The organism is Marinobacter sp. bablab_jr003, from assembly GCF_016464245.1.
GTDB classification, from domain to species: Bacteria; Pseudomonadota; Gammaproteobacteria; order Pseudomonadales; family Oleiphilaceae; genus Marinobacter; species Marinobacter vinifirmus.
The window spans coordinates 57,411-114,484 of the sequence record NZ_JADARC010000099.1 but is presented as its reverse complement, the minus strand read 5'-3'; the positions used below and the strand labels follow the sequence as shown (position 1 = coordinate 114,484).

The following is a 57,074-nucleotide window of genomic DNA, read 5'->3' as shown; positions in this document are numbered from 1 at the left end:
GCCCGGTCATGGCTGACAAACAGCATGGCACCCCGAAACTGGCCCAGAGCCTCTTCCAGCCAGGCAATCGCGGGCACATCAAGATGGTTGGTTGGCTCATCCAGTAACAGGATGTCCGGCTCTGCCACCAACGCCCTTGCCAGCAAAACCCGGCGCTGCCAGCCGCCAGACAAGGTATTGAGCGTACGGTCCGGATCTACGCCGTACTGGGCCAGGATCGTGGTGACCTTCTGGTCCAGGCGCCAGCCATCCAGGCTCTCGAGGCGCTCCTGAACCTTCATCATCCGGTCCAGGCTGGCTTCATCTGCCTGCTGGGACAAGCAGTGAAACTCCGCCAGCAACTCGCCGGTTTCCGGAAACGCCGAAGCCACCACATCGTAGGCGGTGCGGGTGTCGCCAGACGGCAGGTTCTGGGGCAATACCGCCAGCACCGAGCCCTCTTCCAGGCGAACAATGCCTCCATCAGGAGTCACATCACCGCTGACGATTTTCAGGAGCGTCGATTTACCTTCGCCATTTCTCCCTAACAGACACACCCGCTCACCCGGTTCGATGGTCAGCGAGGCCTCATCCAGCAAGGGATGCATGCCGAAAGAAAGGGAAATTTTATCCAGGTTCAGTAAGGGCACCTTGTTCACGACTCCTGTTGGGAAATGGCAACACGGTCTCCGACCGAGACCCTGCCACTGCTTAAATGAATGGCATTCTGGCCGAAGATTACACCATCAGGCGTTTTACGGTAGGTAGAAAGCGTTCTCAGGGGCTCGGTTCCGGCATCTTTGATACCCGTCTCGGGATCTACGGTCGTCAGCACACACCGGGAACAGGGTTTAACGACCTGAAATCCTGCAGACCCGATAAGCAGGGATCGCCAGTTATCCTCGGCCCATGCCGGCACGCCCTGTATAACAATATTGGGCCGGAACCGTGTCATGGATACTGGCTGTGTCAGACGGGTGTTCAGCTCATCCAGTGACGCCTGATTGGCGAGCAGAAACGGAAAGCCGTCGGCAAAGCCCACACGCCGGTTATCGGCGACCCGCTCCGGATCGACCCGGCGAAAACTGGAATCGGGCATATAGACAAAGCGAAGCGGGACACCACAGAACTCACTTAACGCCGCACTTGCTGCAGGGTCACCCATCAGGGCATCGGCGGTATCACGCCAGACCACGACCCGAACCTGCTCCTCCTGCGGCACCAGGGAAAAACGCCCCTGATCCGGAATCTGCACCTCTACCGCATCATCGCTCATCACCGCACTGACCAGGGCAAGCCTTGGCACCTGCCGCTGGGTTACAAACCGGTTCTGATCGTCCACGATCATCCAGCGGCGATCCCCTTTCGGGCCGAAATCGTCCAGCTCAAAACCTGGAACTTCGACACCTGCCAGGGATTTTACGGGATACAGGTAAAGTGACTGCACCTTCATCTTGAGCGCTCGCACAGATCAGTTTAAAAATGAGGATGCCGAGTATAGCTGACACAGACAATAGAAAGGGGAGTTATCCGGAGCCTGAAAGCAAAAAACCCGACACTGGGGTCGGGTTTTTTGGAATCTGGAGCGGGAAACGAGATTCGAACTCGCGACCCCAACCTTGGCAAGGTTGTGCTCTACCAACTGAGCTATTCCCGCAGATCTTTGTGAGGGCGTTGCCTCTCAACGGCTGCGTATTCTACTGATCGATCGCAGCGCGTCAACAGTTTTTTTAAGAAATTATGAAAGCGGATTATTGGCCAAACCTCCGCCCTCCCTCCAGATATTCCAGCTCCTGCTCCGTAGACTTACGCCCGAGGGCACGGTTACGGTGGGGAAAGCGGCCAAACCGAGCAATGATGTCGTGATGGTCCCGGGCTGACTGCAGGAAGCTCTCAAGAAAATCTCCCAGCAAGCCGTTGTGGCTTGCCGCCAACTGCCGATAGCACTCCACCGACAATTCCTGGTCCTTGATCTTCTCGGAGTGCTGTAACGGCATATACAGAAAGGCGCGTTGAACCGCCGGTAACTGAACATCCTGGCCCTGGTCCATCGCCCGCCGGCACAATTGTCTGGCCAGGCGATCGTGCTCGAAAGCCAGCGCAGCGCCCCGGAAGATATTCCGGGTAAACTGGTCCAGCAACAGGATTTCCGCCAGGGCTCCGCCGGCAGCTGTACGCCAGTGCTCCAGCCCCTCCTCGGAGGCAAACAAAACCAGGGACAAAAAGCGTCGGCGAATCTCCTGGTCGAACTTTCTGTCAGACCGGAACCAGCGGTTACGATGAAATGCATCCGGCAGGCCCTGCTCATCCAGGGGGCCAAACCAGTAATCCAAAAGCTCTTTCCAATCGAACATTTAACCACTCCCTGATACATTTAGGGCAACAGCATCGTATAACTTTGCAGTCATTACGTATCAGCCAATCCATCTGATCATTCCGGAGACCTCATGGCAAATCCTCACCGCATTATTCTGCTGGCTCACGGCAGCAGCGACCAGCGCTGGTGCGATACCTTTGAGCAACTGGCCAAGCCTACCCTCGAGTCAGTCGAAGACTCGTCCATTGCCTATATGGAGCTGGCCGAGCCTTCCCTGGAGACGATTGTTGCCCGGGGCAAGGAAAGCGGCGCCACCAGCTTTACCATCGTTCCGTTGTTCCTGGCTGCGGGCCGGCATTTACGCAAAGACGTCCCGGCCATGATTGAAGAGCTCGAGAAACAGCACGGTGTAGAGATCCGGCTGGCAGACCCTATTGGACAGAACCCGCATCTGGGTGAAGCCATCCGGGATGTTGTCCAGGACGAACTGGGCCGCGCTGCAGTCTGATCACCCGGTCTGGCATGGCTGGCATGGCTGGCATTGAGGGAAGCGACATGGAAAAGCGAATTCTGATAACCGGCGGTACCGGCTTCATTGGCCAGGTACTTTGCCGGGAACTGGCCAGCCGGGGCTGGTCACTGACAGTGCTGAGCCGACAGGCACCCAACATCGTCAAGGACCTTTGTGGCCCCGTTCAGGTAATTGGCGACCTTGGGCAGACTTCCGGTGGCCCCGGCTTTGATGCGGTCATCAACCTGGCCGGCGAAGGCATTGCAGACAAGCGCTGGTCCGACAAACGAAAACAAGCCCTCAGGGACAGCCGAATTGCACTGACCCATGACCTGGTCAGCGCCATGGAAAGCTGGGCGACCAGACCCGGGGTACTCGTATCCGGCTCTGCGGTAGGTGTTTACGGAAATCAGGGTGATCAATTAGTTACCGAAGAGACCTCACCCAATATCGAGTTTACCCACGAGCTTTGCCGCGATTGGGAGCAGGCAGCTCTGGAGGCGGAGAAACTCGGTGTACGGGTATGCCTGTCCCGTACAGGCGTGGTAGCGGGCTCCGGTGGAGGTTTTCTGCAGCGAATGCTGCTGCCCTTCAAACTGGGGCTGGGCGGCAAGCTTGGAAGTGGTCGCCAGTATATGCCCTGGGTGCACAGAGACGACGTTGTCGCCGCCCTGATCTGGATGCTGGAAAACGAACAGGCTCGCGGCCCCTATAATGTAGTCAGCCCTGCACCTGTAACAAATGCTGAATTTACCATGGCGCTGGCACGGGTGCTGAGCCGGCCCGCGATACTGCCTGCGCCTGCATTCGCATTACAGTTGATGCTGGGGGAAATGGCCTGGCTGTTGCTCACCGGCCAACGAGCGGTTCCGGCAAGGCTGGAAAAAGAAGGATTCCGGTTCAAGTACCCGGAGTTAGCGGATGCCCTGCAAGACAGCGTGAAGTGAATTTTTTTGAAAAAAAGCGTTGACAGGCCCAAGGCCCTTACTTAATATACGCGCCACCTCGACGAGGCAAGCTTTTGAAAACGTTGCGTCCCCTTCGTCTAGTGGCCTAGGACTCCGCCCTTTCACGGCGGCAACAGGGGTTCGAACCCCCTAGGGGACGCCAATTTTTCCCAAGCTTTGATAGCACCCGAAGGTGCTATCCGCCATGGCTTCCATGATGATGCTTGGCGGCACCCTTCGCACCGTGGTGCTTCTGATCTTTCATGATGAAGACACCAACGCCTACGAAAAATCCGATCATCAGCAACACTGTTACGATACCTGCGATTACTACAGCGTCCATATACATGGCCGTTCTCCTGTTTGATTCCGAACTTGACTAAGCTCAGGTTACGCCCCTACCGCCCACACCATCTTGACCTGCATCAAGCCCGAAACACCGTTGCAATAAGTGTCAAACTGAGACTTCTTCCGGCAATTCTTCCGATTTATCCTGAGTTTGCAGGGCAGTTGTCATAAACTGTTGCTATAGTCGTTTGCAGGGAAGCTGGGTTAACGCCCAAATCACAACACGGTTTGCAGCGCCTGGTTATGTCAGATACTTCACAAGGTGGCCTGGTCACTGAAATGCCAGACATTACGACACGTCTGAAACGTATTCGTACGGCCTCTCCTCTCTCTATCAGGCTCCTGGCATGGATCCTTCTCTTCAGCTCGGCCTTTACTTTGCTGGCGTCCGGCATACAGATCTATTCGGACTACCGCCAGGACCTCCACAAAATCCAGCAAAGGCTCGATGTGATCGAAGCAGGCTACTCTTCCAGCCTTGCCCGCAGCCTCTGGGCCCTTGACCAGAAATCCCTGCAAACCCAGATGGAGGGCATTCTCAGCCTGCCCGATATTGATCACCTGCGCCTGCGCATAGAGCCGGGTTCCGAACTGGTCATGGGGCAAAGCCCCCGCGGCGACTTGCTCAGCCACAGCTTTGACCTGGTTTACCGGGATGACGAACCTTTCAACCTTGGCCGAATTACCATCACCGCCGGACTGGAGCGGGTATACCAGGATCTCAGGCACCGGGTGGGCGTCATCATTGCCACCCAGTTCTTCACTATTTTCTTTATTTCCATCCTCATTCTCTGGATTTTCCGCCACCTGGTTACCCGGCACCTGACCGCCATGGCCGGTTACACCCGCGATCTTTCCCTGAAAACCCTGTCGCGGCCGCTCAAACTGGAACGGCCGGACACCCCGGGCAATCGCCGGGACGAACTGGGCCTGGTAACAGACGCCATCAACGAGATGCGTGAGCGGCTGAACGAAGATGTGGCACGCCGTGAGCGGGACGCTGCCGATATCCTGAAGTTCTCCCAGGCCATCGAACAGAGCCCCTCTTCTGTGCTGATCTGCGACCGGCAGTGGCACATCGAATACGCCAACCAGAAATTCAGCCAGCTCACCGGCTACACCCAGGACGACATCATCGGCAAACACCCGTCCGCACTGGTGGACCAATCCATGAACAGCCGGGAAGCGTGGCACCTGTGGCAGGCAATACGGCTGCAGGTGAAGCGGGTTGGCGTTTGGCAGGGTGAAGTGAACAGCGTGAGGCGCAATGGTGAGCGTTACTGGGAACAGCTGGTGGTAACACCCATCAAGGATTCCAACAGCGATACCACCGGCTACCTGATTCTCGGTGAAGATATCAGCATCCGTAAACGCTACGAACAACAACTGTTGCGCCAGGCCAACTACGATGTGCTTACCGGCCTGCCGAATCGCATGCTGGCACTGGATCGCCTGAAGCTGGCTATCGCCCAGGCCCGCCGGGATGAAACCCAGGTTGGCGTTATGTTCCTCGACCTGGACAACTTCAAACACATTAACGACACCCTTGGCCACGATGCCGGGGACACCCTGCTGATTGAAGCCTCCAAAAGGGTCTCCAGCTGCCTTCGCGGCACCAGTACCGTCGCCCGCCTGGGCGGCGATGAATTCCTGGTGGTCCTGCCCGGCCTCAGTGGCCCCGATGCCGCATGCCAGGTGGCTGATCGCATCCTTCAAACCTTCTCGACCCCGTTCATGCTGGGCGGGCAGGAAGTGTTCGTTACCACCAGTATTGGTATCGCCACCTTCCCACAGGACTCCGATAACAGTGGCACCCTGCTCCAGCACGCCGATGCCGCCATGTACGAAGCGAAGCACAAGGGCAAGAGCGCCTATTCCCGCTTCACGCCGGAAATGACCGAGGTCTCCCACGAGCGCTTGCAGATGGAATCCTACATGCGCAAGGCCATGGAGCTCGGCGAGTTCGAACTCTATTTCCAGCCAATCATCGATACCCACTCCGGCAAGCTGGTGTCTGCCGAAGCCCTGCTGCGCTGGAACAACCCTGCCCTGGGTATGGTGATGCCGGATCGTTTCATTCCGCTGGCCGAGGAAACCGGGCTGATCATTCCGATTGGCGAGTGGGTCATCCAGGAAGCCTGCAAAGCCGCCCGCAACTGGCAAACCCTGACCGGAAACCCGATCGGTGTGGCGGTGAATGTGTCACCGCGCCAATTCAGGGATCCGGGCTTTACCGATGCCGTCATGCGGGCGCTCGACGCCAGCGGGCTGAGCCCGGAGCTGCTGGAGCTGGAAATCACCGAACGGCTGATTCTGGACAACTCCATTGAAACCGCTGATATCCTTCGCAAGCTTGACCGTTCCGGAATCCGCCTGACGGTAGACGATTTCGGTACCGGCTACTCAGCTCTGAGCTACCTCAAGAGCTACCCCTTTGATACCCTGAAAATCGACAAGTCCTTCATCCAGGACGTGCTGACCGAAAACGACGATGCCTCGCTTGTTCGCGCCATTATCACCATGGCCCACAGCCTTGGCCTGAAAGTGGTGGCAGAGGGCGTCGAAGCCGAAGCCCAGACCCACTTCCTGAAGGATGAACATTGCGATTACTCTCAGGGCTACTTCTACAGCACTCCGCTCCCGGAACAGGATTTCATCCAGTGGCTCGACACCAACGAGCGGGCCAGCACCTAGAACCAACACGGCGAGAACATGGAAGAATCAATACTGGTTGTGAACTGCGGCAGTTCCTCCCTGAAACTTGCACTTTTTGATCAGAAAAACCGGAAAATCGCTTCGGCGCTGGCCGAAAAGCTGAACAACAGCGATGCCTTTGCACGGATTTCCGGTGACGACAATCCGGTGAAACTGCCGGCCGGAGCCAGTCACGAACAGGCCCTGCAGGCGCTGGTGAATGAATTCCGGAACCGGCAATTGCTGACCGGCACACCCAAGGCTATCGGCCATCGGGTTGTACACGGTGGCGAAACCTTCCGTGAAGCCGTCCTGGTGGATGATGCCACCGAACAGGCCATCGAAGCCTGTGCTGAACTGGCCCCCTTGCACAACCCGGTCAACCTCGCCGGTATCCGTGCCATGCGAGCCCTGTTCCCGGACCGCCCCCACGCCGCCGTCTTCGATACCGCCTACCACCACACCCTGCCTGAGCGGGCTTATCGCTATGCGCTACCCGAGCATTGCTATACCCAATGGGGCATCCGGCGCTATGGCTTTCACGGCACCAGTCATTACTTTATGGCCCGGGAGGCCGCACGTCTGCTGGGTAAAACACCGGCGACCACTTCGATTATCTCGGCACACCTGGGCAATGGCTGCAGCATTACCGCTATTCGCGATGGCCTGAGCGTTGACACCAGCATGGGCCTTACGCCCCTTGAAGGCCTGGTGATGGGTACCCGAAGCGGCGACGTCGATCCCGGCCTGTTCGACTACCTGGCGACCCGGGGCGTCAGCGCCACCGAAGCCCACCGTATGCTCAACAACGACAGCGGATTGCTGGGTCTGTCCGGACAAACCAACGATATGCGATCCCTGTGCGAGCTGGCTGATCACGGCCACGAACCCTCACAACTGGCAATCGATGTGTTCTGTTTCCGCCTTGCCCGCTATGTCGGTGCCATGACGGCCTCGCTGGCACAACTCGACGCCCTGGTGTTTACCGGCGGTATCGGTGAGAACAGCCCCCGCATCCGACAGGAAACCGTCAAACACCTGGGGCTGCTCGGAATTGAACTGGACACCGGCCTGAACCGTGATCATGGCAGGATGAGCGACGGCTTTGTCAGTAGCCCCGACTCACGGTTCCCCGTACTGGTGATTCCCACCAACGAAGAACTGGTTATTGCCCAGGAAGCCGAGCGCCTGGCCTCCGCCTGAACGACCGAACCCGACAGATTTACAGGACAACCCATGGCAAAAAGTCTTTTTATTGCACCTACCTCGATGGAATCCGGCCTGACCTCCGTTTGTCTTGGCTTGCTCCGGGCCCTCGAGCGTGAAGGCGTGAGCGTTGGTTTCTACAAGCCATTCAGCCAGTCGGTACACCGCGGCGAAGCCATCCATAACGCCGGCCGCGATTCTTCCACTGCGTTTGTCACCGCCCGCAGCCACCTGCAACCACCCGATCCGATTCCCCTGAAAGAAGCCCAGCAGCTGCTGAATCGAGGCAAGGGTGACCTGCTTCTGGAAAATGTCGTTGGCGAGTACCAGAAAGTCGCCAACCAGGTCGATATCGTTATCATCGAAGGCCTGGTTCCGGACCGGAGCGAAGCCTACATCGCACGACTCAATGTCGAAGTGGCTCGCAACCTGGGCTCCGAGGTAATCCTGGTGAGCGCACCAAGAAGCTGTTCCGCCTCTGACCTTGACGAGGAACTGGATTTCTCCGCGCGCCTGTTTGCCGCCCCCTCAGATCCGGACGTCATTGCCGTCATCCTCAACAAGATTGGCGCGCCGGAGAAGTCCGGCATGACCCTGGACCACCACCGTCCGGCGAAGGGAGACGTTATTGATTACCGCTCGGCCTGCAAGGTGTTCACGTCTGGCCGTTTCCACCTGCTGGCCGAGATTCCCTGGCAGCCACACCTGCTGGCGCCACGGGTGTCCGATGTTGCAAGGGAGCTCGGGGTACCGGTATTGCACGAAGGCCACATGCACAGCCGCCGGGTGCAGAAAGTGTCTGTGTGTGCCCGCACCATCAGGAATATGACCGACACCCTGAAGCCTGGCACCCTGATGGTCACCCCCGGTGACCGCGAAGATATCGTTGTGACCACGGCCCTGGCAGCCCTGAACGGTGTGCCCCTGGCGGGCCTGATGCTTACCGGCGGGCTGATGCCGGACAACCGGGTCATCGACCTGTGCCGCAGGGCGCTGGATACCGGCCTTCCGGTACTCCGTTCCGATGCCAACACCTATGAAACCGCCCATATGCTGGCCAGCCTGTCGTCCGCCATCCCGATTGATGATCCGGAACGGATCGAGGAGTCCATGGAGTCGGTTGCCCGCCGCGTGGATACCGACTGGCTCCAGGAACACCTTAAGGTTCAGCGCCAGAGCCGGCTGTCGCCACCGGCTTTCCGTTACCAGCTGTCGGAGCGGGCGAGGTCTGCCAATAAACGAATCGTATTGCCGGAAGGCTGCGAACCCCGTACCGTGCACGCAGCCATTATTTGCCACCAGCGCAAACTGGCCCGCTGCGTGTTAATCGGAAATCCCCAGGAAATCCGCTCCGTAGCGGCAGCACAGGGGCTTGAGTTACCGGAAGACCTGGAGCTGATGGATCCTGCCTCGGTCCGCGACCGCTACATCGCACCGATGGTGGAGTTCAGGAAGCACAAGGGGCTTACCGAAGACATGGCAGAAGCCATGCTGGAAGACAACGTGGTGCTCGGCACCATGATGGTCGCCATGGATGAAGCCGATGGCCTGGTTTCCGGTGCCATCCACACTACTGCAAACACCGTGCGCCCTGCCCTGCAGCTGATCAAAACCCACGACAACGCCAAGGTGGTGTCGTCTGTATTCTTCATGCTGTTGCCGGAACAGGTGCTGGTATACGGTGACTGTGCCATCAACCCGGACCCGAACGCGGAAGAACTGGCCGACATCGCCATCCAGAGCGCCGAGTCGGCGGAGGCCTTCGGTATCGAGCCGGTGGTTGCCATGATCAGTTACAGCACCGGCGAGTCCGGTAGTGGCCAGGATGTCGACAAGGTACGTGAAGCCACCCGCATTGCCCGGGAACGTCGTCCGGACCTGCTGATCGACGGCCCGCTGCAATACGATGCCGCTGCGATAGAGAGTGTCGGCAAATCCAAGGCACCAGACAGCAAGGTAGCCGGTAAGGCCACGGTGTTCGTGTTCCCGGATCTCAACACCGGCAACACCACCTATAAAGCCGTACAGCGCAGCGCAAATGTGGTCAGCGTCGGCCCGATGCTTCAGGGTTTGAGAAAGCCGGTGAACGACCTGTCACGGGGTGCGCTGGTGGAAGATATCGTGTTCACCATTGCCCTGACAGCCGTTCAGGCGCGCCAGGTAGAGGAAGCGGGAGTGGCGTGAGCCACTCCCGGTCGTGCGGAGAGCCCGGTTGATCAGCGTTTAACGCTTTTCTGCCGGGTTTTCTTGATCTTGCGGCCTTTCTTCAGGTCGTTATCCTTCTTGACCTTCTGCCGTGGTGTCAGCCGGTCAACCTTGTTGGCAAACGGGTTTTCACCGGACTTGAATTCGAAGCGGATGGGCGATCCCACCACTTTCAGCACCTTGCGGAAGGTGTTCTCCAGATACCGTTTATAAGCCCCGGGCAGCGAATCCACCTGGTTACCGTGCACCACAATCACCGGCGGGTTCGAGCCGCCCTGGTGTGCATAACGCAGCTTGATACGCCGGCCATGAACCATGGGCGGCTGATGCTGGGCTACGGCATCCTGCAGGATTGCCGTCAGGCGGTTTGTGGGCCACTTCGCCATGGCAGATTCGTAGCAGGCCTGCACCGATTCGTACATCGTGCCTACGCCGGTGCCATGCAGGGCCGAGATGTAGTACTTGTCTGCGTAATCCAGGAAATCGAGGCGACGGGCCACCTGCTCCTTCACCTTGCTTCGGTCTTCCGGATCCATGCCGTCCCATTTGTTGACGGCAATCACCAGTGACCGGCCGGCATCCAGCACAAAGCCGATCAGGTGCAGGTCCTGGTCTACCAGACCTTCCCGGGCGTCAATCACCAGGATCACCACATGGGCGTCGTCGATGGCTTGCAGGGTTTTGATGATGGAGAACTTCTCCACCACTTCGTGAACGTTTTTGCGGCGCCGTACCCCGGCGGTATCAATCAGGGTGTACTGCTCACCGTGACGCTCGTAGGGAATGTATACGCTGTCCCGAGTGGTTCCCGGCATGTCATAAACCACCACCCGGTCTTCACCCAGCATCCGGTTAACCAGCGTGGACTTGCCTACATTCGGACGGCCCACAACACCGATGCGGATACCCGGATAACGATCGGCCCGGTCCTGCTCCTCCGGATCTACCGGTTCAGGCAGCAAGGTTTCCAGCAAGGTACGGATACCGCGGTTATGGGCTGCGGCGATGGTAAAGCTGGATTCAAAGCCCAGGCGGTAGAAATCCGCTGCGGCAACATCCGGATCCTGGCCGTCCGTTTTGTTAACCACAAGGTGCGCCTGCTTGCCGGAGCGGCGCAGATGGTCAGCAATCATTTCGTCACCGGCCGTCAGCCCTGCCCGGCCGTCTACCAGGAACAGGACGATATCGGCCTCTTCCACAGCCTGCAGGGACTGCCTGGCCATTTCAGCGTCCAGGCCGACTTCGTCACCAGTCAGACCGCCGGTGTCGATAACAATGAACTTCTGCCCTTCGTAATGACCTTCCCCGTATTTTCTGTCACGGGTGAGGCCCGGAAAATCTGCCACAAGGGCATCCCGGGAACGGGTCATCTGGTTGAACAGGGTGGACTTGCCAACGTTTGGACGGCCCACCAGGGCTATTACTGGGGTCATATTGGTCTGCTATGCAAATAAAACAGAAACCCGGCCGTAGCCGGGTAAATTCATGGGGCTGTCAGTCGTCCTGCTCAAGCCTGAGCACGGACAGTTTGCCGCCGTTTCCGTAAACCAGCAGGTTACCATCTCTCGTAACCTGAACCGGTACGCGGATACCCTCACTGTCGAACTTCACCTGGCCCTGCAGGCTACCGTCCTCGGCGGACAACACGTGCAGATAACCCTCAAAATCGCCTACCACCAGATAGTCTCCGGAAACGGCCGGACGGGTTACCTGGCGCCAGGACAGCTGGTCCTGAACCCACAGCTCCCTGCGGTCGTTGCCACGAAGCGCCTGGATGTCGCCATTGGCCGAGGCCAGGTAGATATTGCCGTTACCGATTGCCGGTGAATAGAAGCTGGATGCCGGCTTGCTCCAGATTTCCTGGCCGGAACGAATATCCACCAGGGCCAGCTTGCCCTGATAACCCGCCACCATAATGGCGGAATCCAGCACCAGCGGCTGGCCGCCAATATCCACCAGGCGCTCAAGCTCTGTGCGGCCCTGGGGCTGGCCTACTTCGTACTGCCAGACCGGCTGCCCGGCGGCTGCCGTCAACGCAATGACCCGGCCGTTGGCGAAGGACGCGATCACCACGTCTCCACCCACCAACGGAGCAGCGCCGGTGCGCATAGTCAGAACCGGAACCTGGGCATCGTACTGCCAGAGCTGGTCACCGTTTCCGGCATCAAAACCGATCACCCGGCCATCGGTGGTCTGCGCCACCACCAGGGAACCGTTAGACTGCGGCGCAGCTACCACTTCCGTTGGCAGGCTCGCGCGCCATTGTTCACTGCCATCCTCACTGGACAGGGCGATCAGTTCGGCATTCCGGCTTGCCAGGTACAGTTGCCGGGCATCAGCACCCGGGCCCGCAAACAAACGCTCGTCCAGGTCCTGCTCCCAGATCAGCTCGCCGTTTTCGCTTTGGACCGCGACAACCTCGCCGTCTGCAGAGGCAGCATACAAGGTGTCACCCGCATACAGCGGCGCCATGTGCAGGAACTCACCGTCGTGGCCATCGCCAACCGACATGGACCACACCCGGTCGAACTCCACACGCTCGTCGATTTCCGGCAAGGGGGCAGGCTGTTCAAAGGTATCGGTGGTGCTGCATCCGGCCAGGGCCATTGCCGCAATGGATGCCGCCGCCAGGAAACCCGAGCGGATGCTTCTGGATACCGGCATCAGGCGTCCTCCCCGACGCCCAGGTCAGACAGTTTCAGTTCCAGGACACCGCTTCGGCCCTGTTGGTTCTGTTCCCGGGCGGTCAGATAGGCTTCCCGGGCACCATCCTGGTCGCCTTTGGCCAACAGGATATCGCCCCGAAGTTCGGAGAAAATGGCATTGAAGGCATCCGCTTCGCCAGCACCATCAAGCGTGGCCAGGGCATCGTCGTGGTTGCCGGCGGCAAACTGGGCCCGAGCCAGGCGGTTGCGCACGACCAGGGAAAGCGCCTTGTCATCAGCAGCCTTGTCCAGCGCCCAGCTGAGAGATTCTACTGCAGCGGCTGGATCGTTCTGTTCGGCCAGTTGCTGGCGCGCCATCACCAGGTTGCCGTAGATGGCATAGGCGCTGTCGGAGTGCTCTTCACGCAGGGTTTCGGCGACAAAGGCCATGGTGTCTGTGTCAGATTCTCCCTGCTCACCCGAAAAGGCGTTCAGCAGATTGGCGAACTGGTTGGCTGCTTCCGCCCGTTGCTGGGCCTGGTGGTTCTGCCAGGCTTGCCAGCCGAAGACAATGGCGAGTGCCGCGCCGATACCGATCAGCAGCGAACTGCCGTTCTTTTTCCACCAATCCTTGATCGCCTGGACCTGTTCTTCTTCTGTGCGCAACTCGGCCATGAAAACTCCTGATTAATTATTAAAATACAATGCGTTATCAAGAAAACTTAAAGCAAACCCTTCAGGACTGAAGCCAGTTCGGACTGGTTAACTTCCTGCTGGGGATCGTCATTTCGAAGTGGTTTCAGGGCCACCGTGCCGCTGGCAATTTCGTTCTCTCCCAGAATGACTGCATAGCGAGCATTGCTCCGGTCAGCCTTTTTCATCTGGCTCTTGAAACTTCCGCCACCACAATGGCTGACCACCACCACTCCGGGCAACTCATTACGCAGACATTCGGCCACCGCCATGGCTGGTGCAACGGCCTGCTCGCCCATGGCGGTTACGTATACGTCGGCGTTGTTGTTGACCTGCTCCGGCACCAGGTCGAGGGTTTCAAGCAGCAGAATCAGCCGCTCCAGACCCATGGCAAAACCTACCGCATCGGTGGGCTTGCCGCCAAGTTGCTGAACCAGTCCATCATAACGGCCACCGGCACAGATGGTGCCCTGGGCGCCAAGGCTGTCAGTGATCCACTCGAACACGGTTTTACCGTAGTAATCCAGGCCCCGAACAAGTGCCGGATTGACGGTGTAGCTTACGCCGGCCGCATCCAGCAGTGATTTCAGTTGCTCGAAATGGGCGCGGGATTCGACGTCGAGGTAATCATCCAGCAACGGTGCCCCGTTCAGGATTTCACGGGTGGCCGGGTCCTTGCTGTCCAGGATGCGAAGCGGATTGGTGTCAAGACGACGCTTGCTGTCGTCATCGAGCTGGTCTTTATACTGCTCGAGATAACGAACCAGCGCCTCCCGGTACACCTTGCGGGATTCGCTGGTACCGATGGAATTGATTTCCAGCCGGGCATGCTCGGTCAGCCCGAACGCCTTCCACAGGCGGGCGGTCAGAACCAGCAGCTCCGCGTCAATGTCAGGGCCGGCCATGCCGAAGCACTCGACACCGATCTGGTGAAACTGGCGATACCGTCCTTTCTGGGGCCGCTCATGGCGAAACATCGGGCCGGTGTACCACAAACGGCGTGTCTGGTTGAACAGCAGGCCATGCTCTTCTGCGGCCCGCACGCAACCGGCTGTACCTTCAGGGCGCAGAGTCAGGCTGTCGCCATTGCGGTCGTCGAACGTATACATTTCCTTTTCGACGATATCGGTCACTTCACCGATCGAGCGCTTGAACAGTTCGGTGTGCTCTACCACCGGCATACGGATTTCCTGGTAGCCGTACTGGCCGAGCACTTGTCTTACCGTGGACTCTACATACTGCCAGACCGGGGTCTGGTCCGGGAGGATGTCATTCATCCCCCGAATTGCCTGAATTTTAGCCAAGTTTAAACCCTGAAAATCTTTGAATGGTGTCTTTGTAACGCTCAGTCTGAAGACCGGGCGATAACAGCTTCTTCCTGCTCCTGGCGCTTGGCAACCTGCTCGCGGATCAGCCGCTCGAGGTCATCAGCCAGTGCCGTGTTGTCCAGTTTCTGGTTCGGCTTTCCGCCCACATACAGCAGGTGTTTCGGGCTTCCGCCGGTCAGCCCCAGGTCTGCTTCCTTGGCTTCACCCGGCCCGTTAACGATACAGCCAATGATGGCCACATCCAGTGAGGTGTTCACATCTTCAAGGCGGGCTTCCAGGTCGTTCATGGTCTGGATGACGTCGAAGTTCTGGCGTGAACAACTCGGGCAGGCAATGAAATTGATGCCGCGGCTACGCAAACGCAGGCTCTTGAGGATGTCGAAGCCTACCTTGATTTCCTGTACCGGGTCTGCCGCCAGGGAGACCCGTATGGTGTCGCCAATGCCATCCATCAGCAACATGCCGAGGCCGATGGCGGATTTCACGGTACCGGACCGGAAACCGCCCGCCTCGGTAATGCCCAGGTGCAAGGGCTGCTCGATCTGGGAGGCAATCTGGCGATAGGCTGCGACGGTCATGAATACGTCGGACGCCTTCAGGCTGACCTTGAAGTTCTGGAAGTCGTGCTTGTCCAGAATATCGATGTGGCGCATGGCAGACTCCACCAGCGCCTCGGGGGTCGGTTCGCCATACTTGCGTTGCAATGCCTTTTCCAGTGACCCGGCATTCACCCCGATGCGGATCGGAATATTGCGATCCTTGGCAGCGTTGATCACCGCACTCACCCGGTCGTCCCGGCCAATGTTGCCGGGGTTGATCCGCAAACAATCAACACCCAGCTCGGCAACCCGCAACGCAATCTTGTAGTCAAAATGGATATCCGAAACCAACGGCACCGAGACCCGCTCACGAATCTTGCCGAACGCCTCGGCCGCCTCCATAGACGGCACAGACACGCGGACAATATCCGCACCGGCCTCTTCAAGGGCCTTGATCTGGCCGACGGTGGCATCAACATCACAGGTATTGGTGTTGGTCATGCTCTGTACCGAAATGGGCGCATCTCCGCCCACTGGCACATTGCCCACCATGATCTGGCGGGATTTACGTCTCTTGATCGGGGAATCTTGCTTCATGGTCTGGAACCAACAATCTGTTCAGGCGGTCGTTCAGGGTTCTAGGGTGAACTCTGCTCGGTTATTCACTACGCGGAAACGGCCAGGGTCCAGGGTCTCGCCCCGGAACTGGATGGTTTCAACGGCACTCATTGCGCCAACTACCACTCTCAGTGGCGCCTCACCGGACACGTCCAGCTGGTTGCCGCGGTTACGTAGACCGGCAGCCAGACGGTTACCAGCGCCATCAGTAACCTGAATCCAGCAATCATCACTGAACGTCATTTGCAGACGGGCCGCTGCCGACGGCTCGTTAGCCGCAACCGTTTCTTCCGTAACCGGCTCAGCGACAGCTGCAACGTCCACCGGCGCGGTTTCAAGGGCTTGGTCCTCAGCCTCAGCGGCGGCTGCAGGGGCCGTGCCAGGTTCCATGGTCGCGCTTTCTTCGGCTACAACCTGCCCTGCCTCTGAGACGGGTTCATCACCAGGTTCTTGAGGCTCTGGTACCACCACAGCGGGCTCGTCAGCTTCAATCAGAGGAGCAGTTGCAGTGCGGTCCGGCTGAAACCCGACAGGGTCTTCGATGGCTTCGGGCTGCTCTGCTTCCGGTTGCGGTTGCGGTGTCGCTGGCAGCGCGGAGTCTTTGCTGCCGAGATAAGTAAAGGCCAGAAAGCCAATCAAAGCTGCGGCCACCAGCACGAGAATCAGCTTGGCGGCCCGACGCTTCTGGCGCCGGCGTCGTTCGATATTTACCAGCGGGTTAGCCTGCAGCGCCTGCTCCCGCTCCTGGCGGCGAGGCTCAAGCTCGGTGTCCAGGTCACGGATAATCGAGTCTGCATCCAGGCCTACCTGCCGCGCATAGGCACGGACATACCCCTTCAGGAACAGCTCGGTATCAATTTTGCTGTAATCACCGCTTTCAATCGCCTGAATCACGGACACCCGAAGGTGCTGTTGGTCTGCAACCGCTGCCAGACTCAGCCCTGCCTTCTCCCGTGCCCGCCGGAGCTGCTGTCCGACAGGTTCTGCGGATACGTTATTCAGCTGCTCGTCACCGGTCATTGGCAATCAGCACCTTGTATTGTTGATACTCTGTGGATTCCGGGAATTCGTTCCGCAATAACAAAGCCATACTGGCTTCCTGGTCTTTGTCCCCGAAATAACGGGCAATGCGGATGCCTGTGTAAAGGCTTTCTGCGGAATGGGTCAGTCGTGTATTGCCCTGAATCATGGTCTGAAGGCGGCTGTAATACCGGGACGCTTCGGTGTAATTGTCCTGTTCCACCAGCACACGTGAAAGAGACAGCAACGAGCGAGCTTCGCCGCGGGTCAGCTCTACGGCTCTGCGGTAGGCTGCCTCTGCGCCTTCGAGGTTATCCAGGCGCTCTTCTGTCATGCCCAGATTGTAAAAGACACCTCCGCGCTCTCTGTACCCGGTATCCCGGGACGCAACGGAAAACTGGTTACGGGCACCTTCGTATTCTTTTTGGCCGTACAAGAAGGCACCGTAATAGACGCGCCCACGGGTATAGCTTCCGTCCGCTGACACAGCCTTGCGGAAACTTTCTTCGGACAGCTGCTCTTCGCCTTCATAGCTGTACACCAGTCCCATGGCAGCCAATGCCTCGGCATTTCCGCTGTCAATTTCCAGGGCGCGATCAAGGTGGTGCCGAGCCCGCTCCAGGTTGCCCTGCCCGATGTAGGCGGTTGCCAGCTGAACGTAGCTGCTCAAGGCCTTGTCGCGGTCAGCCTCCCGGCTGAAACGGCTGTCTGTGGTGGTTACGCATCCGGACACCAGCATCCCTGAAAAAATCAGGGCCAATACAGCCAGTTTTACCTTGGAATTTCTAACCATCAACAAACACCTTACCTTGGTTGTTTCCGCTCCCCTGTATTCAGGGATTAACTTGCTGAACGGCAATATAACGCTGGCTTCTGCGAGTCCGGTCTTCCACCCGGCCTACCAGCTGGCCGCAGGCAGCGTCGATGTCATCACCACGGGTGGTTCGGATGGTGGTCACGAAGCCGGCTTCGTTCAGCACATTCTGGAAGCGCCGGGTTGCGTTCATGCTGGGCCGGCGGAAATCGCTTTCCGGGAATGGATTAAACGGTATCAGGTTAATCTTGCAGGGCAACCCCTTCAAGATTACGGACAGTTCCCGGGCGTGCTCTGGCTGGTCGTTCACACCTTCTATGACCGTGTACTCGATAGTGGCCTTACGCTTGTCTGGCAGGCGCGCCAGGTAGCGGCGGGTCGCTGCCAGCAACTCGGCAATCGGGTACTTTTTATTCAGCGGCACCAGCGTGTTACGAAGTTCATCATTAGGGGCATGCAGAGAGATGGCCAGTGAAACATCGGTAACCTCACCCAGCCGGTCAAGGGCCGGAACAACACCGGAGGTACTCAGGGTAACCCGACGCTTGGAAATACCGTAAGCCAGGTCTTCCATCATCAGGTTCATGGCGTCAACCACGTTATCAAAGTTGAGCAGGGGCTCTCCCATGCCCATCATGACCACGTTGGTAATCGGCCGATCGGTGGGATCAAACGGCATGAAAGCGCGGCGCGCCACCCACACCTGGCCAATGATTTCTGCCGCTGTCAGGTTACGGTTAAAGCCCCGCTTTCCCGTCGAACAGAAAGTACAGTCCAGGCTGCAGCCAATCTGGGACGACACACACAAGGTGCCACGTTCCCCATCAGGAATAAGCACAGTTTCAACACTGTTGCCGTTATCCATGCGCATAACCCACTTGCGGGTGCCGTCTTTCGAGGTTTCGTCGTAAACCACCTCGGGGCCACGCACTTCAGCAATTTCCTTGAGCCTTTCGCGCAGAACGCGGCTCATATTGGTCATTTGATCGAAGTCATCAACGCCACGCTGGTGGATCCACTGCAGCACCTGCTGGGCCCGGAAACGTTTTTCCCCCAGGGTTTCAAAAAATGCCTCGAGCTTGGCTTTGGGCATCCCCAGAAGATTGATTTTTTCGGCAGGGGCAGTCATGACATAACCTCGATCAGATAACCAATTCAGGGGCAGCCGTAAGCTGCCCCTGAACAGACAACATCAGCCGCGCGGGCAGATTTCGTTGTCGGAGAAGAAATACGCAATTTCGCGCTCGGCAGAAGCTGCAGAGTCGGAGCCGTGAACGGCGTTTGCGTCGATGGAAGAAGCGAAGTCTGCACGGATAGTGCCGGCGTCGGCTTCTTTCGGGTTGGTTGCACCCATCAGCTCACGGTTCTTCAGGATGGCGCCTTCGCCTTCCAGAACCTGCACAACAACCGGACCGGAAGTCATGAAAGCAACCAGGTCGTTAAAGAACGGGCGCTCTTTGTGCTCGGCATAGAAACCTTCGGCCTGCTCCTGGGTCAGGTGCATCATTTTGGCCGCAACGATTTTCAGGTCGGCTTTTTCAAAACGGCTGTAGATTTCGCCGATAACGTTCTTGGCGACCGCGTCGGGCTTGATGATAGAGAGCGTGCGCTCGTTTGCCATGATGTTTCTCCAGTCTGGTTAGGGTAAAAATTCAGGGGTGCGATTATACGCAGTCCGAGTGCAACTGCCTACCGCACCGTACGAAGTCGGGACACAACCTGCACAATCTGCTCCACGGCAAAGTCGATTTCTTCATCGGTGGTGAACCGCCCGAAGGAAAATCTTAATGCCCGATGAGCCAGCTCGTCACTCACGCCAATGCCACGCAGCACAAAAGAGGGCTCTACCGTAGCCGAAGCACAGGCAGAACCGGATGACACCGCCACCTGCCGCAAGCCCAGCATCAGGGACTCGGCTTCAACACCCTCAAAGGATAGGTTGACAATGCCCGGCACCCGATGTTCCCGGCTGCCGTTGAAATGAACGCCGGAAAGCGACTCCAGCCCGCCCAGAAAGCGCTCGCGCAGGGCTTCAAGGCGCATAAGTTCGTCAGACAGTCCTTGCCCGGCCAGCTCGAAAGCCTTCCCCATGCCGGCAATCTGGTGGGTAGGCAAAGTACCGGAGCGCATGCCCCGCTCGTGGCCGCCACCATGCATCTGGGCCTCGATGCTGACCTCTGGAGACCGACGCACATACAACGCACCAACACCTTTCGGGCCGTAAACCTTATGTCCGGAAAGCGACATCAGGTCGACATTCAGTGCGGCGACATCGACCGGCATCTTTCCGGCGGCCTGCGCGGCGTCCACGTGAAACAACACGCCACGGTTACGCAACAGTTCGCCGATTGCAGCCGTATCGGTAATACAACCCAGCTCATTGTTCACCAGCATCAGGCTCACCAGTACGGTGTTTTCCCTGAGTGCACCCGCCACCGCCTCAACCGAAATACGCCCGTCGGCTTCCGGCGCCAGCCAGGTAACCTCTACGCCCTGTTGCTCCAGCCACTTGCAGGTATCAATAACTGCCTTGTGCTCGATCGTCGATGTAATCACGTGGGCACTGGCCCGGCCGGCTACGGCACCTTTAATGGCAAGGTTGTCCGATTCCGTTGCCCCGGAGGTCCAGACAATCTCCCTGGGGTCGGCATGGATAAGGTCGGCTACCTGGCGGCGGGCACCTTCAACAGCGGCCTCGGCTTGCCAGCCGTATCCGTGGGAGCGAGACGCGGGGTTGCCAAAAACTCCATCAATGGTCAGATATTTGACCATCTCATCGGCAACGGCAGGATCAACGGGCGTCGTCGCCGCATAATCAAGATATACGGGTGTTTTCATAGTCAAAGGAAGTGTCGGTTATCAGGCCGGAGCCTGGTCAATCAAACGCCGGGTATTGATGGTATCCGGATCGCCATCAGACTGTTTACGGTTCTGGCGGTCCGCCACCTGGCGGATTTCGTGTTTTCGCATCAGGTCGCCCAGGCTGATTTCGCTGAGAAACTGATGAATCTGGCTGCTCAGGTCTGACCACAAATGGTGGGTAAGGCACTTTTCGCCATTCTGGCAGTCGCCTTTATTACCGCAACGGGTGGTATCCAGGGATTCGCTGACCGCATCCACCACTTCCGCGACATAAACGTCATCGGCAGAGCGGCTCAGACGATAGCCACCACCCGGGCCCCGCACGCTCACCACCAGGCTATGACGGCGCAAGCGGGAGAACAGCTGCTCGAGATACGAGAGGGAGATTTCCTGCCGGGCTGAAATATCTGCAAGGCTTACCGGCCCCTGGGCTCCGTGCAGAGCCAGGTCAAGCATCGCCGTTACAGCGTAGCGGCCTTTGGTGGTCAGCTTCATAATTTCAGCCCCGTTAATGGGAATGAATCGCGATATGCATGCGGAAGTATGAATTGACCAACTAAAACAGTCAAGTATTCAGCCTTTTCCGTCGGTGTCGGTTTCATCCCGCACGCAGTCAAAATCTTCCTCGTGCAAAGGTGGCAACTCGCCGTTCTGGTATTCGCTGTTCACCTTGCGAATGGCCTTGCACATGTTTTCGATGCGATCGTCCACCGCGTGCATGTGATCCAGCAGCGAACGCATGGCCCTGGCCACAGGATCCGGCATTTCTTCGGTAACCCCGTAGGCATCGAAGCCCATCCGCTCTTCCATCTGCTTGCGACGGACATCATCTTCGCCCTGACGCTTCACAATCACCCGGCCAGGAATGCCAACGACGGTCGCGCCCGCAGGCACCGCCTTGGTCACCACGGAATTGGACCCCACCTTAGCGCCCTCTCCCACTTCAAACGGCCCCAGGATCTTGGCACCGGCACCAACTACCACACCATTTCCGATGGTGGGATGGCGCTTGCCTTTATTCCAGCTGGTACCGCCCAGCGTAACCCCCTGATACAAGGTGACGTCGTCACCGATAACAGTGGTTTCGCCGATAACCACGCCCATACCATGATCAATAAAGAATCGCCGGCCAATGGTTGCGCCCGGATGAATCTCGATACCGGTAAACCAGCGGGCCAGGGTAGACAGGGTTCGGGCCAGCCACTTCAGCCCCAGGTTCCAGAGCCAGTGAGCCAGCCGGTGGAGCAACAAGGCATGCAAACCGGGATAGTTGGTAAGCACCTCGAAGGTGTTCCGTGCCGCCGGATCCCGATGGAATACGCTGTTGATGTCTTCCCTTAAACGCTCGAACATGACCTTATTCCCGCCCTTCGTCTGCGGAGGATTCCGCCGTCGGTTTATGCTTCATACCACCTTGCTGGGTTCCGGCGGCCTTCTGGACTGCAGAGAGTACGCCTCTCAGGATGTTTATCTCCATTTCATCCATCCGTGCCCGCTGGAACAGGCGCCTTAACCTGCTCATTAACTGACGCGGATTGTCACGGCGATGGAAATTCACATCCACCAGCACCTGCTCCAGGTGGCCAAAGAACCCTTCCACATCATTCACTGTTGCCGGCGGCACATCCCAGCCGGCATCACCCGGCGCCACCATAGCCTCAAGGTAGGGGCTGGACTCGCCCTCTTCAAGGCCCCGCAGGTACTGCATGCGCAGTTCATAGCAGATCACTTGAACCGCCATGGCCAGGTTCAGCGAACTGTAATCAGGGTTCGAGGGAATATGGATATGATAGTGGCAACGCTGAAGTTCGTCGTTCGACAGCCCGTGATTCTCCCTGCCAAATACCAGGGCCACCCGCCCCTTCGCACTGTGCTCTGATGCCATGGCCGCCGCCTGCGGCGGCGCCATCACCGGCCAGGGTACCTTGCGGCCGCGGGCGCTGGTGCCCATCACCAGGATGCAGTCCGCCAGGGCTTCATCCAGCGAAGAAACCACCCGGGCCCGGTCAAGCACATCCGAAGCACCGGCCGAACGAGCGTAGGAGGCTTCATCGGGGAAAGACGAAGGATTCACCAACCAGAGATTCCCCAGCCCCATATTCTTCATCGCCCGGGCAACCGCACCGATATTTCCGGAGTGGGAGGTTTCAACCAGAACAATCCGGACCTGATCGTTGAAAGTGTCGCTTCCTTCCTGCGGCATTGCGTGCTTGTGCATGTTCGTGGTGCCTGTGACTGGTCGTACATTCGCGGAAAAGAACCGCATGATAGCAGAAACCCGACCGTTTCCGCTCTCCGGAAATCCCGCAACTTCGCCCGAACCCCATGGTATCCGTGGATTTCCTGAGCCAAAAAACGTACAAGCGAAGGGAGTTTTTGCTATGATAGCCGGCCTTAACACACCCGGATAATGAACACTCAGATGCAACCAGCAATCAAAATGGCCCTGCGCGTTGCCCGCCAGGGATCCGACTACCTGAAAGCCCACTTCGAGCGCCAGGAACCTAACGGTAAAGATGAGTCTGACCGCCTGCGCCAGCTGGAACGGGTTGAGCAGTCCATTTACGACAACTTTGCCGAACAGCTTGAAAAGGCCTACAAAGACCACACCATCGCTCCGATGGGCGAGGCTGATGCCAACGGTAGCGATAAAAGCTGGCACATTTTCCCGGTTCTGGGGCGTGAGAACTTTGTACGGGGCATTCCCGAGTTCGCCCTGGCCCTGTCCCAGAAAAAGAACAACCGCACCGAGAACCTGCTACTGGTTAACCCGGTGACCGGCGAGGAATACTCCGCCAGCCGCGGCCATGGTGCCGCCCTGAACAGCCGCCGCGTGCGGGCTTCCGATGTAAAACTGCCAGCCAAGGCTGCAATCTCCACCAACCTTCTGGACCAGACCCGTCAGGGCGATGATCCGATGGTATGGGGCGAAATGGCCGCAACACTGGCCAGCGAAACCGCCATGTTCCGCACCTCTGGCTGCGTGGTCCTGGATATTGCCCGGGTTTCCGCTGGCCTGCTGGATGCAGCCGTTATCTTCCGCCCTGCCGCAGCTGACCTCGACCTCGGGGTTACCCTGGCTATGGAATCCGGCGCACTGACCGGCGACTTTTCCGGTAATCCCTCGGCTGGCAACGCCCGTCAGCTGATTGTGGCGAACCCGAAACTGTTCCGCGAAGTCCTGAAAGTACTGCACCCCTTCCGGGGTCGCCTGCCACGGTAAATTTACCGGGCACAAAAAAACCGCCATCCTTTCGGGTTGGCGGTTTTTTTATGCCGGGCCACAAGGGCCCGGCAGGCATGCATTACATGCGATTCAACCACTCGGGCGGCTGCTCTTCCTCCGCCTCGTCGCCGGCACCTTCCTTTGCAGGCACCATCAGGTCTTCGCGGGTTACACCCATCACCATCAGCATGTTCGCAGACACATAGATGGAGGAATAGGTACCCACAACCACACCGATCATCAGAGCCAGGGCGAAGTTGTTGATCGCCTCACCACCGAGGAAATAGAGCGCAATCAGCACCACCAGTGTCGTACCGGAGGTGTTGATCGTACGAGTGATGGTCTCGTGGATGGACTGGTTGATGATATCCCACGGCTCCCCTACCCGCATTTTCCGGAAATTCTCCCGGATACGGTCCGCCACGACGATGGTGTCGTTCAGGGAGTAACCGATAATGGCCAGCAAGGCTGCCAGAACGGTCAGGTCAAAGGTCCACTGGAACAGGGCAAACACACCCAGCACAATCAACACATCGTGGGCCAGCGGAATCACCGAGGCGATACCGAACTTGAACTGGAAACGCATACCGACGTAGATCAGTACTACGGCCAGCGCAATCAGCAGCCCCAAACCACTATCCTCTTTCAGCTCGTCACCCACCTGGGAGCCGACAAACTCGGAACTCACCAGCTCCAGCTCGGCACCCGTGCGTGACAGCACCTCGGTCACCTCGCTCGCCAGCTCATCGTTACCTGCTTCCGCCATGCGGATCAGCACGATGGTGTCGGCTCCGAAGTTCTGAACCGAGAACTGCTCGTAGCCGGCTTCCGTCAGCTGGGTACGGATTTCATCAAGGCTTGGAGCCTCGGCATATTCGAATTCGACGGAGGTGCCGCCGGTAAAGTCCATGCCGAGATTGAGGCCGCGAATGCCCAGCAACGCAATAGACGCAATTACCAGAGCGATAGAGAGCACCGAAGCAATCTTTCGGAAGCCCATGAAGTCAAACGGTTGCTTTTCGGTATCAGCCATTGGCCAGCTTCCCTCCGATCGAAAGTTTCTCGACCCTGCGGCCGCCATACACCAGGTTCACCATGCTGCGCCCGACCATCAGGCCGGTAAACATGGAGGTCAGGATACCGATACACAGGGTAACGGCGAAGCCCTTGACCGGGCCGGAGCCCATGGCGAACAGGATCACCGCCACCAGCAGCGTGGTGATGTTGGCATCGAAAATGGATACGAAGGCGCGACTGTAACCGGAGTTGATCGCGCTTTGCGGCGGCACGCCCGATTTCAGTTCTTCCTTTATGCGCTCAAAGATAAGCACATTGGCATCGACGGCCATACCCACTGTCAGAACGATACCGGCAATACCCGGCAGCGTCAGGGTGGCCGAAAGTATCGACATACACGCCACCAGCAACATCAGGTTGAGGGTCAGCGCCACGTTGGCCATCATGCCGAAGCCACGATAGAAGAACGCCATGTAGATCAGGACCAGGGCAAAACCGATCATTACCGACATCAGGCCGGCATCGATGTTCTTCTGACCCAGGCTTGGCCCGATGGTCCGCTCCTGCACAAAGTACATCGGCGCAGCCAGTGCACCGGCACGCAGCAACAGCGCGAGTTCCGCGGCTTCGGGAATGGAATCCAGGCCGGTGATACGGAAGCTGCTGCCCAGGGCAGACTGCACCGTTGCCAGGCTGATCAAGCCCTTCTCTACTACGCGCTTTTCGGTCTCGACAATCTCGCCATCGACTTCGCGGGTTTCGGTCTCGGTACGGTACTCGATAAACAGCACCGCCATCCGGCGACCGATGTTATTGCGGGTAGCGCGGTTCATCAGGTCACCACCCACAGAATCCATGGTGATGTTAACCTGCGGCTGGCCGTTCTCGTCGAACGCCTGCTGGGCATTTGCCACGTTGTTACCGGTCGCAATAACGTCCCGCTCCAGGCGGGCTGAACGATTAGGCTCATCCCGGAAGCTGAACTGCTCGGTTTCGGCAGATGCGGCGTCCTGGCGGGCTTCCATCCGGAATTCCAGGTTGGCCGTAGCACCCAGAACCCGCTTGGCCTGAGCCGTATCCTGCACGCCCGGCAGCTCCACAATAATCCGGCTCGCGCCCTGGCGCTGTACCAGCGGCTCGGCAACACCCAGCTCGTTTACCCGGTTACGGATAGTGGTCAGGTTCTGTTCCAGGGCGTATTCCTGGATGTTACGAACTTCGGCTTCAGAAAGGGCAAGCGAAATCAGGAATTCACCACCCTCGGTGCTCTCGTCGAGCAGGAATTCGTTGTAGTTGTCACGAATCAGCGTGAATGCTTCCGCCCGGGTCTCCGAATCGCGGAAACTCAGGATGATGTTGCGGTTCTCGCCCACATCACCGCCCCGGTAGCGGATGCGCTCTTCCCGCATATCCCGCTTGATCTGGCCTGACAGGGCCTCAAGGCGCTGGTTAACCGCTGTCTCCATATCCACTTCCAGCAGGAAGTGAACACCGCCACGAAGATCCAGGCCCAGCTTCATGGGGCCGGCGCCCAGACTCTGCAGCCAACCGGGAGTCGACGGAGCCATGTTCAGGGCCACCAGGTATTCCCGACCCAGGGCCGCCTGCACTGCCGGCCTCGCCCGCAACTGGTCATCGGAACTGGTCAGGCGAATCAGGGCGTCCCGCTCTTCTAGAAGGCTGGATTTGATTTCGATACCGCGGCTTTCGAGTTCGCCAAGTGCGCGGTCGAGTACACGCTGGTCTACCTCGGTGCTACCACGGGCGCCGGTGATCTGGATGGCGTAATCGTCGGGGAAAAAATTGGGTAAGGCGTAAATAAACCCGATGACCAGTGCAAACACGATCACCAGATTTTTCCAGAGAGGATACTTGTTCAGCATGGGATCCCTTTGAGCCGACTGGTCGCCGGTCTTGGTGTGTCAGCCAGTATGAATCAGCCGGCGCCACAGGGCGCCGGCGCCTGACCAGCTCAGATATCCTTCAGCGTACCCTTCGGCAGGGCGGCTGCTACAGCTACTTTCTGAACCTTGATTTCTACGTTATCGGACACTTCCAGAACGATGAAGTCGTCCGCAACCTTGGTAATGCGACCGGCTACGCCGCCGGAAGTGACAACTTCGTCACCCTTGTTCAGGCCGGACATCAGAGCTTTGTGCTCTTTTGCACGCTTGGACTGCGGGCGCCAGATCAGGAAGTAAAAGATCAGGATAAAGCCTGCGAAGAAGATGATCTGACCCATCACGCTCATACCCTGGGCGCCCGGATCCTGAGCCATGGCCAATGCAGGCATCAGAGACAGCAGACCGGCGATGAGCAGTTTGATTGATTTCATTCAGGTTCTCCGTTTATTGACTTGTCTAGGTGTAAAACTTGATCAGGAATCGCCCAGCGGCGGCACACTTTCGCCGCGTAAGGCATAGAATTCGCTTACAAAGTCGGACAATGTACCTGCTTCAATGGCGCCACGCAATCCGCTCATCAGGTTCTGATAAAAGCGCAGATTGTGGATGGTATTGAGCTGGGAGCCCAGCATTTCACCACACTTGTCCAGATGGTGCAGGTAACTCTTCGAGAAATTCTGGCAGGTGTAACAGTCACACCGTTCGTCCAGGGGCCCGGTGTCGTGCCGGTTTCTGGCATTGCGAATCTTCACGATACCGGTTGAGGTGAACAGGTAACCGTTGCGGGCATTCCGGGTGGGCATTACACAGTCGAACATATCGACACCGCGGCGCACGGCCTCAACAATATCTTCCGGGCGACCCACGCCCATCAGGTAGCGGGGCTTGTCTTCCGGCATCTTGGGCGGCAGGTGATCCAGAATGCGGATCATGTCTTCCTTCGGCTCCCCTACCGACAGGCCACCAATGGCATAGCCGTCAAACCCGATATTAGCCAGCCCTTCCAGCGAGCGGTCCCGCAGGGATTCATACATGCCGCCCTGAACGATTCCGAACAGTGCCGCCGGATTACCCTCATGGGCATTCTTGCTTCTTTCTGCCCAGCGCAGGGACAACTCCATGGATTCCTTCGCCTGCTTCTCGGTGGCAGGATAAGGCGTACACTCGTCAAAAATCATGACGATATCCGAGCCCAGGTCCCGCTGCACGCCAATGGCAATCTCCGGCGACAACTCCACTTTCGAGCCATCCACCGGTGAACGGAAGGTTACGCCCTGCTCGGTGATCTTGCGCATTTCGCCCAGACTGAATACCTGGAAACCGCCGGAGTCCGTGAGGATCGGCCCCTGCCACTGGGTGAAGTCGTGCAGGTCACCATGGGCCTTGACCACTTCCGTACCCGGCCGGAGCATCAGGTGGAAAGTGTTGCCCAGAATGATTTCCGCACCGATTTCCTTGATGTCCCGGGGCAGCATGCCCTTGACGGTACCGTAGGTGCCCACCGGCATGAACGCCGGCGTCTCGACCGTTCCCCTGGGGAAGGTCAGGCGGCCACGCCGGGCCTTGCCATCTTCTCCAAGTTTCTCGAAGCTCATGAAACAGGAATTACTCACAGGGATTCTCCACGGGATTCCGGTTGATCAGTATCGGCTTGGCCAGAGGCAGCCTGGCGCCCAAGGCTTGGCTGCTGGCCGGTCAGGAACATGGCATCACCGTAGCTGAAAAACCGGTAACGCTCCTGAACCGCCTCACGATAAGCAGACATAATATGTTCATAGCCGGAAAACGCACTAACCAGCATGATCAGCGTGGACTCCGGCAAATGGAAATTGGTGACCATCGCGTCCACCGTCTGAAAACGATAGCCGGGATAGATAAAGATATCGGTTTCACCCCGAAAGGCCGACAGCACGCCGTTCTGACTGGCGGATTCCAGCGAGCGTACCGAGGTGGTGCCCACCGCCACTACCCGACCGCCCCTGGCGCGGGCCTGATTCACGGCATCTACCGTTTCCCGGGGAACGTGGGCAACCTCACTGTGCATCACGTGGTCTTTGACGTTATCCACCCGAACCGGCTGAAAGGTACCGGCGCCTACGTGCAAGGTGACGTAGGCAAACTCAACGCCCTTTTCTTTCAGTAGCCCCAGCAGGTCATCGTCAAAGTGAAGCCCGGCGGTAGGCGCCGCCACGGCACCCGCCTCCTTGGCGTAGACGGTCTGGTAACGCTCCCGGTCTGACTGATCGTCATCCCGCTCCATATAAGGAGGCAACGGCATGTGGCCAATGCGCTCGAGCACATCAAGAATGGGTTCTTCGCTCTCGCAGACAAAGCGGAACAGCGCATCTTCCCGACCGGTCATAAGCAGGGCCGTACCATCCTCAAGCAACACCCGCTGCCCCGGCTTGGGAGACTTTGAAGAACGGGTGTGGGCCAGGATTTCGTGTTCACCGACCACTCGCTCAACCAGCACCTCTACCCGGCCACCGGTCTCCTTCTGGCCGAACAGGCGCGCGGGAATAACACGGGTATTGTTGAACACCAGAAGGTCGCCAGGCTGAAGCAGGTCAGGCAGGTCAGTAAAACGAAGGTGCCGGGTGTGGCCGGTAGGGCCATCGAGATTCAGTAAACGGGATGCACTGCGTTGTTTGAGCGGGTAACGGGCGATGAGCTCGTCCGGCAGGTCAAAGTGGAAATCAGAGACGTTCATGGGCCGGGCTATTCACGACGCCGCAGGTTGCGGCCAATAAGTGGTAGCGGCGGGCGGACTCGAACCGCCACGGGTTTTACCCCAACGGATTTTGAATCCGTCGTGTCTACCAATTTCACCACGCCGCCATCGGAGAGTGGGAGGATTATACTGACCCTGATTCTGAAAGCAACCGATCATTCATCCCAGGATGCAAGCTGTCCCGGCGCTTGCCAATTTTCAACAAATTCACGGGTTTCCGGCCGTGGCACGGGTGGCTTTTCCTGCACCACTGTACCCGTATACAGAAAGCCGACTATCGATTCGCCTTCCGCCAGCCCAAGGCCACGATGCACCTGTGCATGGTAGGTAACCGGGCCGGTGCGCCACATGCCACCGTAACCCGCATCGCGCAATGCCAGGCCGATAAATGCCATGCCGGTGGCAGCAGACATCACCTGCTCTACTTCCGGTACCTTGGGATGATGTTGCGGTGAGGCAATCCCGACAATCACCATCGGAGCCCTCAGCGGTGCTTTACGGGATTTTTCGACTTCCTGCTCACTGGCGGTTTCCGGGCAGGCAGAGGCGAACAGCTCGCCAAGGGCCTCCAGCGCCTCACCCTCTATCACCAGGTAGCGCCAGGGCCGCAACAAGGCATGGTCCGGAGCCCTTGCTGCACACTGGAAAGCCTGCTCGAGAACATCCCTGGGCGGAGCCGGGGCCTCCAGGCGGGGCTCGGAGGCACGGTCAAGCAGAAAGCGGGTAACAGAGCTCATAGACACCTGTAAGAATTGTGGCTTATACGTAATACTGCTAACCTTCAGTGTTAGCTCACTTCAAAACTACAAAAAACCGGCAGCACACAATGAGCGACCAAAAGAATTTTAGCAACTCTGTGTCTAAATCTGTGTCTGGGGCCCGGCTCTGAAATGATGAACGCACCGGCAGAATTACGCAACGCTACCGGGTCCGCCGCTAAAGTTGTGCATGGCGACCTCTCCAGCCACGAAACCGTGGCTATTCCGCCTATGCCGGATTACAGCGGCCGGATTCTCGGGTACGGCGTCAACACTGCCATTATTATTACCGGCGTGCTGCAAGGTATCTTCCCGGGCTGGATGCTTTGGCTGGTCGCAGGCACCATGCTCTGGCCCCACGCCGCACACCTGATATCCCGTCGCACCTTTCTGAGACGATCTCCCCGCATCCGGCAGAAAATGCTGTTCCTCGACTGCGTGATCGGCGGTGGCTTTATCGGAATGATCGGATTAGTCGCCATTCCTGCGGTATCCACCGTGCTTATGCTGATGTTCAGCTGCCTGATTGTCGGTGGCACACGCCAATGGCTGATAGGCACCTTGTTGATGGGCGCCGCCACGGCTGTGTCGGTTGCCAGCTTCGGTGTTGCCGAAAGCTTCCAGTCGCCACTGCTGACCAGCCTGGTCTCGGTGTTCGCAACCGGCACCTACATTTGTGTTACCGCGTACTATTCCCACCAGCAAGCCCGCGCCCTGCTCCTGGCCAAAACCCAGATCCAGAACCAGCGGGAGCAATCCATTGCCCTGTCGCATAAGCTTTCCAAATACCTGTCGCCCCAGGTCTGGCAATCCATCTTTACCGGCGAGCGGGATGTCCGGCTTGAAACCCAGCGCAAGAAGCTCGCTATTTTCTTCTCGGACATCAAGGGCTTTACCGAACTCTCCGAAGAAATGGAGCCGGAAGCGCTGACCGAACTGCTCAACCATTACTTCAACGAAATGTCGGAAGTGGCCCTGAAATACGGCGGCACCATCGACAAGTTCGTTGGCGATTCCATCATGGTCTTTTTCGGCGACCCCACCAGCCGGGGCCAGAGAGAAGATGCCTTTGCCTGCGTATCCATGGCCATCGAGATGCGCAAGCACATGAAGATCATGCGCCAGAAGTGGCGAAGCCAGGGCATCAAGACACCGTTACAGATCCGTATGGGCATCAGCACCGGCTACACCACCGTAGGCAACTTCGGCGCCGAAAACCGCATGGATTACACCATCATCGGCAAGGAAGTGAACCTCGCCAGCCGCCTGGAGTCCCTGGCGGATTCCGGCGAAATCCTGATTTCCTACGAAACCTTCTCGCTGGTGAAAGATCGCATCATGTGCCGCGACAAGGGCGAGATCACGGTAAAAGGCTTTGCCAAGCCGGTGCCGATCTATGAAGTGGTGGACTTCCGCCGGGACATGGGCCCGCACCGCAGCTTCATGGAACACGAGCACAGCGGATTTGCCATGTATATGGATTCGGAAAAGATTACCGAGAGAGAGCGCAAGGCCATACTGGCCGCCCTCGAAGACGCCGCCGACCGGCTGCGCATCGAGGAAGACAGCGAATAACCCCCGCCTTTACTGCCGTACCAGCCGCGGCCCCGGACCCTGCTCAGGGCTGGTGCTGCGCCACGGATTGATATCCAGCCCACCCCTGCGGGTATAGCGTGCACACACCGTCAGGTGTTCCGGTTTGCAGCGGGCCATCAGGTCTGTAAACACCGTTTCCACGCAGTGCTCGTGAAAGTCCTGCTTCTGGCGAAAGCTGACGATGTAGCGCAACAGGCCGGATCGATCTATCTTCTTGCCCTGATAGCGGATCAGCACCGTTGCCCAGTCCGGCTGGCCGGTGACCGGGCAGTTGCTTTTCAGCAGGTGCGAACACAGCTGCTCGCTGACCTGCTCACCGGACACCGCCAGGGACTCCGCCGAGTACTCGTACACCACATCATCTACCGGCTCGTCATCAATCAGCTCATAACCTTCCGGGCGCCCGATAGCCGGTGCCGACTCATCCACACTGAGCAGACGCACATCCACAGACGCTCCACAGGCACTGGACAGGTCAGCGGTAATGGTTTCCGCCACCTGTTCGACGGTGGAGAACACGGCCTGGTTGAGGGAATTCAGGTACAGCTTGAGCGACTTGCTTTCGATGATGGACGGTGACGCGGCAGGAAAGCGGATCTCCGCCCAGGCGACCGCCGGCACGCCACCAGGCCGAAGCCAGGAGATTTCCCAGGCTTGCCAGAGATCTTCCCCGAACCAGGGCCAGCGACCGTCTTCCAGGCCGATGCGACGCCGATTCTCTTCCCGTGCGACCGGAAACAGTAGCGAAGGATCGTACTGATCCGGGTATTCGCTGGATTTACCCAGCGGAGCGTTATGCAATGCCATGTCGTAAAGATTCCCCGATCAGTGACGGATGCCTTTGCCCCGGGCCAGCATGCGCAGTGCAACGGCAGCCAACAGGACAATAAAGACGACAATCATACCAAGGGAGATGAACGGATTAACGTCCGAAACACCCAGTATGCCGTAGCGGAACCCGTTCACCATGTACAGGATCGGGTTGATCATCGACGCCCCCTGCCAGAACGCCGGCAGCAGGTCGATGCTGTAGAAAACACCACCGAGATAGGTCAGCGGCGTGAGCACGAACGTCGGCACAATGGAGATGTCATCAAACTTGGTGGCCAGCATGGCATTGATGAAGCCGCCAAGGGAGAACAGTGCCGAGGTCAGGAACACCGTAATCACCACCATGGGCAGGTTGTGGATAGACAGCTGGGTAAACGCCAGGGACAAGAGGGTAACAATCAGTCCGATGCTCAGGCCCCGGGCCATACCACCCGCCACATAACCTGCCAGAATCGTCCAGTTGGGTACCGGCGACACCAGCAACTCCTCGATGCTGCGCTGGAACTTCATCGAAAAGAACGACGACACCACGTTAGCGTAGGAGTTGGTGATCACCGCCATCATGATCAGACCGGGCACGATGAACTGCATATAGTCGTAGCCGCCCATGTCGCCGATCCGGGAACCAATCAGGTTACCGAAGATGATGAAGTACAGGGTCATGGTGACCGCCGGCGGCAACAGCGTCTGCGGCCAGATGCGCGTGAAGCGGCGGATTTCCCGCAGGACAATGGTCTGGAAGGCGATCCAGAGGGCCTGAATGGTCATGCTTTCACCCCCGCACCGTTTTCGGCTGCCCGGGCATTGTCTTCGACCATTCGCACAAACAGCTCCTCCAGCCGGTTGGCCTTGGTACGCATACTCACCACTTTGATTCCTTGACGTTCCAGTTCGACAAACAGGGAGTTCAGGCTCTGACCTTTCTCCACATCGACTTCCAGGGCGCCGTCTTCGTTAAGACTGCTACGGAAGCCGTCCAGTTCCGGCGCGGAATCCATCAATTGTTCTGTATCCAGAACAAAGGTTTCCACGTTCAGCTGCTGCAGCAGTTCCCGCTTGCTGGTGTGCCGGATAATCTCGCCGTGGTCGATAATGGCGATGTTACGGCACAGGGCTTCCGCCTCTTCGAGGTAATGGGTGGTCAGGATAATGGTGGTGCCCTGGCGGTTCATCTCTTCCAGGAACTGCCACATAGAGCGCCGTAATTCGATGTCGACACCGGCGGTCGGCTCGTCAAGAATCAGCAACCTGGGTTCATGCACCAGCGCCCGGGCAATCATCAGGCGCCGCTTCATACCGCCGGACAGCATGCGGGACGGGGTGTCACGCTTGTCCCACAAACCAAGCTTGCGCAGGTATTTTTCGGCAGAAACCCTGGCCTGCTTCAGGGGAATGCCGTAATACCCGGCCTGGGTGGTGACGATATCAATGACTTTCTCGAACTGGTTGAAGTTGAACTCCTGTGGCACCACACCAAGGTTCAGCTTGGCGCCCGAGAGATCCGTATCGATATCGTGGCCAAACACCCTCACCTTGCCGCCACTCTTGTTCACCAGGGACGACACTATGCCCAGGGTCGTGGATTTGCCGGCACCATTGGGGCCCAGCAGGGCGAAAAAGTCCCCTTCCCTGACTTTCAGATCGATTCCCTTCAGGGCCCGGAAGCCATCGCCGTAGCTTTTCTCCAGCCCTTCGATTTCGAGTGCAAAGGTCATAAACCGTACCGTTTCCGAAATTTGCCTGGCAAGCCAGGCAAAAAAGTAGAGAGCTATTGAATTGTGGCAAAAGGCGGTATTTCAAGGCCGGGGATTACAACCCGGGCAGCAGGCCAAACCCCCAAACTGCGACAGGATTCCCGATATACTCCAGGCACCGTCCCTATAATGCCGTTACAACAACTTACAAGACACCTGTCACCAGGCATCGGGTGCATCAGGTCAACGCGAAGGGATTGTACGACATACCATGAAACTCGTTCACCTTACCCGCCTGTTTCTTCCACTTTCCGCTGCCGTGGTTTGCACCGGCTGCCTGGACAGCGGCGGCTCCGGCTCTGACGACACCCGCATCGGGCGAATCAATTACCAGGGCCTCAGCGGACTGACCTACACCACCAACAGCCAGAGCGGTGAAACCAACGAAGCCGGCGAGTTCCGCTACTATCCCGGTGAAACCCTGTCATTGAAAGTGGGCAAGTTACCGGTCATCGATAACGTTCCGGCACAGGATTTTGTCAGCTTCCTGGATTTTCAGCCGGAACTGCGGGAAGCCTTGAAAACCGCCAGCGTGAACGATCGCGGCCTGAAAGATCACCGGCCGGTGGAAGCCAGATTGCTCCCGAACAACACCGAGTTGCAAAACCGCACACGGTTCCTGCTGGCACTGGACTGGTCCGGCAACGTGAGCGAAGGCGAAGGCATCGACATTCGCCCGAGAGTGATCGAGCAGCTGAATGCAGCGATTAACGATCCGGATATCCCCGACACCCTGGATTTCACCGTGAGCGCCCAGGACTTTGCCGCGGCAGATTCGCCAGCAAACCGCATTCTGCAAAGCATCTGTTTCTACCCTGAGGGTGACCGCCTCTGTGGCGCGCCGCCCAGCCCGCAAGAGATTGAGGCGGCACCGTCCCGCCCTGAAAACGACGAGGACCTGGACCCGAACACCGTTTATAAAGAAGACCTGCAATCCCTGGCCGACCGAATCCGCGAAGCCGTCAGAACCTTGGAAGATGTCGACAGTGAGCAGGCTGAAAACTACCTTGAGCGGGAGTTGGCGAGCATCTCCAGCCATTACGGCCGCCGTTACTACCTGAAAGACTACCTTGCCAGCCATCCTGCCAGCGACACCGGCATCAAAAACATCGGAATCCGAAAAATCGGTGGCGAGGCGGCGTTAGCCGAAATCGAGGCAGTCAGCACCCGACCGAATGATATCGCGGTGCACTCCTGGAGCTGGCAGACGGCGGAAGTAGAGTACTATGTGGCGGGCGACACCGGTGGTGAATCCGACATCCGGATCAACTTCAGGCCCGAAAACACCTACCGGTGGATTACCAAGGATATCCGGGTAATTATCGACTGAGCAGCTTGCCCAGCGACCAGCGGGACTCGGCTCCGGTCACATCATAGCCGGCCGGGTCCAGCCCTTCCGCACCATGGGGCAAGCACTCTTTAACAGACAGCATCGCCTCTCCGGATTTCGATTCGTTATAGCTGGCCAGATCGATAATCTTTGCCGTTTTACGGGACTGGCGACCGGCATCCTGCATCACCATGACACTGGGCCACAGCCGCCGTTCCGGCGAATGGGAAATCACAATGCCCCGCTGCCCGTCTGACAGCTCCACCAGGCTGCCGGTGGGGTAAACCCCGATTGCCTTGATGAAGGCCTCGACCAGGTCATCCTGAAACTCGATGTTACGCATTTCGTAAAGCATCGACACCGCTTTCGCCGGCGTCAGTGAATCGCGGGTTTCGCGGGGCGTAATCAGCGATTCGAAAAACTCGGCAATACCGGCCACCTTGGCCAGCAACGGAATTCTGTCGCCTTTCAGCCCTTGAGGGAAACCGGAACCGTTATGGCGCTCTCGATGGTTCTGAACCACTGTCATCACTGCCCGGGACAGCCCCGAGTTTTGCAAAAGCGCCACACCTCGCTCGATATAACCGCGATAGTGTGCGTACTCTTCCGCAGAAAGCTGTTGCTCACGCTCAACCAGGTCTTTTGGCAGCGCAGTCTTACCTACCTGGGACAACAGGCAGCCCATCGCCAGGTGGTTGAGCAAACCTTCATTCAAGCCCAGTTGACGACCACAAACCAACGCCCAAACCGCTGTATTCAGGGCGTGCTGGTAAAGAAAATCATCATAGTGGCGGGTGCGGCTGAGCCACAGCAAAGCACTGGGCTGACGCACGACACTGGCGACCATCTTGCGGGTAAGATCGGCTACCGGCCGCAAATCAGGGGCCTTGGCGGAGCGAATAGCATTAAAAACCTTCTGAAGAGCCGCCTCGCCATCGTCGAGAAGTTCCCGCGAAGCCTTTATTTCTTTACGCAGAGGTACCGTAACCTGGTGGCTGACCGGTTCGCGGATACTCAGTGGCGGCAGTTTCAGCTCGTTCCGGCCATTACCCCGCCCGGAAGCCCGCTGGCTGAACAGACGGACATTGCCCTCTTCCTGGTCAACCTTCTGCCGCGCTTCGGCAACATCTACCTTGACCCACTTGCAATGGGAATGCAGGGCCCGGATATCACTCTGGGAACGAATGTAGAACCCCTGAATGGGGAATGGCGTCTGGTGCCATGGACGATCGAGATCCGACACAAACATGCCGATCTCGAGGTCATGTACCATTATCTGTTTTTGACTTACGCCCACCGCACACCTCGGCTCAAGCTTTTGACACTATTTTACAGTTTGCCACTTCCGCAAAAAGACGCCACCTTAATTTAGTAGCTATCCGTCAATGTACATCGCCGCCAGGTAACTCAGTTTATCTTTGTGAAACAAACTGTATCCGCGGGACACCCGTCACAGGTTCGCTCAGGCGGATCACTCTGCCTTGCACCGGGATTCATCAAAAGCCGGCAAGCGCGCACTCAAAGAGCCTCTGGGTACCCGCCTGGCGAACACGGTATAAGCCACCGCTGAGGCGCGGATGTAATCGACGTTAACTTCTTCGTCTCCCCGAACTATTTGCCGCTGCGCAGGCTCGCAGGAAACCTGCAAAGAAAACTGGCCGCCCAGCTCCGCAATGCGCCCGGCTCCGTCCGGGGATGAAACTGTCATACACGCGGTGGTGCCGGATGCCGGCTGGCCTGAACCCGCCACAGTGTCCCGGGCCGGATCTGCACAGGCCCGGATGCCATCTCCGCACTCCCCTGCCTGGTCATGACTGTCATCAGCCAGCCGCCAGACCCGCTCGCTGCACTCCGTTTCCACCTTCATGGTGGTGGACTTGTCAGACAGCAACCACCAGTCAGGGTAGTCGGCGCTATCCCAGTGCACCCTCACCTGGCGGCTTTCGCCGGCCGAATTCTCCGCTGGAAACATGGCGTAGTGGGTGTAATAGCTGGCACACCCCGACAACCCGAGCGGGGGCAGGAGTGGCAGTCCAAAAATCACAACACTTCGGGCGATCGACGGGCATTTCATCAGTAAAAACCTTCCTTGCTTGACTCACTCCATTATCGACGGCCTGCCGTTTTTATCTACGTACTACTCATCATTCTAAGGCACCAAATTATTCCAAAAGGGTTATTGACTCCGATGCTGATAGTAATGAGAATGGTTGACGTTTATAGTTGCTTGTAAGATTCATCCACATACAGGCCCAAAGTCCAAAGGAACGAAACCATGCGAATGAAACTTGCCGCTACCGCTGCCATCGCCCTGACGGCCCTGCCCCTGACCGCTTCGGCAGACGGCGAAGTAAATATCTATTCTTACCGCCAGGCTTACCTGCTTGAACCTCTGTTGAATGCCTTTACTGACGAAACCGGCGTCAAAACCAACGTGGTTTTCGCCAAGCAGGGCCTTGCAGAGCGCCTGGAGCGTGAAGGCCGCAACAGCCCGGCAGATATCGTAATGACGGTCGATATCTCCCGCATTAACGAGCTGGTCGAGAAAGACCTGGTTGCCGGTGTTGAGTCAGACACGCTGAACAAGAACATTCCGGAAAACCTGCGCCACCCGGAAGGCAAGTGGTATGCACTGACTACCCGTGGCCGCCTGATTTTCACCTCCAAAGAGCGTGTGGAAGCCGGTGAAATCGCCAGCTACGAAGACCTGGCCGATGACAAGTGGGAAGGCCGCATCTGTACCCGCAGTGGCAAGCACCCGTACAACATCGCCCTGATTTCTTCGATGATTGCCCACCATGGCGAGGAAGCGACACGGGAATGGCTGGAAGGCGTTAAAGAAAACCTGGCCCGCAAACCGCAAGGTGGCGACCGCGACCAGATCAAAGCCATCGCCGAAGGCGTATGTGACGTAGCCATTGGTAACAGCTACTACTATGGCAACATGCTGATGGATGAAAACCAGCGCCCGATTGCCGAACAGGTGAACCTGGTATTCCCGAACGCTGAAGGCCGCGGCACCCACGTTAATATCAGCGGTATCTCCCTGACCAAGAGCGCTCCCAACAAGGACAACGCCATCAAACTGATGGAGTTCCTGTCATCGCCGAGCGCCCAGCGTATCTACGCCGAGGCAAACACCGAGTACCCGGCTAACCCGGAAGTGAAGCCCACCGGCCTGGTGGCTGAATGGGGTGAGATCAACCCTGATGGCCTGTCTCTCCAGGAGATTGCCAACAACCGAAACGCCGCAGTAAAACTGGTCGACACCGTGGATTACGACGGCTGATCCATCAGTAACTGATCGATAGCTTTTATAGCTGACTCGAAAGGTGCTCCGGAGGGTTCCGGGGCACCTTTTCTTTTAGCAGGACAAAAGGAAATGACCCGCATCATTGCAGGGAGCATGCTCAGTATCTAAAATCGGAACACTTCTCATCACCACTATCAGAACGGATCACTCATGACAGAGGTCGTTACCAGCGCCAACCCGGGTCTTTCGCAACCATTGCTGGCCAAACGAACCTCCAAACGATGGATGATCAGCGCACTGGTCACTACCGCCATCGTAGCCTTACCCGTTCTGTCGGTGATTGTCCTGGCCCTGTTCCCGGAAGAGAACATCTGGCCGCACCTCCTGGAAACTACCCTGCCCCGCTACCTGGTGACCACCATCAAACTGATGATCGGTGTGGGCGTAATCACACTGGCCATCGGGCTGGCAACGGCCTGGGCCGTCACCATGTGCGAATTTCCCGGCCGCAAGTTTTTCGAATGGGCGCTGATGCTGCCCTTTGCGGTGCCCGCCTACGTGATCGCCTATGTTTATACCAGCCTGCTGGATTACGCGGGCCCGGTTCAGATTGCCCTGAGGGACTGGTTTGGCTGGCAAAGCGCCGCCGACTACTGGTTTCCGGAAATACGCAGCCTGGGCGGCGCGACCATCATGATCGGACTCGTACTGTACCCCTACGTGTACCTGCTCGGCCGCGCCGCGTTTCTTGAACAGTCCCCATCACTGTTTGCGGTCAGCCGCAGCCTTGGCCATTCTGCCCTGAGCACCTTTTTCAAGGTAGTGTTGCCCATTGCGCGCCCGGCCATCGCCGTAGGCTTGTCGCTGGTGTTGATGGAAACCCTGAACGACTTCGGCACCGTGGACTTCTTTGCGGTACAAACCCTCACCGCAGGCCTGTTCGATACCTGGATGAACCTGGGCAATCTGGGGGGAGCCGCGCAGATCGCCACCACCATGCTGATGTTCGTGGTACTGCTGGTGACGCTGGAACGCTATTCCCGCCGCCGGCAGCAACAGTTTGCCGCCCGGGACAACCGTGAGCCGCTGCACCGGTTCACCATGTCTTTCCCGCGCCAGATGATTTGCGTGGTGGTGTGTGCCGTACCACTGGTACTGGGCTTTGTCATTCCCGGTGCAACGCTCGGCTACTACGCCTGGGAATATTTCGATGTAAGCTGGAACCCCGACTTCCTGCGCAACACCATGAACAGCCTGTTCCTGTCCGGCTCGGCCGCCCTGACCACGCTGGTAATCGGGGTAACCCTGGCCTACAGCCGCCGGCTGCACAACACCCGTGGCATGCAGGTGCTGATGCGCCTGTCCTCATTGGGGTATGCCATGCCCGGTGCCGTATTGGCAGTCGGTGTGATCGTCCCCCTGGCCGGGTTTGATAACTGGCTGGATTCCCTGATGCGGGATTACCTGGGAGTCAGTACCGGCCTGCTGCTCAGCGGCAGTGCCTTTGCCCTGATCTTCGCCTACACCGTTCGCTTTCTGGCAGTATCAGCCGGCAGCGTGGAAAGCGCCCTGCAGAAAGTAACCCCAAGCATGGATATGGCGTCCCGCTCACTGGGCCACAGCCCCGGCAAAACCCTTGTGAAAGTCCACCTGCCGATGCTCAGGGGTACACTGATTACGGCGGCACTGGTGGTCTTCGTGGACTGCATGAAGGAGCTGCCGGCAACGCTGATACTGAGGCCTTTCAACTATGAAACCCTGGCCACTTACGTGTATCAGTTTGCGTCTGACGAGCAGCTTTACCATAGCGCACTGCCGGCGCTGATCATTGTACTGGCCGGTATCATCCCGATTATTCTGATGAACCGCTCCATCTCCAATTCCCGCTCCATGGCTTAGGGCCGGTTTTCAACTGGCGCAAAAAACAAAGGCCCGGCAATTTGCCGGGCCTTTGTCGTTCACCATCAATCCTGCAGCCGTTACTGCCAGATTACCGGCTGCTTCTGGGCATACCAGTTATCCACCTTCGTCTGGTAGGCATCCTCCACCACGTTACGCTTGAGCTTCAGCGTGGGTGTCAGGAAGCTGTTCTCGATGGACCATTCATCGCTGACAACCGTGATGAACGCCAGCTGCTCGTGGGGATCCACCGTCTTGTTCACGTCGGCAATCAGCTTCTTGAAGCTTTCCTCGATTTCCTTCCGGAAACCGGCGTCGGCCATCTGAGGACGGATTTCCTCGCCCAGCAGCACCAGCGCATGGGGCTGGGTCTGGTTGGCACCAGAAACGCACACCATCTCAATGGCATCGTGAGCCATCAGGCGGTTCTCGATCGGTGCCGGGGCAATGTACTTGCCTTTGCTGGTTTTGAAGATCTCCTTGATGCGGCCGGTCAGCTTGAGACGACCCATTTCGTCGATTTCGCCCTTGTCACCGGTTTTCAGGAAGCCGTCCTCGGTGAAGGTTTCCCGGGTTTTCTCCTCGTCCTTGTAATAGCCCATCATGGTGGCCGGGCTCTTCACCAGCACCTCGCCCTGCTCGCTGATTCTAACTTCAACGCCGGGCAGCGCCTCGCCAACATAACCGGTCCGGGTACGGCCGGGCTTGTTCATGTGGGAGTAGGCAAAGTTCTCGGACATGCCGTAGCCTTCCAGCAGCTCCAGCCCGAGGTTGCGGTACCAGTCGAGCACATCGTTGGACAGCGGCGCCGAACCGGAGCCTGCCAGCTTGACCTTGTCGAGTCCCAGCCCCTTGAGCACTTTTTTCTTGATCAGCTTGCTGACCACGGGGATCTTCAGCAAACGCTCGAGCTTCTGCTTCGGCACCTTCTGCAGCACGCCATGCTGGAACTTCACCCACAGGCGGGGTACAGACAGGAACAGGGTCGGCTGTGCACGCTGCAGGTCCTGGACAAAGGTATCCAGTGACTCGGCAAAATACAGCTCGAACCCGGCGTACAGTGAGCCAAGCTCCACAAAGGTCCGCTCGAACACGTGGGCAAGCGGCAGGTAAGACAACATCCGCTCACCCGGGCCCACGCCCAGGGTTTCGATGCCACCGGCGGCAGCAAAGGCCATGTTATTGAAACTCAGCATCACACCTTTTGGCCGGCCGGTACTGCCGGAAGTGTAAACAATGGTGGCCAGCTCTTCGGGCTCACGCTCGGTCTTGCCCTCCAGCGGCGGATACTTGGCAACGATATCGTCCCAGGTTTCAAAATCATTGGGCGGGCTGAGGGGGTAGGAAATGCAGCGCACGGAATCCGGCACGCCGGGCTTCATCATGTCCCAGTCGTCCAGCTTGCCTACAAACAGGACTTCACACCCGGCATGGTCGAGGATGTAGTTGACGGTATCGGCATTCAGGGTGGGATACAGTGGCACGGAGATATGGCCGGCCATCCAGATTGCCCAGTCGGTCATCACCCATTGGGCACAGTTCTTGGAAATCAGGCCGATACGGCTTTTTTCCGGCAGGTTAAGAGACTTCAGGTACGATGCCATCCGGCGGGCTTCGTCTACCGCCCGGCCCCAGGTGTATTGCACCACCTTGCCATCGCCGATGGGCTGGGTCATATAGAGGGAGTCCGCCATTGTGGCCTCCCGGTGGTAAACCATTTCCAGGGGAAGTTTCTTTGCTGTGTCCATGGACCTTCCTGCTTTGTCTTTATAGTTTTCAGAGTTGCGTTTTTAGTGTTATCCGTGGCCTGAGTAGCCATTACGACTTTAGTAGCCTATTTGAACACACCTTCACTCGTCAAAACGTGATGAATGCAAAATTATCTGCAGTTCAATACATTGAGGAAAAACAACCGATAAAGTTCATCGCAATCGCTACCCCGAACCCCGCAACCCTGTGGTAAACTTGCGAACTTTGAAAATTTTCCACCCCGTTCCAATGGGAAACCTGCAAAAGACCCGGAGATCGGCATATGGCCAAGAAAACTCTGCGTACCCTGATCGGCGCGTCGCTGCTCGCCGCTGCAAGCCTGGTTCAGGCAGAAGACACTCGTGTAGTTGCCATCACCCAGATTGTTGAACACCCGGCACTGGATGCCGCCCATCAGGGCGTGGTCGACGAGCTGGCCGAACGTGGTTACCGTGAAGGCGAAAACCTGCGCCTTATGCACGAAAGTGCCCAGGGCAACTCGGCTATCGCATCCCAGATCGCACGCAAGTTTGTGGGTGAAAGCCCGGACGTCATCGTGGCCATTGCCACACCGTCTGCCCAGACAGTTGCCGCAGCCGCCCGGGAAATTCCCGTTGTCTTCTCTGCCGTAACCGACCCGGTTGCCGCCAAGCTGGTTAAGAGCTGGGAAGCACCTGGCGCTAACATCACCGGCGTAAGCGACATGCTGCCGATCGAAAAGCACCTGGATATGCTCCAGCGTGTAATGCCGGATGCCAAGCGTATCGGTACCGTATACAACCCGGGCGAAGCCAATGCTGCTGCCCTGGTCGAACTGTTGGAAGAGCGCCTGAGTGCCCGTGGACTGGAGCTTGTTAAAGGCGCTGCCACCAAGACTTCCGAAGTACTGGGCGCTGCCCGCTCCCTGGTTGGCAAGGCCGATGCCATCTACCTGACCACCGACAACACCGTTATCAGTGCAGCTGAAGCGGTTATTTCCGTAGGCGAGCGCGCCAAGATCCCGGTCTTTGCCGCCGACACCGCTACCGTAGAGCGCGGTGCGGTTGCAGCCCTGGGCTTCAACTACTACAACCACGGCCGCCAGACCGGCGCCATGGTAGCCCGCGTACTTGAAGGTGCCAGCACCGCAGACATGCCGGTGGAAATCATGGAAGAGCTGGACCTGTATGTGAATCCTGAAGCTGGTGAGCGCATGGGCATTACCCTGTCTGAAGACCTCATCCAGGAAGCAGTAAAAGTCGTCAAGAACGACAAGTAACGCCTGACCAACACGGGCGGACCCCAAAAGGGCCCGCCCGTTTTCTTTCACGGTGAATCCATACCCATGCTCAGCGAAATTGCTTTTTACGGCGCACTCGAAACCGGCCTCATTTATGGCCTGGTTGCTTTTGGTATCTATATCTCTTTCCGTGTTCTGGACTTTCCCGACCTGACGGTAGACGGCAGCTTTCCCCTTGGCGCTGCTGTGGCAGCCGTATTGCTGCTGGAAGGCTGGAACCCCTGGCTGGCCACAGGCTGTGCCGTCCTTGCAGGCATGGCCGCCGGCGCGGTGACTGCCATCCTGAACGTTAAACTGAACATTCTTAACCTGCTGGCCTCCATCCTGACGATGATTGCGCTTTATTCGGTTAACCTGCGCATCATGGGGCGGCCCAATATTGCGCTGCTTACCGAAGAAACCGTGCTGACCCCCTGGTACGACTTGGGGCTGGATTACCACCAGGTTCCGGTACTGCTGTTCGTGATCGTGGTTTTTGTGTCACTGATCCTGCTCTGGCGTTTCATGAAATCCGAAACCGGCCTGGCCATGCGCGCCACCGGCGCCAACGCCCGAATGGCGCGCGCCCAGGGCATCGCGACTGGCGGCATGATCATTCTCGGCGTTGCCCTCTCTAACGGCCTGGTTGGCCTGGCCGGCGCCCTGTTCGCCCAGAGCCAGGGCGCGGCAGACGTGACCATGGGCGTTGGTGTGATCGTTATCGGCCTGGCCTCGCTGATTGGCGGCGAAGCGGTTATCACACCGTCTACGGTTATCCGGGCCCTGCTGGCCTGCGTGATTGGTGCCATCATCTACCGCCTTGCGATCGCCTTTGCCCTGAATGCCGACATTCTGGGTTTGCAGGCACAGGACCTGAACCTGATCACCGCAGTGCTGGTAACCCTGGCCATTGTTCTGCCGGGCGTGCGCACCAATATCGCCAACCGCTTCACCCGCAAGAAAGCCTGAGGAGGCACTATGATCAGCGCAACCGATCTGAGGCTCACCTTTGGCAAGGGAACTCCCCTGGAGAACCCGGCCTTGCGGGGCATGAGCCTGACTGTAAACCAGGGTGAATTTGTCACGGTTATCGGCAGTAACGGTGCCGGCAAGTCCACCTTCCTGAACGCCCTGGCCGGCGAGGTGATGGTCGACAGCGGCCAGATTATCGTGGACAACCAGGACGTAACCCGGCTGCCGACCTACAAGCGCGCTGCGCGGGTGGCCCGGGTTTTCCAGGATCCCCTGGCGGGCACCTGTGAAAACCTGTCCATCGAAGAAAACCTGGCGCTGGCCATCAAGCGCGGCCAGCGCCGTGGCCTCAGTGCTGCGGTGAAGAGACAGTATCTGGGCCAGTTCCGGGAAAGCCTGTCTTCCCTGAAGCTGGGCCTGGAAAGCCGCCTTGGTGATAAGATGGGACTGCTTTCCGGCGGCCAGCGCCAGGCTGTGAGCCTGCTGATGGCAAGTCTAACCCCATCCAGCATCCTGCTGCTGGACGAACACACCGCGGCGCTGGACCCCAAAACCGCAGCCTTTGTGCTGGATCTCACCGAGCAGATCATCGAAGAGCAGAAGCTGACCGCACTGATGGTCACCCACAGCATGAAACAGGCACTGGAAGTCGGCAGTCGCACTGTGATGCTGCATCAGGGCCAGGTGGTGTTCGACATCGCCGGTAAGGATCGGGAAGGCCTGGAGGTGAAAGACCTTCTGGGACTGTTCGAGAAACAGCGTGGGCTTCAGGTAGACGACGACAGCCTGTTACTCGGCTGATTCAAACCAGAGCCTGACCTGAAAAGCGGGGCCTGGCCCCGCTTTTTTTGTTTTGTTAATTGTGGCAAGGATCACCTTTTAACCACTACATCTAGTGATCTCCGCAAACGCAGGTTTCATGCGGGGTTGCGGAGTTTCAAGCCTTTTTCCATTGAATTTCTTTGCGGGGCATCGCTCCGGCAATAGTTCGTACCTTATTCACAGAACACTATATCCTGTTATACTCCATTCAAAATAAGCCCATATATAGGGTTAAAGCCAAAGACAGACTGGAAACCGAGGGTGGCAATGAACGCTAAGGCACAGGCAGTAATCACAACGATTCCGATGCAGGAAGCTTCGCTCGACATCTGGAGCAGCAAGTACCAGCTGAAAACCAAGACTGGCGAGCCGGTCGACAAGGACATCAACGCAACCTACGAACGGGTTGCCCGCGCCCTTGCCGAAGTCGAGAAAAAGAATGTACGCGACAAGTACATGAAAGAATTCCTGTGGGCCCTGCAGAACGGCGCCATTCCGGCGGGCCGTATCACCTCCAATGCCGGAGCCGAGGCTCACAAGCCGGCGACCTCGACCATCAACTGCACCGTGTCTGGCAGCATCCACGACTCCATGAATGACATTCTGGAGAAAAACCACGAAGCAGGCCTTACCCTCAAGGCTGGCTGCGGTATCGGCTATGAATTCTCCACCCTGCGCCCCCGTGGTGCCTACGTGGCCGGCGCCGGCGCCACTACTTCCGGCCCGCTGTCGTTCATGGATATCTTCGACCGCATGTGCTTCACCGTGTCGTCTGCCGGTGGCCGCCGCGGTGCCCAGATGGCCACCTTTGACGTTCACCACCCGGACGTCATCGAGTTCATCCAGGCCAAGCGTGAAGATGGCCGCCTGCGCCAGTTCAACCTGTCTCTGCTGATCACCGAAGATTTCATCGAAGCCGTACGTAACGGCGACGACTGGCACCTTTCCTTCCCGGTCACCAAAAAGGAAGTGGAAGAAGAGGGCCTGGACCTGGCCGACACCAGCAAGTTCCTGTACCGCGACTTCCCGGTTCAGGACAGCTACGTTATTAACGATGAAGGCAAGGTCGCCTGCCGCATCTACAAGACGGTGAAAGCCCAGTTCATCTGGGACACCATCATGACCAGCACCTACGACTACGCCGAGCCGGGCTTCATCCTGATTGACAAGGTCAACCAGATGAACAACAACTGGTTCTGCGAAGACATCCGTGCCACCAACCCCTGTGGCGAGCAGCCCCTGCCCCCTTATGGCAGCTGCCTGCTGGGTTCGGTCAACCTGACCAAGTTCGTGGACTACCCGTTCACCGACAAGGCCAGCTTCAACTACGAGAAATACCGCAAGGTCGTTGGCACCTTCACCCGTATGCTGGATAACGTAGTGGAAATCAACGGCCTGCCGCTGGCCGAGCAGCGCCACGAAATTACCTACAAGCGCCGTCACGGCATGGGTATTCTGGGCCTCGGCTCTACCCTGGCTATGCTGCGCATGCCATACGGTTCAGATGAATCCGTGAAGTTCACCGAAGAAGTGGTTCGGGAGATGGCCGTAGAAGGCTGGCGCCAGTCCCTGGCCCTGGCCGAAGAGAAGGGCCCGGCTCCGATCATGGAAGACGAGTTCGAAGTGACTCCGAAGATGATGAGCAAGTGCCCCGAGCTGGCCAAAGACGGCTACAAGGTGGGCGACATTCTCAAGGGCAAGCTGCTGCACGCGAAGTACAGCCGCTACATGCAGCAGATCGGCCACGTAGAGCCGGAGCTCGTCAAGCAACTGGCCGAGAAAGGTGGCCGTTTTACCCACCACACCTCCATTGCTCCGACTGGCACCATCAGCCTGTCCCTGGCCAACAACGCCAGTAACGGTATTGAGCCGAGCTTCTCGCACCACTATGCCCGGAACATCATCCGTGAAGGCCGGAAAACCAAGGAAAAAGTGGACGTGTTCAGCTTCGAACTGCTGGCCTACCGCCACCTGGTCAACCCGGGCGCCATGCCGTTCTCCGATGACGACGACAAGAAGCTGCCCGGCTACTTCACCACATCCGATGATGTATCACCGAAGCAGCACGTAGACATTCAGGCGGCCGCCCAGAAGTGGGTTGATTCCTCCATTTCCAAGACCGCCAACGTACCGCAGGACTTCAAGTACCAGGACTTCAAGGGCATCTACCTGTACGCCTACGACATGGGCCTTAAGGGTTGCACCACTTTCCGCTTCAACCCGGAGGCGTTCCAGGGTGTACTGGTTAAAGAAAAAGACCTTGAGAATACCCTGTATGAGTTCACCCTGGACGATGGCAGCAAAGTCACCCTGAAGGGCAACGAACAGGTAGAGTACGACGGCGAAGTCCATACCGCCGCCAACCTTTTCGACGCCCTCAAAGAAGGCACCTACGGAAAATACTGAGTCCGGAAACCGACAGACAGGAACAGCAAAATGACAGTCAAAATCAGCAACAAAATCGTCGGCTACCGGGTCAAGAAAGCCGATGCGGAAACCCCGAACGAACACCAGGCACCGGTACAGGCTGAAACCAAGCCGGTGGAGATGAATGAATACATCGAGCGGCCGGATTTCCTGTTGGGCACCACCTACAAGATCAAGCCGCCCGTGGCCGAGCACGCGATGTACATCACCATCAATGACATCCTGCTCAACGAAGGCACTGACCACGAGAGCCGCCAGCCCTATGAAGTGTTCATCAACTCCAAGTCGATGGAACATTTCCAGTGGGTTATCGCCCTCACCCGCGTTATCTCGGCGGTATTCCGCAAAGGTGGCGACGTAACCTTCCTGGTGGAAGAGCTGCGCAGCGTGTATGACCCGAACGGTGGTTACTTCAAGAAAGGCGGCGTCTTCATGCCGTCACTGGTTGCCGAAATCGGCGCCGTGATCGAGAAACACCTGAAAGCCATCGGCCTGCTGGAAAGCGACGAGCTGAGCGAAACCACCAAGCGCATTCTCGCCGAGAAGCGTGCGGAGTTTGAAGCCAGCCAGGACAAGGCCACCAACGACGACACAGGCAGCGACTACCCTGCCAACGCCACCATGTGCGGCAAGTGCAACACCAAGGCTGTGATCGTGATGGACGGCTGTGCTACCTGCCTGTCCTGCGGCGACAGCAAGTGTGGTTGAAGTAATCAGCTGACGAGTTGAAAAAAGCCCGGTTGCGCAAGCAACCGGGCTTTTTTGCAGGCAATTACAGATAAACGCCAGGCTTCTCAGGAACAGGAACCACAGCAGGTGCCACCACCATGGCCGCCTTTACTGGCTTCTTCCTTCTTCTCTTCCGCGTTGGCTTTCGGGTCAAAACCTTCAACCTTTGCGGTCTCAGTTTCTTTCTCTTCTTTCTTGAAAATGTTCAGAAATGACAATGCCATCAGGTATTCCTCTATCAAGGTTTCTTAACATTCATTTTTAATGAATGTTAAAGGGTGCCGGGAATGCGGTCAAGCAATTTGAGTGGGTATGAATGCTGGATTTTCCTGCTGTACGGGGTATGCTGCGGGTATAGTGGAATAACGGTTTTAACCTGCTATCCAACACAGGTGCACACTGAGCTGACATGAACACAATCACGTCTATCACGATTCGCAAGTACCAGATTCAGGATCTGAGCCCGGTGGTTCGGCTGTTTACGGATTCCGTACATGAGCTGACTGCTGGGGCCTATGATGAAACCCAGCGCTATGCCTGGGCCTCCCGCACACCTCACCTGGATGTCTGGCGCGAGCGGCTGGACTCGCTGGAAACCCTGGTCGCCGAGGAAGGTGACGACCTGGCCGGGTTCATTTCCTACGACAAGGACGGCACCATCGACCTGGTGTTCACAGCACCCAACTTTGCCCGCCGGGGCATTGCCTCCACCCTCTACCATGAGGCGGAGAAGCAACTGATCGGCATGGGTGTGAAAGAGCTGAAAACCGAATCCAGCGTGGTCGCACGGCCGTTCTTTGAGCGGCACGGCTTTGAAGTGGTCGACGAGCAGCGAGTCACGGTTCGTGGAGCCCAGTTCCTGCGCTATAACATGCGCAAAGCACTGGAAGGATAATGCGTTGATGCACTATGGCATCACCCCATGCTCACAGGGCCAGCTGCTGGCCAGCTGGTCTGAAGAAGGCCTCTGCGCCATCGAGCTGGGCGACACAAACGAAGAACTTGTCGCCCTGCTTCACGCCCATTTCCCCGGCCAGGTTCTCAAGCCCGCAACCGCCGGCAACGCCGACATCCTTGAGCCCGTGCGGCAGCTTGTCGACACCCCCACTGGCAGCCTACCGATACCCCTGTCACCAAACGGCACTGTCTTCCAGAAAGAAGTCTGGCAAGCCCTTCTGCGAATTCCGGCAGGCACCACCGTCAGTTACAGCGAACTTGCCCGGATGCTGGGCCGCCCGAAAGCCACGCGCGCCGTTGCTACGGCCTGTGCAGCCAATAAACTGGCGGTGGTAATACCCTGCCACCGGGTTGTCCGGTCTGACGGCAGCCTCGGGGGCTACCGCTGGGGCATCGAGCGTAAACGCGCCCTGCTCAACCTTGAAGCGACGCTGGCAGCCAGCGCTTCTTAGCCTTCTCCACAAGATCCCGGGAGTCGTTGTTCCAGGGGTGGAAGTTCGGGCTGTAATACTTCAGGTAAGACGGTATCAGCTTGCGGAATACACCCGGCTTACCCCACATATAATTAAAGGCCCCGGCCCAGGATTTCAGGTTCCCCAGCTGGCCGTCTTCCTTCATCAGCTGAATCACGTGCAGCGTGCTGAAGAACGGGAAGATCACGCTCACAACCATCATTTCCGTTACCCGGATAAACTCGCTGCCGCCGATACTCTTATAAACATCAAAGGCCACCGCCTTGTGCTCTGACTCTTCAATAGCGTGCCAGGCCCAGACTGGCGCGATCCTCGGGTCCATTTCCTCGAGCGCATCAAACTTGAGCAGAAACTCCTCTGCCATCAGGGCCGTAAAGTGCTCAACCGCCACGGTATGGGCCAGCTGGCGCTCCGGAGTGAAGTTCCTGCGCAGCTTGTTCATGAACCACTGCACTTCACGCTCTAGCCGGCCCAGACCAACGCCCCGCTCCTCCAGGAAGCCGTTCATCAGTTTGTGCTCTTTCGAGTGATGAGCCTCCTGGCCGATAAATGCCCGGATCGCCTTCTTCAGCTCCGGGTCCGTAACCTGGTCCTGGTAGTGACGAACAGAATCAATGAAGAATTTTTCTCCGGGCGGGAAGCTGGCAGACAACGCCCCCAGCAACAAGGTTTTTACCGGGTCGTTATCCCACCAGTATTTTGGGAGATCCTCCGGAAACTCGAAATCCGGACTGCGCACTTCCGGAACCAGCCCCGGCGGTGTCGCACTCCGGTAGCCCCTTGTGGACTTCTTGATCTGTGTCGCTGGCGCGTTCATAGCAAACTCTCCTGAACCTGTGGGCTCGAATACTTTCCTACAGACTACGCCCCCTTTTACGGGAGCGTCAGGTGATTGCGGGCCAATTTCGTGATCAGGCGGGCTCTGTGGCCTCTGCAGCAAGCGCCCGTACCCGTTCGAAGTCCTCCTCGGTGAACACACCGTTAACCCCGGACACTGCCGCCAGCTGCATGCCGTGCTTCAGGCCGAGTTTGTAGATTTCCCGCACCTTCTCCCATTCGATATTACGGCCCAGGGTGAAGTTCTCGAACCGGGCTTCCAGCGCCAGTACGATGGTTTCGGCCAGGCAGGCATAGGCGATGCCTTTGGGCAGGACAATGTCTTTCATCTTTACCGGCCCGGGAAGCTGGATTTCACCGGATTCGATGACCAACACATCCGGCCGCCTGGCCACATCTTCTGCAGGAATATCCAGCGGCCGGGCCACGTCGGTAATCACGCAGCCAGGCTTTACCTTCATGATATCCAGGATGCGCTTGCCGGCCCCTGAGGTGGCCGTTACCACCATATCCATATCCGGAAGATCGCGATCGGTGGTGGCTGCCACGTGTACGATAGCACCCGGGGTTTCCAGTTCGATGCTTTCCTTCAGGGCCAGCAGCTTGGCCGCTTCCGGAGCCACCATATAGATTTCATCCACGGCCTTGGCCAGCAACCGGGCGCACACAGAGCCAATGGCTCCGGTAGCGCCCACAACCATGGCCTTGCCAGCCATCTTGCCGCTTTTGCCGATACTCACCCTGCCAATGCGCCGCGCCGCGTCATGGGCGGCCCAAAGGGCACCTGAGGCGCTGTAGCTGTTGCCGGTAGTAATCGGCAGCGGTGCCCGCTTGGCCACCGTAATCCCGGCATCCCCCACTACCTTCGTAAACGCGCCCAGGCCCATAATCTGGGCACCCAGCTTCCTGGCCAGCTTTGCCGCCGCCAGCAAACGACTGTAGGTAAACTCCGGGTCGTGGGCCATGATTTCTTTCGGGGTGCCGCCCACAGTAATCAGCCAGCCTTCCACTTCATCACCAGTGGGTGACTGAATGCCGGAGACCTTCGAATACACAAATGGCGGCGTATAGGCGATGGCTTTTTCTACCAGGTTCATTACTCCCGGCGGCGATACGCTGGCGACCCAGTCCAGGGGCGGGGTTTTGGTCAGATACTGTTGGGACAGAGGATGGATTACAAAGGCGAACCGGTTTATACGGCGGTAGCCATTGGGGTACAGAATCCGCGGTTCCACCCCGAGCCGATCGATTACATCGAGAAAGTCATCTGCGCCCAACTGCTCCGGAGTTCGGGACAGCGCTGCGCTGATCATCGCCTCCATAACGTTCACCCCCACTGGCCGACCTTCCAGCCAGGGGCTGTAGTCCACCACCATGGCGACTTTCCGGGAACGGAACCAGTCCAGGGCAGATTCGCTCACCCGGGAGGTGATCACGGTTTTGCCATCCAGCTCTTTCTCCGTGAAGGCCTCCAGATCCCCCATCGCCCCGACAATCACATGGCAGTCCCTGACCGATTCATGCAGGGAACTGCTGATCAGTTTCTCCCCCATCCGGTAAATTGGAGTGCGGTGTAGTCGCTCGATGACCTTGACGGCATTGGGGCTGAACATCACCGGTGCGGTGAGCTTGGTGTAGGCTTCCAGCTGGCCAAGGGAAGTCAGCAGACGCGGTACACCGAAATCCAGGTAAGGATCTGCGAACAGCAGATTGTCTGTATGTTCCGACAGCGCCTTGGCAATGCGGAAACCGGCCTGGCCGTTGAGGAACAAAACGCGGGCATTGTCGAAAAAATGGCCCAGTTCGGTTTGGGTATGGCGTACGGCCCATTCCTGGAGAATGCCCCGAAGACCGGCCCCGGTGGTGACGGGCTTGTCCGGCACACAGGCTTCCAGACGCGAGGTATCCGGGTGTTGAAGCTGCTCCCGCCCTACCTGGTAATGGTCGTGGATCATGCTCAGGCCGATGGCATCTGCCTGTTCACGCACCGAATCCAGAACGGCCTCGGCACGGTCCAGGTTGCCATCGCTCCCCACCCTGACAACGCGGAAGTCCTGGCCCAGAAAACGGGTTTCAAGCTCGTAGTCGTACTCGGATGAGCCCTGGCTGATACTCACAACGGTTTTCATGGCGCTTTGTCCCTGTTGTTTTGTTCTTTCTCAAGTCTAGAAGCTGGGGCCTTATCCTGCCTTAGCCCAGATCAAATACCGCCGAGCAAATTACCGGCTACACTGAAAAACACGTTTGATCACCACATCCTTCCACGGAGGTACCATGACCATTCAGGACGAACTGATTACCACCATTGCCGACCTGGTGCAGCCCGGCAAAGGCATACTGGCTGCCGACGAGAGCACCCCTACCATCGCCAAGCGCTTCAAGGCGGTCGGCGTGGAATCCACGGAAGCCACACGGCGGGAATACCGCAGCATTATTTTCTCCACGCCCGGCCTTGGCGAGCACATCAGCGGCGTGATTCTGTACGACGAAACCCTGGAACAACTGAGCCTGGATGACGTCGCCATCCCCAATCTGCTTGCCAGTCAGGGCATTGTGCCCGGCATCAAGGTTGATCAGGGTAAAGGCCCGCTGGTGAATGCCCCGGGGGACGAGATTACCTATGGGCTGGATGGCCTGGCTGCAAGGCTGGAGCATTACAAATCTATGGGTGCGCGATTTGCCAAGTGGCGAGATGTGTTCCATATCTCGGATACCCTGCCTTCGTTCCAGGCCATCAAATCCAATGCCGAGGTACTGGCCCGCTATGCCGCCGTGTGTCAGTCCATGGGTATTGTGCCGATTGTTGAGCCGGAGGTACTGATTGACGGCAACCACACCATCGAGCGGGCTGCAGAGGTGAGCGAAGACGTGCTGCTGGAAGTATTCAAGGCCCTGCACCGTCACCGGGTGAACCTGGAATGCATGGTGCTGAAGCCCAGCATGGTGACGCCGGGCAAGGAAACCGGCAAAGCCACCCCCGAACGGGTTGCCGAAGCGACACTGAGCGTGTTCCACCGGGTAGTACCAGCCGCAGTACCGGGAATTTTCTTCCTTTCCGGCGGCCAGACGCCCGAAGAATCCACCGAAAACCTCAATGCCCTGAACAGCTTGGGCTACCATCCCTGGGAGCTGAGTTTCTCCTACGGCCGGGCGCTGCAGGAGCCCGCCCAGAAAGCCTGGGCAGGAAGACTGGAGAACGCCGGGGCATCACAAGCGGCCATGAAAAAAAGGGCCAGACTCAATGGCCTGGCCCGTTCCGGTGATTACACGCCCATGATGGAGAACGAGGGCTAGGCGGCGTTAGTGCTGCGTTGTGAGAGGTCTACCGGTTGATCCAGACAGGCCAGCATCGGTGCCACTTCGCGGATTTTACGGGCCTGGGGCCACAGGGCTTCGGCTTCGGCAAAACCCTGGCGCAGGTAGTTGAGCCATTGCTTGATGCGGCCGGTCACGTATTTGTCTTCCAGGCGGGTTTGCAGGGCGGAAGCGTATTCCCGCACCAGAACCACAGCCTCGGCCCAAGTCATGGATTCCAGTGTTTCACCGTTCTGGGAGGCTTTAATCTGTGCCGCCAGGTCCGGCCGGGCAATCAGGCCCCGGCCGATCATCACATCGTCGCAGCCGGAGACTTTCCGGCAGCGCCAGTAATCGTCCACGGTCCAGATCTCACCGTTGGCAATCACATGACTTTTCACCGCTTCACGCACTTTGGCGATTTCTTCCCAGTAAGCGGGTGGCTTGTAACCATCCACCTTGCTGCGGGCGTGAATAACAATCTCGGAGGCGCCGGCCGCTTCCAGAGCCTGGCCACAGGACACGCCCATGGAACGGTCGTCATAGCCCAGTCGCATCTTGGCTGTGACCGGAATATCCGCAGGCACAGCTTTACGAACGGCTGCGGTGATCTCATACATCAGCTCCGGCTCGCGCATCAGTACACAGCCGCCCTTATGCTTGTTCACGGTCTTGGCCGGGCAGCCGAAGTTGATGTCCACCTGCCCTGCTCCCAGCTCGGCGGCCTTGGCCCCATGACGGCCCATCATTTCAGCGTTGGAGCCCAGCAGTTGAACGGCCACGGGCGTGCCCACTTCCGTCAGCGCGTTGTTGTAAAGTTCCGGGGCGTACTTGTAGAAAATCCGGGGCGGCAACATGCCGTGGGTCACGCGAATAAATTCCGTCACGCACCGGTCAATCCCGCCGACTTTGGTCAGGGTTTCACGGATGGGTGCGTCGACCAGCCCTTCCATCGGGGCAAGGATGATTCGCATGAAGGCTCCAGGAACTGAGAGAAATGAATCAGAGTAGCTGATCAAAAATCAGGCGAAGCGGATTGTAAGGAATTCGGGGGGAAGTTGGTAGCCGGGCATCCCTAAACAGGATGCCCGGCTGGTTACTGCGGGTTTACTTCTTCACGTCAAAGCGGTCGTTGTTCATGACCTTGGTCCAGGCAGCAACGAAGTCCTTCACAAACTTCTCTTCGTTGTCGTCCTGGGCATACACCTCTGCGTAGGAACGCAGGATGGAGTTGGAGCCGAACACCAGGTCCACACGGGTCGCGGTGAACTTGGTGTTGCCATTCTTACGATCCACGATGTTGTAGGAGTTCTTGCCAGCGGGCTCCCAACGGTTTGCCATGTCGGTGAGGTTCACGAAAAAGTCGTTGGTCAGCTTGCCAACGCGGTCCGTGAACACACCGTGCTTGGTGTCGCCGTGGTTGGTACCGAGTACACGCATACCACCGAGGAGGACTGTCATTTCCGGTGCGGTCAGGCCCATCAGCTGGGCGCGATCCAGAAGCATTTCTTCCGGTTTGACCACGTACTCTTTCTTCTGCCAGTTCCGGAATCCATCGGCCAACGGTTCCAGTGGCTCGAAAGATTCCGCATCGGTCATCTCATCAGTTGCATCGCCACGACCCTTCAGGAAAGGCACGTGCACTTCATGACCGGCTGCTTTCGCAGCTTTTTCGACACCCAGGTTACCACCGAGCACGATCACGTCAGCGATGCTGGCACCGGTGTCGGCAGAAATCTGCTCATACACCTTCAGTACCTTGGCCAGGCGCTGCGGCTCGTTGCCTTCCCAGTCCTTCTGCGGAGCCAGGCGAATCCGGGCGCCGTTGGCACCACCGCGCATATCAGAGCCACGGAAGGTACGGGCGCTGTCCCAGGCCGTTGTGATCAGCTCATTAAGGCTCAGGCCAGCTTCGTCGATCTTCGCTTTGACCACTTCCTCAATATAGTTGGTCTCACCCTGGGGAATCGGGTCCTGCCAGATCAGGTCTTCGGCCGGCACATCCGGGCCGATGTAGCGTGATTTCGGTCCCATATCCCGGTGCGTCAGCTTGAACCAGGCTCGGGCGAAGCAGTCCTTGAAGTATTCAGGGTCTGCCATGAACTTTTCGCAGATAGGCCGAAATGCGGGATGCATTTTCATGGCCATATCAGCATCGGTCATCATGGGCTTGACACGCTTGGAAGGATCGCTGGCGTCAACCGGCATGTGCTCTTCTTTAATATCGACCGGCTCCCACTGGTTGGCACCCGCCGGGCTCTTGGTCAGCTCCCACTCGTAGCCGAACAGCAGATCGAAGTAACCCATGTCGAACTGGGTTGGATTGGTGGTCCAGGCGCCTTCGATACCAGAAGTCACGGCGTTGGACGCCTTACCACCCATATTCGGGTTCATCCAGCCAAAGCCCTGATTTTCCACATCGGCCGCTTCTGGCTCGGGGCCAAGGGCTCCTGCATCACCGTTACCATGGGCCTTACCGACGGTATGACCACCGGCGGTCAGGGCAGCGGTTTCCTCAGCGTTCATTGCCA

52 protein-coding genes and 3 tRNA genes (2 of these 55 cut by a window edge) are annotated in these 57,074 nt (G+C 57.9%); 19 read left to right on the top strand and 36 right to left on the bottom strand.

The genetic code is table 11. From position 1 onward, the window contains the following. From H3Z84_RS09935 to H3Z84_RS09920, 4 genes are all read right to left on the bottom strand, one after another. Positions 1-629, bottom strand: partial view of an ATP-binding cassette domain-containing protein gene (locus H3Z84_RS09935; protein WP_199457332.1) — the beginning only. Its footprint begins 1,300 nt before the window's first position; the window shows 629 of its 1,929 coding nt (coding positions 1-629); it begins with the start codon at positions 627-629; its stop codon lies beyond the left edge, outside the window. A gap of 5 nt (positions 630-634) precedes the next feature. Next, complete coding sequence (locus H3Z84_RS09930; protein ID WP_199457331.1) at positions 635-1,432, bottom strand: MOSC domain-containing protein; 798 nt, start codon at positions 1,430-1,432, stop codon at positions 635-637. A 128-nt stretch (positions 1,433-1,560) separates the two neighbouring features. Continuing rightward, positions 1,561-1,636: transfer RNA gene (locus H3Z84_RS09925), tRNA-Gly, on the bottom strand. Positions 1,637-1,730: 94 nt separating this feature from the next. Further along, a complete protein-coding gene (locus tag H3Z84_RS09920) occupies positions 1,731-2,333 on the bottom strand; it encodes a DUF924 family protein (RefSeq protein ID WP_094625061.1) in 603 nt (200 codons plus the stop codon). 93 nt (positions 2,334-2,426) lie between these two features. Here H3Z84_RS09920 and H3Z84_RS09915 point away from each other — a divergent pair, with 93 nt between their 5' ends. From H3Z84_RS09915 to H3Z84_RS09905, 3 genes are all read left to right on the top strand, one after another. Then, a complete protein-coding gene (locus H3Z84_RS09915) occupies positions 2,427-2,804 on the top strand; it encodes a sirohydrochlorin chelatase (protein WP_094625060.1) in 378 nt (125 codons plus the stop codon). A 47-nt stretch (positions 2,805-2,851) separates the two neighbouring features. Further along, positions 2,852-3,754 carry a TIGR01777 family oxidoreductase gene (locus H3Z84_RS09910; RefSeq protein ID WP_199457330.1) on the top strand — a complete coding sequence of 301 codons (903 nt, stop codon included), beginning with the start codon at positions 2,852-2,854 and terminating at the stop codon, positions 3,752-3,754. Positions 3,755-3,841: 87 nt separating this feature from the next. Next, a tRNA-Glu gene (locus H3Z84_RS09905) sits at positions 3,842-3,917 on the top strand. A 33-nt stretch (positions 3,918-3,950) separates the two neighbouring features. On the opposite strand, the gene H3Z84_RS17355 is transcribed toward H3Z84_RS09905, so the two are convergent. After that, positions 3,951-4,055: a hypothetical protein gene (locus tag H3Z84_RS17355; protein WP_413772289.1), complete on the bottom strand. Its 105-nt coding sequence runs from the start codon at positions 4,053-4,055 to the stop codon at positions 3,951-3,953. Positions 4,056-4,345: 290 nt separating this feature from the next. On the opposite strand from H3Z84_RS17355, the gene H3Z84_RS09895 reads away from it, so the two are divergent. The 3 genes from H3Z84_RS09895 to pta are packed head-to-tail and all read left to right on the top strand — an operon-like array spanning position 4,346 to position 10,186. After that, entirely contained in the window at positions 4,346-6,796 is a 2,451-nt protein-coding gene (locus H3Z84_RS09895) for an EAL domain-containing protein (RefSeq protein ID WP_199457329.1), read from the top strand. An 18-nt stretch (positions 6,797-6,814) separates the two neighbouring features. After that, positions 6,815-7,999 (top strand): acetate kinase, encoded by a 1,185-nt coding sequence (locus tag H3Z84_RS09890; RefSeq protein WP_058340535.1) that lies wholly within the window; start codon positions 6,815-6,817, stop codon positions 7,997-7,999. Between the two features lie 33 nt (positions 8,000-8,032). Continuing rightward, positions 8,033-10,186, top strand: a complete 2,154-nt coding sequence (gene pta, locus H3Z84_RS09885) for a phosphate acetyltransferase (RefSeq protein ID WP_199457328.1) — start codon at positions 8,033-8,035, stop codon at positions 10,184-10,186. A gap of 32 nt (positions 10,187-10,218) precedes the next feature. Here the strand turns inward: pta and der are convergent, their stop codons facing one another. From der to trmJ, 13 genes are all read right to left on the bottom strand, one after another. Continuing rightward, positions 10,219-11,640: a ribosome biogenesis GTPase Der gene (gene der, locus H3Z84_RS09880; protein ID WP_022989213.1), complete on the bottom strand. Its 1,422-nt coding sequence runs from the start codon at positions 11,638-11,640 to the stop codon at positions 10,219-10,221. A gap of 61 nt (positions 11,641-11,701) precedes the next feature. Next, positions 11,702-12,871 (bottom strand): outer membrane protein assembly factor BamB, encoded by a 1,170-nt coding sequence (gene bamB / locus H3Z84_RS09875; RefSeq protein ID WP_199457327.1) that lies wholly within the window; start codon positions 12,869-12,871, stop codon positions 11,702-11,704. Beyond that, positions 12,871-13,527, bottom strand: a complete 657-nt coding sequence (locus H3Z84_RS09870) for a YfgM family protein (protein ID WP_022989211.1) — start codon at positions 13,525-13,527, stop codon at positions 12,871-12,873. The genes bamB and H3Z84_RS09870 overlap by 1 nt, the downstream gene beginning before the upstream one ends. A gap of 47 nt (positions 13,528-13,574) precedes the next feature. Further along, positions 13,575-14,849 (bottom strand): histidine--tRNA ligase, encoded by a 1,275-nt coding sequence (gene hisS, locus H3Z84_RS09865; protein ID WP_199457326.1) that lies wholly within the window; start codon positions 14,847-14,849, stop codon positions 13,575-13,577. Between the two features lie 41 nt (positions 14,850-14,890). Next, positions 14,891-16,009: a flavodoxin-dependent (E)-4-hydroxy-3-methylbut-2-enyl-diphosphate synthase gene (ispG, locus tag H3Z84_RS09860; protein WP_022989209.1), complete on the bottom strand. Its 1,119-nt coding sequence runs from the start codon at positions 16,007-16,009 to the stop codon at positions 14,891-14,893. A 33-nt stretch (positions 16,010-16,042) separates the two neighbouring features. Then, positions 16,043-17,050, bottom strand: coding sequence for a RodZ domain-containing protein (locus H3Z84_RS09855; protein ID WP_199457325.1), 1,008 nt, complete (start codon positions 17,048-17,050; stop codon positions 16,043-16,045). Continuing rightward, complete coding sequence (gene pilW / locus H3Z84_RS09850) at positions 17,040-17,843, bottom strand: type IV pilus biogenesis/stability protein PilW (RefSeq protein WP_199457324.1); 804 nt, start codon at positions 17,841-17,843, stop codon at positions 17,040-17,042. Before pilW ends, H3Z84_RS09855 begins: the two co-directional genes overlap by 11 nt. Positions 17,844-17,883: 40 nt before the next feature. After that, positions 17,884-18,993 (bottom strand): 23S rRNA (adenine(2503)-C(2))-methyltransferase RlmN, encoded by a 1,110-nt coding sequence (rlmN, locus tag H3Z84_RS09845; RefSeq protein WP_022989206.1) that lies wholly within the window; start codon positions 18,991-18,993, stop codon positions 17,884-17,886. A gap of 63 nt (positions 18,994-19,056) precedes the next feature. After that, a complete protein-coding gene (gene ndk, locus H3Z84_RS09840) occupies positions 19,057-19,485 on the bottom strand; it encodes a nucleoside-diphosphate kinase (RefSeq protein WP_022989205.1) in 429 nt (142 codons plus the stop codon). Positions 19,486-19,553: 68 nt separating this feature from the next. Beyond that, positions 19,554-20,702, bottom strand: coding sequence for an IscS subfamily cysteine desulfurase (locus H3Z84_RS09835; protein WP_058340528.1), 1,149 nt, complete (start codon positions 20,700-20,702; stop codon positions 19,554-19,556). 21 nt (positions 20,703-20,723) lie between these two features. Next, the gene (gene iscR, locus H3Z84_RS09830; RefSeq protein ID WP_022989203.1) at positions 20,724-21,221 is read right to left on the bottom strand and encodes a Fe-S cluster assembly transcriptional regulator IscR; all 498 of its coding nucleotides are present in this window, start codon (positions 21,219-21,221) and stop codon (positions 20,724-20,726) included. Between the two features lie 78 nt (positions 21,222-21,299). Further along, positions 21,300-22,079 carry a serine O-acetyltransferase gene (gene cysE, locus H3Z84_RS09825; protein WP_058340527.1) on the bottom strand — a complete coding sequence of 260 codons (780 nt, stop codon included), beginning with the start codon at positions 22,077-22,079 and terminating at the stop codon, positions 21,300-21,302. Between the two features lie 4 nt (positions 22,080-22,083). Continuing rightward, positions 22,084-22,944, bottom strand: coding sequence for a tRNA (cytosine(32)/uridine(32)-2'-O)-methyltransferase TrmJ (gene trmJ / locus H3Z84_RS09820; protein ID WP_199457323.1), 861 nt, complete (start codon positions 22,942-22,944; stop codon positions 22,084-22,086). A 204-nt stretch (positions 22,945-23,148) separates the two neighbouring features. On the opposite strand from trmJ, the gene H3Z84_RS09815 reads away from it, so the two are divergent. Next, the gene (locus H3Z84_RS09815; protein ID WP_036219547.1) at positions 23,149-23,949 is read left to right on the top strand and encodes an inositol monophosphatase family protein; all 801 of its coding nucleotides are present in this window, start codon (positions 23,149-23,151) and stop codon (positions 23,947-23,949) included. An 82-nt stretch (positions 23,950-24,031) separates the two neighbouring features. On the opposite strand, the gene secF is transcribed toward H3Z84_RS09815, so the two are convergent. The 7 genes from secF to H3Z84_RS09780 form a co-directional block, all read right to left on the bottom strand. After that, positions 24,032-24,985, bottom strand: a complete 954-nt coding sequence (gene secF / locus H3Z84_RS09810; RefSeq protein ID WP_058340526.1) for a protein translocase subunit SecF — start codon at positions 24,983-24,985, stop codon at positions 24,032-24,034. After that, positions 24,978-26,852 (bottom strand): protein translocase subunit SecD, encoded by a 1,875-nt coding sequence (secD, locus tag H3Z84_RS09805; RefSeq protein ID WP_199457322.1) that lies wholly within the window; start codon positions 26,850-26,852, stop codon positions 24,978-24,980. Before secD ends, secF begins: the two co-directional genes overlap by 8 nt. Positions 26,853-26,941: 89 nt before the next feature. Continuing rightward, positions 26,942-27,247, bottom strand: coding sequence for a preprotein translocase subunit YajC (yajC, locus tag H3Z84_RS09800; protein WP_227498326.1), 306 nt, complete (start codon positions 27,245-27,247; stop codon positions 26,942-26,944). Positions 27,248-27,346: 99 nt separating this feature from the next. Then, a complete protein-coding gene (gene tgt / locus H3Z84_RS09795) occupies positions 27,347-28,468 on the bottom strand; it encodes a tRNA guanosine(34) transglycosylase Tgt (protein WP_199457384.1) in 1,122 nt (373 codons plus the stop codon). 14 nt (positions 28,469-28,482) lie between these two features. Then, positions 28,483-29,583: a tRNA preQ1(34) S-adenosylmethionine ribosyltransferase-isomerase QueA gene (queA, locus tag H3Z84_RS09790; protein ID WP_199457321.1), complete on the bottom strand. Its 1,101-nt coding sequence runs from the start codon at positions 29,581-29,583 to the stop codon at positions 28,483-28,485. A gap of 41 nt (positions 29,584-29,624) precedes the next feature. Beyond that, positions 29,625-29,711 (bottom strand) — tRNA-Leu (locus H3Z84_RS09785). Positions 29,712-29,759: 48 nt separating this feature from the next. Further along, positions 29,760-30,341 carry a nitroreductase gene (locus H3Z84_RS09780; RefSeq protein WP_058340523.1) on the bottom strand — a complete coding sequence of 194 codons (582 nt, stop codon included), beginning with the start codon at positions 30,339-30,341 and terminating at the stop codon, positions 29,760-29,762. A 153-nt stretch (positions 30,342-30,494) separates the two neighbouring features. Here H3Z84_RS09780 and H3Z84_RS09775 point away from each other — a divergent pair, with 153 nt between their 5' ends. Beyond that, the gene (locus tag H3Z84_RS09775; RefSeq protein ID WP_199457320.1) at positions 30,495-31,937 is read left to right on the top strand and encodes an adenylate/guanylate cyclase domain-containing protein; all 1,443 of its coding nucleotides are present in this window, start codon (positions 30,495-30,497) and stop codon (positions 31,935-31,937) included. A 9-nt stretch (positions 31,938-31,946) separates the two neighbouring features. Here H3Z84_RS09775 and queF read toward each other — a convergent pair whose 3' ends face one another. Genes queF through H3Z84_RS09760 form a run of 3 tightly spaced genes read right to left on the bottom strand, consistent with a single transcriptional unit; the run spans position 31,947 to position 34,504 of the window. Beyond that, positions 31,947-32,765, bottom strand: coding sequence for an NADPH-dependent 7-cyano-7-deazaguanine reductase QueF (gene queF, locus H3Z84_RS09770; RefSeq protein ID WP_022989191.1), 819 nt, complete (start codon positions 32,763-32,765; stop codon positions 31,947-31,949). Positions 32,766-32,783: 18 nt separating this feature from the next. Then, on the bottom strand, positions 32,784-33,557 hold the full coding sequence (locus tag H3Z84_RS09765) for an ABC transporter permease (protein WP_022989190.1): 774 nt from the start codon (positions 33,555-33,557) through the stop codon (positions 32,784-32,786). Next, entirely contained in the window at positions 33,554-34,504 is a 951-nt protein-coding gene (locus H3Z84_RS09760) for an ABC transporter ATP-binding protein (RefSeq protein ID WP_199457319.1), read from the bottom strand. Before H3Z84_RS09760 ends, H3Z84_RS09765 begins: the two co-directional genes overlap by 4 nt. A 250-nt stretch (positions 34,505-34,754) precedes the next feature. Between H3Z84_RS09760 and H3Z84_RS09755 the strand changes: the two genes are divergently transcribed. Further along, the gene (locus H3Z84_RS09755) at positions 34,755-35,873 is read left to right on the top strand and encodes an organic solvent ABC transporter permease (protein WP_199457318.1); all 1,119 of its coding nucleotides are present in this window, start codon (positions 34,755-34,757) and stop codon (positions 35,871-35,873) included. Here H3Z84_RS09755 and H3Z84_RS09750 read toward each other — a convergent pair. Both H3Z84_RS09750 and H3Z84_RS09745 read right to left on the bottom strand, forming a co-directional pair. Next, positions 35,863-37,170, bottom strand: a complete 1,308-nt coding sequence (locus H3Z84_RS09750) for an HD-GYP domain-containing protein (RefSeq protein ID WP_199457317.1) — start codon at positions 37,168-37,170, stop codon at positions 35,863-35,865. The two genes, H3Z84_RS09755 and H3Z84_RS09750, sit on opposite strands and share 11 nt — an antisense overlap. A 174-nt stretch (positions 37,171-37,344) precedes the next feature. Continuing rightward, positions 37,345-37,947, bottom strand: a complete 603-nt coding sequence (locus H3Z84_RS09745; protein ID WP_199457316.1) for a hypothetical protein — start codon at positions 37,945-37,947, stop codon at positions 37,345-37,347. A 201-nt stretch (positions 37,948-38,148) separates the two neighbouring features. Between H3Z84_RS09745 and H3Z84_RS09740 the strand changes: the two genes are divergently transcribed. Together H3Z84_RS09740 and H3Z84_RS09735 are read left to right on the top strand one after the other, a co-directional pair. Then, positions 38,149-39,162, top strand: a complete 1,014-nt coding sequence (locus tag H3Z84_RS09740; RefSeq protein ID WP_058340517.1) for a Fe(3+) ABC transporter substrate-binding protein — start codon at positions 38,149-38,151, stop codon at positions 39,160-39,162. A gap of 174 nt (positions 39,163-39,336) precedes the next feature. Next, positions 39,337-41,025, top strand: coding sequence for an ABC transporter permease (locus H3Z84_RS09735; RefSeq protein WP_022989184.1), 1,689 nt, complete (start codon positions 39,337-39,339; stop codon positions 41,023-41,025). 80 nt (positions 41,026-41,105) lie between these two features. On the opposite strand, the gene H3Z84_RS09730 is transcribed toward H3Z84_RS09735, so the two are convergent. Continuing rightward, the gene (locus tag H3Z84_RS09730; RefSeq protein WP_199457315.1) at positions 41,106-42,773 is read right to left on the bottom strand and encodes an AMP-binding protein; all 1,668 of its coding nucleotides are present in this window, start codon (positions 42,771-42,773) and stop codon (positions 41,106-41,108) included. 284 nt (positions 42,774-43,057) lie between these two features. On the opposite strand from H3Z84_RS09730, the gene H3Z84_RS09725 reads away from it, so the two are divergent. The 5 genes from H3Z84_RS09725 to H3Z84_RS09705 all read left to right on the top strand — a co-directional run bounded on the left by H3Z84_RS09725 (position 43,058) and on the right by H3Z84_RS09705 (position 48,961). Then, complete coding sequence (locus tag H3Z84_RS09725; RefSeq protein ID WP_022989182.1) at positions 43,058-44,032, top strand: ABC transporter substrate-binding protein; 975 nt, start codon at positions 43,058-43,060, stop codon at positions 44,030-44,032. A 66-nt stretch (positions 44,033-44,098) separates the two neighbouring features. Further along, on the top strand, positions 44,099-45,001 hold the full coding sequence (locus H3Z84_RS09720) for an ABC transporter permease (protein WP_022989181.1): 903 nt from the start codon (positions 44,099-44,101) through the stop codon (positions 44,999-45,001). A 9-nt stretch (positions 45,002-45,010) separates the two neighbouring features. Then, complete coding sequence (locus H3Z84_RS09715; protein ID WP_022989180.1) at positions 45,011-45,805, top strand: ABC transporter ATP-binding protein; 795 nt, start codon at positions 45,011-45,013, stop codon at positions 45,803-45,805. Positions 45,806-46,093: 288 nt separating this feature from the next. Beyond that, the gene (locus H3Z84_RS09710) at positions 46,094-48,232 is read left to right on the top strand and encodes an adenosylcobalamin-dependent ribonucleoside-diphosphate reductase (protein ID WP_199457314.1); all 2,139 of its coding nucleotides are present in this window, start codon (positions 46,094-46,096) and stop codon (positions 48,230-48,232) included. A gap of 30 nt (positions 48,233-48,262) precedes the next feature. Further along, positions 48,263-48,961, top strand: a complete 699-nt coding sequence (locus tag H3Z84_RS09705; RefSeq protein WP_022989178.1) for an NrdJb — start codon at positions 48,263-48,265, stop codon at positions 48,959-48,961. 86 nt (positions 48,962-49,047) lie between these two features. Here H3Z84_RS09705 and H3Z84_RS09700 read toward each other — a convergent pair whose 3' ends face one another. Continuing rightward, entirely contained in the window at positions 49,048-49,206 is a 159-nt protein-coding gene (locus H3Z84_RS09700) for a CCGSCS motif protein (RefSeq protein ID WP_199457313.1), read from the bottom strand. Positions 49,207-49,391: 185 nt separating this feature from the next. On the opposite strand from H3Z84_RS09700, the gene H3Z84_RS09695 reads away from it, so the two are divergent. Both H3Z84_RS09695 and H3Z84_RS09690 read left to right on the top strand, forming a co-directional pair. Beyond that, positions 49,392-49,877 (top strand): GNAT family N-acetyltransferase, encoded by a 486-nt coding sequence (locus tag H3Z84_RS09695; RefSeq protein WP_094625037.1) that lies wholly within the window; start codon positions 49,392-49,394, stop codon positions 49,875-49,877. Positions 49,878-49,884: 7 nt separating this feature from the next. Beyond that, the gene (locus tag H3Z84_RS09690) at positions 49,885-50,391 is read left to right on the top strand and encodes a methylated-DNA--[protein]-cysteine S-methyltransferase (protein ID WP_199457312.1); all 507 of its coding nucleotides are present in this window, start codon (positions 49,885-49,887) and stop codon (positions 50,389-50,391) included. Here the strand turns inward: H3Z84_RS09690 and H3Z84_RS09685 are convergent. Then, positions 50,354-51,229, bottom strand: a complete 876-nt coding sequence (locus H3Z84_RS09685) for a metal-dependent hydrolase (protein ID WP_199457311.1) — start codon at positions 51,227-51,229, stop codon at positions 50,354-50,356. The two genes, H3Z84_RS09690 and H3Z84_RS09685, sit on opposite strands and share 38 nt — an antisense overlap. A 94-nt stretch (positions 51,230-51,323) precedes the next feature. Next, entirely contained in the window at positions 51,324-53,378 is a 2,055-nt protein-coding gene (locus tag H3Z84_RS09680) for a dehydrogenase (RefSeq protein ID WP_199457310.1), read from the bottom strand. A 145-nt stretch (positions 53,379-53,523) separates the two neighbouring features. Between H3Z84_RS09680 and H3Z84_RS09675 the strand changes: the two genes are divergently transcribed. After that, positions 53,524-54,543, top strand: coding sequence for a class I fructose-bisphosphate aldolase (locus H3Z84_RS09675; RefSeq protein WP_199457309.1), 1,020 nt, complete (start codon positions 53,524-53,526; stop codon positions 54,541-54,543). On the opposite strand, the gene H3Z84_RS09670 is transcribed toward H3Z84_RS09675, so the two are convergent. Both H3Z84_RS09670 and katG read right to left on the bottom strand, forming a co-directional pair. After that, the gene (locus tag H3Z84_RS09670) at positions 54,540-55,517 is read right to left on the bottom strand and encodes a tRNA dihydrouridine synthase (RefSeq protein ID WP_199457308.1); all 978 of its coding nucleotides are present in this window, start codon (positions 55,515-55,517) and stop codon (positions 54,540-54,542) included. The two genes, H3Z84_RS09675 and H3Z84_RS09670, sit on opposite strands and share 4 nt — an antisense overlap. A gap of 133 nt (positions 55,518-55,650) precedes the next feature. Then, positions 55,651-57,074, bottom strand: partial view of a catalase/peroxidase HPI gene (gene katG, locus H3Z84_RS09665; protein WP_199457307.1) — the 3' portion only. 748 nt of this gene lie beyond the right edge of the window; only the last 1,424 of its 2,172 coding nucleotides appear in the window; the start codon falls outside the window, past its right edge; it ends in the stop codon at positions 55,651-55,653.

Coding starts and splice junctions, on each gene's coding strand:
- H3Z84_RS09930 (WP_199457331.1), bottom strand. CDS start 1,432: ATGAAGGTGCAGTCACTTTACCTGTATCCCGTAAAATCCCTGGCAGGT.
- H3Z84_RS09920 (WP_094625061.1), bottom strand. CDS start 2,333: ATGTTCGATTGGAAAGAGCTTTTGGATTACTGGTTTGGCCCCCTGGAT.
- H3Z84_RS09915 (WP_094625060.1), top strand. CDS start 2,427: ATGGCAAATCCTCACCGCATTATTCTGCTGGCTCACGGCAGCAGCGAC.
- H3Z84_RS09910 (WP_199457330.1), top strand. CDS start 2,852: ATGGAAAAGCGAATTCTGATAACCGGCGGTACCGGCTTCATTGGCCAG.
- H3Z84_RS17355 (WP_413772289.1), bottom strand. CDS start 4,055: ATGATCGGATTTTTCGTAGGCGTTGGTGTCTTCATCATGAAAGATCAG.
- H3Z84_RS09895 (WP_199457329.1), top strand. CDS start 4,346: ATGTCAGATACTTCACAAGGTGGCCTGGTCACTGAAATGCCAGACATT.
- H3Z84_RS09890 (WP_058340535.1), top strand. CDS start 6,815: ATGGAAGAATCAATACTGGTTGTGAACTGCGGCAGTTCCTCCCTGAAA.
- pta (WP_199457328.1), top strand. CDS start 8,033: ATGGCAAAAAGTCTTTTTATTGCACCTACCTCGATGGAATCCGGCCTG.
- der (WP_022989213.1), bottom strand. CDS start 11,640: ATGACCCCAGTAATAGCCCTGGTGGGCCGTCCAAACGTTGGCAAGTCC.
- bamB (WP_199457327.1), bottom strand. CDS start 12,871: ATGCCGGTATCCAGAAGCATCCGCTCGGGTTTCCTGGCGGCGGCATCC.
- H3Z84_RS09870 (WP_022989211.1), bottom strand. CDS start 13,527: ATGGCCGAGTTGCGCACAGAAGAAGAACAGGTCCAGGCGATCAAGGAT.
- ispG (WP_022989209.1), bottom strand. CDS start 16,009: ATGAAGCAAGATTCCCCGATCAAGAGACGTAAATCCCGCCAGATCATG.
- H3Z84_RS09855 (WP_199457325.1), bottom strand. CDS start 17,050: ATGACCGGTGACGAGCAGCTGAATAACGTATCCGCAGAACCTGTCGGA.
- pilW (WP_199457324.1), bottom strand. CDS start 17,843: ATGGTTAGAAATTCCAAGGTAAAACTGGCTGTATTGGCCCTGATTTTT.
- rlmN (WP_022989206.1), bottom strand. CDS start 18,993: ATGACTGCCCCTGCCGAAAAAATCAATCTTCTGGGGATGCCCAAAGCC.
- ndk (WP_022989205.1), bottom strand. CDS start 19,485: ATGGCAAACGAGCGCACGCTCTCTATCATCAAGCCCGACGCGGTCGCC.
- H3Z84_RS09835 (WP_058340528.1), bottom strand. CDS start 20,702: ATGAAAACACCCGTATATCTTGATTATGCGGCGACGACGCCCGTTGAT.
- iscR (WP_022989203.1), bottom strand. CDS start 21,221: ATGAAGCTGACCACCAAAGGCCGCTACGCTGTAACGGCGATGCTTGAC.
- cysE (WP_058340527.1), bottom strand. CDS start 22,079: ATGTTCGAGCGTTTAAGGGAAGACATCAACAGCGTATTCCATCGGGAT.
- trmJ (WP_199457323.1), bottom strand. CDS start 22,944: ATGCACAAGCACGCAATGCCGCAGGAAGGAAGCGACACTTTCAACGAT.
- H3Z84_RS09815 (WP_036219547.1), top strand. CDS start 23,149: ATGCAACCAGCAATCAAAATGGCCCTGCGCGTTGCCCGCCAGGGATCC.
- secF (WP_058340526.1), bottom strand. CDS start 24,985: ATGGCTGATACCGAAAAGCAACCGTTTGACTTCATGGGCTTCCGAAAG.
- secD (WP_199457322.1), bottom strand. CDS start 26,852: ATGCTGAACAAGTATCCTCTCTGGAAAAATCTGGTGATCGTGTTTGCA.
- yajC (WP_227498326.1), bottom strand. CDS start 27,247: ATGGCTCAGGATCCGGGCGCCCAGGGTATGAGCGTGATGGGTCAGATC.
- tgt (WP_199457384.1), bottom strand. CDS start 28,468: ATGAGCTTCGAGAAACTTGGAGAAGATGGCAAGGCCCGGCGTGGCCGC.
- queA (WP_199457321.1), bottom strand. CDS start 29,583: ATGAACGTCTCTGATTTCCACTTTGACCTGCCGGACGAGCTCATCGCC.
- H3Z84_RS09780 (WP_058340523.1), bottom strand. CDS start 30,341: ATGAGCTCTGTTACCCGCTTTCTGCTTGACCGTGCCTCCGAGCCCCGC.
- H3Z84_RS09775 (WP_199457320.1), top strand. CDS start 30,495: ATGATGAACGCACCGGCAGAATTACGCAACGCTACCGGGTCCGCCGCT.
- queF (WP_022989191.1), bottom strand. CDS start 32,765: ATGGCATTGCATAACGCTCCGCTGGGTAAATCCAGCGAATACCCGGAT.
- H3Z84_RS09765 (WP_022989190.1), bottom strand. CDS start 33,557: ATGACCATTCAGGCCCTCTGGATCGCCTTCCAGACCATTGTCCTGCGG.
- H3Z84_RS09760 (WP_199457319.1), bottom strand. CDS start 34,504: ATGACCTTTGCACTCGAAATCGAAGGGCTGGAGAAAAGCTACGGCGAT.
- H3Z84_RS09755 (WP_199457318.1), top strand. CDS start 34,755: ATGAAACTCGTTCACCTTACCCGCCTGTTTCTTCCACTTTCCGCTGCC.
- H3Z84_RS09745 (WP_199457316.1), bottom strand. CDS start 37,947: ATGAAATGCCCGTCGATCGCCCGAAGTGTTGTGATTTTTGGACTGCCA.
- H3Z84_RS09740 (WP_058340517.1), top strand. CDS start 38,149: ATGCGAATGAAACTTGCCGCTACCGCTGCCATCGCCCTGACGGCCCTG.
- H3Z84_RS09735 (WP_022989184.1), top strand. CDS start 39,337: ATGACAGAGGTCGTTACCAGCGCCAACCCGGGTCTTTCGCAACCATTG.
- H3Z84_RS09730 (WP_199457315.1), bottom strand. CDS start 42,773: ATGGACACAGCAAAGAAACTTCCCCTGGAAATGGTTTACCACCGGGAG.
- H3Z84_RS09725 (WP_022989182.1), top strand. CDS start 43,058: ATGGCCAAGAAAACTCTGCGTACCCTGATCGGCGCGTCGCTGCTCGCC.
- H3Z84_RS09720 (WP_022989181.1), top strand. CDS start 44,099: ATGCTCAGCGAAATTGCTTTTTACGGCGCACTCGAAACCGGCCTCATT.
- H3Z84_RS09715 (WP_022989180.1), top strand. CDS start 45,011: ATGATCAGCGCAACCGATCTGAGGCTCACCTTTGGCAAGGGAACTCCC.
- H3Z84_RS09710 (WP_199457314.1), top strand. CDS start 46,094: ATGAACGCTAAGGCACAGGCAGTAATCACAACGATTCCGATGCAGGAA.
- H3Z84_RS09705 (WP_022989178.1), top strand. CDS start 48,263: ATGACAGTCAAAATCAGCAACAAAATCGTCGGCTACCGGGTCAAGAAA.
- H3Z84_RS09700 (WP_199457313.1), bottom strand. CDS start 49,206: ATGGCATTGTCATTTCTGAACATTTTCAAGAAAGAAGAGAAAGAAACT.
- H3Z84_RS09695 (WP_094625037.1), top strand. CDS start 49,392: ATGAACACAATCACGTCTATCACGATTCGCAAGTACCAGATTCAGGAT.
- H3Z84_RS09690 (WP_199457312.1), top strand. CDS start 49,885: ATGCACTATGGCATCACCCCATGCTCACAGGGCCAGCTGCTGGCCAGC.
- H3Z84_RS09685 (WP_199457311.1), bottom strand. CDS start 51,229: ATGAACGCGCCAGCGACACAGATCAAGAAGTCCACAAGGGGCTACCGG.
- H3Z84_RS09680 (WP_199457310.1), bottom strand. CDS start 53,378: ATGAAAACCGTTGTGAGTATCAGCCAGGGCTCATCCGAGTACGACTAC.
- H3Z84_RS09675 (WP_199457309.1), top strand. CDS start 53,524: ATGACCATTCAGGACGAACTGATTACCACCATTGCCGACCTGGTGCAG.
- H3Z84_RS09670 (WP_199457308.1), bottom strand. CDS start 55,517: ATGCGAATCATCCTTGCCCCGATGGAAGGGCTGGTCGACGCACCCATC.